Raw genomic sequence first — 56,733 nt, 5'->3', positions numbered from 1 at the left:
AGCCCCGAGTCAGGATTGAACTGACGACCCCTTCCTTACCATGGAAGTGCTCTGCCACTGAGCTATCGGGGCGTGCTGCCCCTCGCGGGGCAACCACACGAGAATACCATCACAATGGCGTCCTCATGAAATCGAGGCGGTCAGTACGAGGTCCGACCTGCGTTCTCTCGCAGCCACGGCAGCGGGTCGATCGTGCTGCCGTTGGTGATGATCTCGAAGTGCAGGTGAGCGCCGTACGAACGACCGGTGTTGCCAGTGTGGCCGACGATGTCGCCGACCTTGACCGTCTGCCCGGCCTTGACCTCGAGCGAGCCGTACTGCATGTGCGAGTAGTGGCTCGTGATGACCTGTCCGTCGATGACGTGGTCGATGTACACGGTGACGCCGTAGGCGCCGCCCTGCTCGGTCGCGATGCGGACCGTGCCGTCCGCGATCGCCTGGATCGGCGCACCCTCGCCAGGAACGAAGTCGATGCCCTCGTGCAGACGACCCCAGCGCATGCCGTATCCGGAGCTCATGCCGACGCCGACCTTGAACGGCCACTGGATCGCGGCCTCCGCGTCGTTGGTGAAGACCTCGTTGGAGTAGTTGATCCCCTCTTCGGAGGCCACCTGGATGAGCGACACGGTCGAGAAGCTGTCGGAGCGAGCCAGAGAGTCGTTCTGCACGTCCGAGGAGGTCACGAAGGCCTGGATCTCGTCATCATCCGTCGCCTTCACCGCGGAGCTGGACGCGGCGACCAGCGACGTGGACGAGAGCGCCTGCGATCCCTGGACGGCGGCGACCGCTTCGGCGGGAAGCGTCATGCCGACGGCGAGCAGGCCGGCGATGCTCATCACGCCGATGGTCGCGCCGGCGGCGAGGAACTTGCGCACCGGCGGGCGACGACGCGCGACGTGCGCCGGAGCGACCGTCTCGGTCTCGACCTCTGCCGCGGGCTCGGGCTCGGCCGGCATCGTGCTCTCGGATGCGCCGGCACGGAACGCGCGCGCGGCCGACTCGAACGCGTCGGTGTCCGGAGCGTCGGTGTCGGCGTCGGGAGCGTCGGTGTCGACGTCGGCTGCGTGAGCCGTCGCGTTCTCCTCCGCCGGAAGCGCGTCGTCGGCGAGGCGGTCATCCGCCGACGCGGGCGCCTCGGGACCTGCAGCGGTCGGCTCCACGGGAACCATGGCCTGAGGGTCTGAGACGGCGGATGCTGCCGCGACGGCGGATGCCGCCACGAAGATCTCTGCGGTGGTCAGACGCTGGCGGGCAGCGCGGCGCGAAAGCGGGGCTTCGGAGACCTCACGGGCGTCGTCGAAGACGGCATCCGTTGCTTCTGCCGCGATGGCCTCGAAAGGCTCGGTGCGGGGGCGGCTGGAGCGGCGTGTGGGCGCAGCAGCAGCCTGGGAATTCTCGAAGGGCAAAACAGATTCTCTCGGGTTTAACGTCAAGCTCGGGGGCGCTTACAACCTTCATCGTTCGGGGAGATGAAAGTAACGATCGCATAAACCCTAGCCTGCTCAGGCTGGGAATGCCATGAGCGATTCAGGAAGTTTTCTCCAGCAGCGCGAGGAGTCTCGCGTGGACCTCGGTTCCGGCGGCGATGAGCATGGGTCTCAGCGACTCGGTGTCGATGCGCGAGACCTCTCCGCCCGCCTCTGCGACCAGCAGCGCTCCGGCGGCGAAGTCCCAGGGCTTGAGACCCCGCTCGAAGTAGCCGTCCAGTCGTCCTGCGGCGACGTAGGCCAGATCGAGTGAGGCCGCTCCTGCCCGTCGCAGATCCCTCGCGATGGACATGATCGTACGAACCGTCGCCAGGTCGCCGTCATGAGTCGACGGGTCATAGCCGAAGCCGGTGGCGAGGAGAGCCCCCGCCGGCACCTCGTCCGTGACGCTGAGCCGCCGATCACCGAGCCATGCTCCGCCTCCGCGGGCCGCGGTGAAGAGCTCGTCGATCGCGGGCGCGTACACGGCACCGGCGAGCGCCTCCCACTCCCCCGGAAGCGGGACGCCCCGGACGGCGGCGATGCTCACGGCGTAGGACGGGATGCCGTAGGCGTAGTTCACGGTCCCGTCGATGGGGTCCACCACCCACGTGATGCCAGACTCGCCGGATTCGGGCTCTGTCTCTTCGCCCAGGAACCCGTCGTCCGGTCGCGCGTCGCGGAGCCGAGCGCGGATCAGCGCCTCGACCTCGCGATCGGCGTCGGTGACGATGTCCGCCAGGGAGGATTTCGTGGCCGCCAGCCGGACGCCTTCGGCGCGCCGCGTGCGCGCCAGCTCGCCGGCCTCGCGGGCGACCTGCGCCGCGAGGTCGACGAGTTCGGTCTCGATGCTCACTGCGGAGGAAGGGGCGGCGCCGGCGGGTACGCCTGGGGCGCGGGCGGAGCTGGCGGGACCGGGGGCACCGGTGGCTGCTCGCCCTGGGCGGGAGACGGAGCGACGGGCGCGGGGAACTGCGGGGCCTGGGTCTGCGGGGCCTGGGTCTGCGGGGCCTGGGACTGCGGAACCTGGAACTGCGGAGACGGGAACTGCGGAGCAGGGTACGGCTGGGTCTGGAAGTGCTGGCCCTCGTGCTGCGTGAGCGCCGCGTGCTGCGGCTGCGGCGTCGGGTGGCCCGTGTAGTACGCGTTCCAGTCGGGCGAGCCGTCGGGGAGCACGGGCAGCGGCGTGCCCCCGTCTGCATAGGTCGGCCACGCCGGTGCCGCAGCGCCACCGTGCGTCCGGGCCGCCGCAGGCTTCTTCGGCGCGAACAGCGCGTTCAGAAGAGGGATGAGCGTCGTCCCGACCGCGGCGAGGATCGTGAAGGCGACCACGATGCGCCAGTAGAACTCGCCGTAGTCGAACGTGTGCGGGAACGTGAGGAAGAACACCAGCATGCCCACGAGTCCGCCGAGGAAGACGAGCGTGGCGATGTAGATGATCCGCGTGAAGGTCGTCACGTGGCGCCGCGCCGCGGGGGTGAACAGCCTCACGTGCAGCAGCGCGAGCTGCAGGATGCCGACCACGAGCAGCAACTGGAAGAATCGCTCAGCCCCGGAGAAGAAGGGGTCGTCGTCGGGCAGCCAGATCTTGACCGCACCCACGAGCAGAGCGACGATCCAGCTGACCATGCTCGACAGCGCGAGCCAGTCGGGACGGTTCGGCGCGAGGCCCGCCTCGAGGATGGCGATGCCGGCGAAGGCCGCGAGCAGGAGGATCGTCAGGAACGCCCGCCCGATGATGCCGTCCTGGTCGCCGATGAGCACCCACACCACGCAGACGAGCGCAGCGGCGATGAGTGCGCCGATGGCGATCCAGATGGCTCCTCGGATGAGGAGGGACATGTTCTTCTTGTCGACCAGAGCCGGGGGCTGCTGGGCGATCTCCGGCTGGGACATCGCGTTCCTCTCGTTGAGCGGCATCGGGATCATCCTTGCACGCGCGAGGTCGATCGCGGGGTCGCGCCCCGGGATCTGTGCATGCGACGCATGATGCCTCGGGACAGCCGGTCAGCGGGCCTTGCCGGCCGACGCGGAGGCGAACGCCGCGATCCGACGCTGCGCCTCATCCGTCTCCAGCGAAGCCCCGATCGATCGTGCCTCTTCCCTCAGCTGCTCGGCGAACGAGCGCTCGGGCTGGGAGCGAACCAGACGCTTGGCCTGCCCATAGGCGTCCGCGGCTCCGGCCAGCCAGAAGCGCGCCACCTCCTCGGCACGGGCGCGTACGGAGTCGGCCTCAGCCGCGGAATCCGCCCCTTCGACGACCTCGGCCACGAGCCCCCATTCGAGAGCCTCCTGTGCCGTGAGCAGGCGATCCTGCAGCACCAGCTGAAGAGCTCGGCGCTGGCCGACGGCGCGGGCGAGCTGGGCGGAGACGGACAGATCGGGCGTCAGCCCGATGTTCGCGTAGAGACTCCCGAGACGCGACCTCGAGCCGACAACGGCGAAGTCGCTGCTCAGGAGGATTCCCAGCCCGCCACCGGCCGTCGTCCCGTGCGCGGCCGCGACGACCGGCACGGACGACTCCGTGAGCGAGCGGATGCCGGAGTTGATGACCTCCGCCAGAGCGGTGATCTCCGCCCCAGACCCCATCGTGGTCGCCATGTCGACCACATCGCCGCCCGCGCAGAACGCGGGTCCGGCCGCATCGATGAGGATCGCCTTGACGTCGGAGCGTGACGTCGCCTCTGCCGTAGCGTCACGCCAGGCGTGGGCGAGGTCGGAGTCGAACGCGTTGAGCCGCGCGGGTCGGTTGAGCGTGAGCCGTGCCATACCCTCTTCGACGGCGAACAGGATGACATCACTCATGGCTTCTCCTTCGAGCACAGAACAGTGGGTCCAGGCTAGTCCGGATTCAGGAGTGGTCCCGGGCGCGGGCGACGAAGGCCTCCATACGCCGTCGCGTGCCGTCGAGCCGCAGGTCCACCTGCCCCGGGGCGAGGACCTCGTTGGGGGCGAGCGGGTGAGCGAGGCGGACGTTCTCGTGACAGGACAGATCGGCGCAGATGTAGGTGCCGACCGAATCACCCCGATCGCCGGCCGCCCCCGCACGGCGTGCGGAGAAGAGCGCCACCTGATTGCCCGGCTGCATCGTGTGGCAGATGTTGCACATCCCGGACCTGCCCCGGCCCGGGTCGGACACCCGCAGCACGGTGCCGGTGACCACGCCATCGTGCTGGGTGAGCACGTACCCGCGTCGACCGGCGCTCGGGTCGCGCCAGGCGAAGAAGTCGAGGTAGTCCCAGTCGATCAGCACGAAGTCGTGGGGCATCTCCATGACCCGCAGCTCCTCGGCATCCGCATTCACGAAAGACGCACGGATCTCTGCTTCGGTCAGCGCTCGCATCCGCCCAGTCTATGAAGACTCGCGTCCTCCGGCTCCGCTCGGATGGCGACGGGCGCGGGGCTCGGCGCTACTCGGCCGCCCTCTGCATGGCCTCGTCGGCCTCGGAGACGATGTTCCGCATCGCGGCAGCCGCGGCATCCGCTGCCCCGCTCGCGACCGCGAACGCGACATCCCGATGCCACTGCACCGCGTTCTGGTCGGCGACATGCGGCATGAGGTCGTGTGCTGTGCGGCCTCGGAGCACGGCCTCGACGGTGCCGCCGAGCGCCGCCAGCATCCCGTTGCCCGACGCCTCGAGAAGGAGCCGATGGAAGCGGATGTCGGCGTTCAGGTACCGTTCCCGATCCGCCTCGTGGTCCTCCTCCCCCATCTCCACGACCAGCGAGACGAGATCGACCTTCTGATCGGGCCTCGCCGTGCCCGCGGCGAGCTGTGCGGCGAGGGGCTCCACGACCGATCGCAGCTGGCTGAGCTCACGCAACTGCTCATCCCTCCCCGGCCCCGCCAGGCGCCACGCGATCACCTCGGGCGCGTAGACGTTCCAGTGCGTTCGAGGGCGGACCTCGACCCCCGACTTTCGCCGCACCCACACCAGTCCGAAGGATTCGAGGACGCGCACCGCCTCCCGCGCCGCCGAACGGGAGACGCCGCGCTGCACGGCGATCTCGATGGTCAGCATCCGGGAGCCCGGCGCGTGCACGCCGTCGACGATCGCGCGGCCGAGCTCATCGACGAGCGAGTCGTGCACCGTGCTCGCCGGTCCGGAGGTGGTCATAGGTCGAGTATGCCCGCAGGATGGCCGCTTCACAGCGCAAGACAGCGATCAATGCTCCATATGTTGCACAACAGTGTGAGGGCGTGCTTATTATGTACGACATAAGGACGAACCTCATCGCCCGGATCAAGGAAGCTCATGGCACTCATCACCCCCGCCGCGTCCGCATTCGTGACCGCAGCCACCGACACCACGGTCACCGACCGCCCCGCCGGCCAGCTCATCGCCGCCGCGGTCATCGGCATCGCGATCATCATCGTGCTCATCACGTGGGTCAAGCTGCACCCGTTCCTGTCTCTGACGATCGGTGCCCTCTCGACCGGCGCGATCGCGGGAATGGACATCGCGGACTCGGTGACGAGCTTCTCCGCCGGCTTCGGCTCGACGATGGGCGGCGTCGGAATCCTCATCGCCCTCGGCGCCATCTACGGAAAGCTGCTCGCGGACTCCGGCGGAGCCGATCGCATCGTCGACACCCTCGTCGCCCGCGCCAGCGCGCGCTCGCTTCCGTGGGTCATGGGGCTCATCGGCGCGGTCATCGGTCTGCCGATGTTCTTCGAGGTCGGCCTCGTGCTCCTCGTCCCCGTCATCATCCTGGTCGCCCGTCGATCCGGTCAGCCGCTCATGCGCATCGCGATCCCCACCCTCGCCGGCCTCTCCGCCATGCACGGCCTCGTGCCTCCGCACCCGGGCCCGCTCGCGGCGATCGACGCTCTCGGTGCGAACCTCGGCCTCACCCTGGCGTTCGGCGTCATCGTCGCGATCCCCGCCGTGATCATCTCCGGGCCGCTGTTCGCCCGCTTCGCCGCCCGCTGGGTCGACGTTCCGGTGCCCGAGCTGTTCGTGACCGCTGAGGACGAGGGCGAGGCGCAGCGCCGCCGCCCGTCGTTCGGCGCGACGCTCTTCAGCATCCTGCTCCCCGTGTTCCTCATGCTGGCGAAGGCGATCGCAGACATCTCCGCCGCGGGATCCGACGCCGCCTGGAAGGTCGCTCTCGACTTCCTCGGCACCCCCGTCATCGCACTGCTCATCGCGGTGCTGGCCGGATTCTTCATCCTCGGCCGCGGCGCGGGCTTCGACCGCACGCGCGTCAACGAGATCGTCGGCTCCTCGCTCGGCCCGATCGCCGGCATCCTGCTGATCGTCGGCGCCGGCGGTGGCTTCAAGCAGGTGCTGGTCGACACCGGCATCGGCGGCGTCATCGCCGAGCTCGTCTCCGGATCGTCGGTCTCCGTGCTGATCCTCGCCTGGCTCGTCGCGGTCGTCATCCGCATCGCCACCGGTTCGGCGACGGTCGCGACCATCACGGCCGCGGGCATCCTGCAGCCGCTCACCGAGACGCTCGACTCCCCCATGGTCGCGCTGCTCGTCCTCGCGATCGGCTCGGGCTCGGTCTTCCTGTCGCACGTGAACGACGCCGGCTTCTGGCTCATCAAGGAGTACTTCGGTCTCAGCATCCCGCAGACGCTGAAGTCCTGGACGGTGCTCGAGTGCCTGATCTCCGTCACCGGCCTCGCCGGGGTACTCATCCTCAGCATGTTCGTGTGAGGCTGTGATGATGACGACCACCGCACCCGTCCTCGTGTTCATGGGCGTCGCAAGCACGGGCAAGTCCACCGTCGCGGCGATGCTGGCCGGCCGTCTGGGCTGGGCCTTCGAAGAGGGCGACGACCTGCATCCCGAGGCGAACGTCGCCAAGATGGCCGCGGGTCACGCGCTCACCGACGAGGATCGCTGGCCGTGGCTCGACCGCATCGCAGAGTGGATCGACGAGCGCATCGCCGCGGGTGAACCCGGCATCGTCACGTGCTCGGCACTGCGCCACAGCTATCGCGACGTGCTGCGACGTGACGCCGTGACGTTCGTCCATTTCGCCGGCGAACGCCAGCTCATCCTCGATCGGATGCTGCGGCGCCAGGGCCACTTCATGCCCGCGACGCTGCTCGACTCGCAGTTCGCGACGCTCGAGCCGCTGGGGCCGGACGAGAAGTTCATCGAGATCGACATCGCGATGACCCCCGCCGAGCAGGCCGCCGAGATCGCGACGCGCCTGCGACTGCAGGCGGACATCTGACCCGGCCTGCGTGTCGCCCGATCAGCGGGCGCGCTGCTGCAGAGCTCTGATCCCGTCCGCCACGGCGTCGTGGTCGTCTGCCGAGGCGAGCCCTGACATGGTCGCGACGGCGACGACGCCCACTCCGTCGACGCGGATGGGGACAGAGCCACCGGCGACCGCGTAGGTGACGGGGTCGAGCCAGCCCGGCTCGTACATATCGCGACCGCCGTGCGCGATCCGCGCTTCCAGCAGTGCCGTACTCGTCTCGAACCGGAGAGCGGTCGCCGCCTTCTTCGCGGCCCAGACGTCGTTGTCGGCCGTCGCGCCCGGCAACGACGCGTGGAACAGCATCCCTGCAGCGGTCCGCACGTCGATCGCCACCGGATGCTTCGCGGCCAGCGCCCGCTCGGCGATCGATCGTCCGAGCTCCCACGCGTCTGCACGGTCGAATCGTCGGAGCACGAGCACGACGTGCTCCTCCTCCAGCTGCGCAAGCCTCGCGTCATCGCTCATCGGCGTGCCTTTCTCTCGGGGGCGACTCGCCTTCCGCGGCAACGGTCGGAAGTCGGTGTGAGTCCAACGGTATGGCACGACCCGACGCCGCAGTCGCATCACGGCCCGACCGACGCCAGAGGCCCGGACTCGCTGGTCTGCGAGAATCCAAGCCTCTTCTGGCTGGTGGGTTGTTCGCGTATCTCCGCGATGCCTTGAGCCTTCAGGGGTCATACGCACCATGTACGCGGCCAAATCCTCTGGCGCGAAGGCGTTATTCCTCTGCCGACTCGGTCGCGGCACGGGAAACCATTTCTGATCTGCGATTCTCCCAGGGCAGACTCGGCAAGTCTCTGCGACCGCGACCCGCGGCCGTATATAGACGTGTTATCGAAGAGGTCGGTGAGCTTGCACCGCCGCCTCGCCCCGTCTGCAGTTGCCTACTGCGGGGGCGGTGCAATGGTGAAGAGGAGCAGGGAGAGGAGCGAGGGCCCGACTGTGACGAACAGGAGGACTCCAAGCGAGACGAGGAACCCGGCAAGCGAGAAACCCGTCCCACGCAAGGTGGCGTCCTCCTTGAGCGCCTTCCTGGACACCAGCGCGAAGGCAATCGCGGCACACGCCAGCGCAGTGCCTACCAGCCACCACCCACTGGTTAGCACTGCCCCAAGCGCGAGAAGGCAGCTTGCGAAGGCGTTGCGGTCGTATCGGCCTTTTCGTTTGACGTCCACAGCGATCCTTTGTGAGTGTGTGCCCAGTAAGCAACCGCCAGCCTACTGGGCACACAGATTGACTCAGTAAGTAGTCGTCCAGCCGCCGCTTGCGTTGACCCGCAACGACAAGTAGAGATCCTCCGCGAGAGTGCCGGAGCTCCAGTAACCGTGAAGGGTTGCGACCGCAGGCTGAGACGAGGTCGAGTTCGCTCGAATCAGCTTCAGCGACTTGTCGGACACGGATCCGAAGGTCGCGCTGATTGAGCTATCACGGATGTTTGAGATCGAGCCGCCGCTCGCTGTCTGCTGGTAGTTCGCGTAGAAGCTCAGCGACGCGTACGCGGCGGTGTGACTCACCTTGCAATTCGTCGACGACGCCCATCCCGCACCGGAGTGCACGGTGCAACCGGAAATCGCCCGCGCGGATACACCCGTTGTCGGCGCGGGTTGAGGAATCTCCATCGCAGTTACGCCGACCGATCCGTCGGCGTACGTGAGCACTGTCTCTTCGAAACCATCCTTGATCTGTGTCTGCGACGAGACAGGTTCCTGACCAGACTTCAACGCGTCGATAAGGTCGCCCGCCTCCATCGATGCAACAAGGGCGTCTTGGGTATCAGAGTCCACGCCATACTCCGTGAAGAAGGCGCGCACCTCCGGGGTGTCGTATGGCGATTCAGTCGCATTCGCGAGCTGAGGAGCGCCAACAGCCATGACAAACGCCACGCCGAGCGCTGCGCAGATTCGAGATTTCGTCTTTGTAATCACGGGGATGCTTCTTTCGCTCAATAGTTCTGGGTTGTGGTGGCGGAGGCGCCGGTTACATACAGGTTCAGGGTGCACGTCTTACTCCCGACCGGCGGCGCACCGTTGAACTGAGTCGTCGCCTTTGCGTGGGCTTTCGTACCAGTCGCCGTGACGATGCTCAGTGTCGGCGTTGCGGCGGTGCCGCCCACCGCGTGCACGTACGGAGAACTGACCGAATGAATGGTCGCCTTGTTCGCGTTCGTGCGCGTGTAGCTGGCCCGGAACTCCATGCTCAGCCAGGCGCCGTTGGACCCGACGACAGCGCAGTCGTAGTACGACGCCCAGCCGGAGCCGGACGACGTTGATCCGCACGATCCGACGCTTCTCACAGAGATCCCGGTAGCCTCGCCTTCTTCGGCGCCTGGCAGCTGAACCTTCGATACCGAGATGGAACCGTCCTGGAATTCTGCGCGCGTGACATTCCATCCGTCGATCTCAGATGTGCGAACCTCCACCGGTTCTGCGCCTGACATGGAATCGATCTCCCCACCGCTGTTGAATGTGGCGATGAGATCGCGCGCCGTGTCGGGGGCTACCCCGTTTTCGACGAACCAGTCGAACTGGTCCTGGTCCACGTCCGAAGCGGTGGTTGGCAGCCCGCGCACCCCTTCGACGTGCTCGAGCGAAGCAGCCTCTGCGGACGCGAAAGCCGACGATGGTGCCGGACATGGTGAGGACTCTGGCGTTGCTGCCAGGCGGGTGATGGAGGCGAAGACCATGAGGGCACTGGGATCGCGTCGTTGCAGATTCCGCGCTTATCTGTCATCGCAGCGGGGACATCTGTCTCGAACTCTGTAGTCTCCGTGCACGCGAGCGCGCCTTGCCCCGCTTTCTCACGGCACAAGGAAGTACCTCGCCAATCCTCAACTTGAATGCTGTCCGTCCATGCCCTCCGGCATGAAGTGAACCTCATCGCCGTCCGAACGATGCCCCGACCCGAACACTCAGTGCTTGCGCCCGCGTGAAGATCGTGACGTCGCTCATAACTTCACGACGCCGACTACTGCGGAGCCCGCGAAGGCCCTCGCGCCAGCGAGCGGTAGCGACAGCGGTTGCCCCGTGCCACCGCGTTCTAGTCGTTCGTCCCGCCCTCCGGTGCGTTCTTCTCGAACTCTCGCGCGAATACCTGCAGCAGTTCGGACTGGCGGCGCGCTCGGTCCGCGCCATAGCAGGGCCATCTCCGCGATTCTCACCGGTCTGTGCACGCCCTCGATGGTCGGCAGGATGGCTCAGATTCTGTAGTCAGGACCCGGCCAGGTAGTCGCGAAGTCCATGCCGCCCTATCACTTATGGATCCAGAAGACCGCGACGAAGATGAGCGTGGCACCTCATGATTGGATCTCCATGGCACGGCGGCGAATCGTCGAGCTCATCGACGACTTGGACCAGTCGACCATCGACGAGGGCGGCACGGTCACGTTCGAGCTCAACGGCACCTCGTACGAAATAGACCTGACCAACGCCAACCAGGAGAAGCTCCGCGACGCCCTCGCTCCGTTCATCAAGGCGGGACGGCGGGTGCGCCCTCTCGCGTCCCGTGGCTCTTCCGCCGTCGCGCCGCCGTCGGCGGATGAGAGGGCACCATCCGCACATGGGCACGTCGCAACGGTTACGCCGTGAGTGACCGCGGTCGTATCGCGGCCGACATCGTCGCGGCCTATCGCTCATCGTGAGCTCACCGCCCGGCTGTCCTGGACACCGGGTTCGATACACACCGTCGCGACATCGAGACCCTCTCCTGCGATGAGAACCGTCGGCGCGTCGACCGAGTCGAGGACTCCTCGAATCACGACGAGGTAGCGTCCTCTATCGCGCGCGTCGCCCGCGCTCTAGCCCGGTGGTCGCGGTGCTTCGCGTCGGCTGCATAGGCCACTTGTGATGTGCGCCCCGGTACGACCCTGCCCTTGCCGTTGCACGCCTCATCACGCTCGGGCGACCCCGTGCGGAGCATGTTGACGCTGCCCCCTCGCGTTCTGGACGCGGGCCTCCCTCCGGCCCGATCTGTGCGTGACAGCGGCGCAGTCGGACACCAGCGTCCTTCGTGACGCTGGTGTCGAGTGCGCCTGGAAGTACGCGACCGCCGTCGCCGAAGGCACACCGGAGTACAGAGATCGAGTCAAACCGTGAGGCCGACTTCCCCGTAAATACGCGGTTCTCGACCTGTTGAGCGGAGTAGTGCAGGAACCCCGGACTGGGGGTTGGACATACCGAAGCGAATCCAACCCCTACCGGAGGAGCTTCCTTTGTCTCGACGATTCCTGCCAGCTGCCGTGGCGCTCACCGCAACCCTCGCGTTCGCCGCGCCCTCGCCGGCACTCGCATCTGCGGAACCCACCGTCCCCGCCGCCTGCACCGTCGGAGGTGTAGCCATCCCCGACGGCGAGCCGGTTCCCGACGACATCCCCACCGTGGTCTCCTGCTTCGATTCGGTCGAAGCAGCGGAACAGTTCATCGAAGATGGTGCACCAGGCGATTACCAGCAGCTTCACCCGGAGGGCGTGAGTGCTCGTGCGGCGGCCGCAGCCACCGTAACAGTCGGCAAGATCTGGACCGGGACGTCGCGCTCGGGGTCTGTTCTCCTTCACTGGGGCTCTGGAAGCGGTTGTTACGGCGTGACGTTCGGCTTCCCGAGTCTCGGATCCGGGTGGACCAACAACGTGCGGTCGGCGGAAGGGTTCAACAACTGCTGGTCGTCGCAGTACGACGGAACGAGCTACACCGGCGCGGTCCTGACCTGCGCCCCGTACTGTTCCTCATTGGGCGCACTGGCCGCGAAGACGTCGTCCATCGTCTACCGCCCGGTCGGAACCTTCGGTTGACCCTCGTCCGGCTCAGCTCTGATACGGGTGCAAGCGAAGCGTTGAGCACTCGATCTTTCCTGGCACGACCGCTGCTTCGCCATTGTCGGTGACGCAGGTCGTGAACTCGGACGGAGCAACAGCCGGGCCTGGCGTCGCGGACAGTGGGTCCGTCTCGGCAAACGCACCGGACTCCCACATCTGGATGCATACAGCCTCTGCGTCTTCAATCGGTACGACGCCGTCTGGCGTGGCGATACTCACCGCCGCGCCAGACAGCGTGCCGTCCGGGTTCCGGTATGGACCTTCGAGGCACTGCACGATGCTGGTGTCGTCGACCGGGCGTTCTTCCAAGAGGACCACGGCGGCGACTCCTGCCCCCGCCACAACGAGCACGCCAGCGGCGATGGATAGCCGCCCCGTAAGGGTCTTCCACCATGGCTGGCGCGACAAGTCCCGGCGCATCTGCTCGATGAGCAAGTCCTGCACCTCGCGGCGGTGCGGCATTCCTTCAGATGGGTCAGTCACGCGTTCGCCTCCTCTGTTGTCGGAGCGTACTCATGAAGCACTCCCCGCAGGCGGGTCTTCACGCGCGACAACCGGGACTTGACCGTCCCCTCGGGTATGCCGAGCACGACCGCTGCCTCCGAGGTAGGTAGTTCTTGGATCACGCACAGGATGACGACGCTCGCGTCCCGCTGGTTGAGGTGGAGCAAGGCCTCGCGCACGTCGCTCGAGATCCTCAGGGAGTCCATGGCCTCGGCAACTTCGTCGGCATGGTCGGGAACGTCGCCGTCGTGCGGGATACGGGTGAGGAGCCGTTGGTACCGGCGACGGGAACGAAGGCTGTTCTTCGCTGCGAACGACGTCGTCGCCAGGAGCCAAGGCAGCACCGATCCGTCGACGACCCGGACTTTGTCGCGCTTGCGCCACAGTTCGAAGAATGCGGTAGCCGCGACCTCTTCGGCATCCCACGTGGTGCGCATCAGCACGAGCGACATTCGCCACACCGGAGCCTGGTGCCGGTCGTGCAACATGCGATACGCCGGTTCGTCGCCTCGCGAAAGCCGGAAGAGGAGTTCGCCGTCGTGAGGCGTCCTCGTCTCTGCGTTCTCCGACACTGCCTCACCTCGCGACGTACAGACATCGGAAAGCCCCGACTGCCTCCCCGAGTCTAAACGGAGTCGTCGACACACGGTCCCGCCTCGGACGTGTCTGCACATCAACAGCCAGCGCTATGCGGCCGTCGGCAACGTCAATGCCCTCAGAGTCTCAGCGTGAGTGTTTCGCGCATCCCGCGGGCTGCACTGCAAGTAACGGTGACACTGAGCACGGAAAGTCTCATACGTCCCGTACCCGCAGCGTCGCGCGACGATGGACATGGGAATGTCGGGGCGGAAAGCGGCGATGGCCACGACGTGCCGGAGTCGGCGCTTGGCGAGGAGCTCGGCAACGCTCGGGCAACCGACGAATGCTCTGTCGAGCTGGCGGCGAGAGACGAAAAGCTCACGAGCCAGCCAGGCCGGACCGACGCGGTGGTCTCGGTAGTGGTGGTCGATAAGTGCAAGGCAGCGTTCGCGTAGAGCGACGATGTCGGTGGCCCTCATAGAACGTAATGTCCGGATACGCCGCCACGGTTCCATCCAACTTCGGGTGCGTGTAGATTCGCCGACCCCGTAGCGGACGTTCCGCTCGCCATGTGCGTCCCGCGAGCCGTCAGGAGGTAGTCCTCCGCCAGGTCGAGGAGCCGGTTGGCTTGGCCCTCGTCGTAGCGGAAGTCGAAAGACACATGGGCCGAATCACCGAGCAGGTAGAACGCGGTCCAGCCGCTATCGTCGCCGATGTTCGTCGGCCAGACATCCTCAAGGGCGTCAATGTTGCTCGCGGTCACAGGCGTGCCTGGCGTGATACCCGAAGCAGATGATGCCCGAGCCGCCAGAGACACTTCCTCGTTGATCCGAACAACAGGGACGTCGTGCGGGGGAAGCTCCACCAGCGCAGTGACGACATCGGACCGGGACAGCCCGGTCCCACGGCGCACCAACTCCTCATCGATCCACAGATCGAACATTTGGGCAATCAGAACGTCGCCGATGTCCTAATCCGGCGTCTCGTCGGCAGTCACATGCGCCCCGGCTCAGCAATCCAGAAGGTTGTCAAGGTTGTTCGGCGAGTAGTTGTCGGGAGCCATGATCCACTTGCAGCCGAAGCGGCTCGGCGAAGAAGCGCCTCGTGGAATCAGGCTACGTGCACGTCGCGGGCGCGCGGACTCGAGCTCATCCAGCAGGTCGTCGACTGACTAAGCCACGCGTGCCTAAGGGGCAGGTCCATGTCGTCGCGCCCAGGCACCCGGGAAGGCCGTTCAGAATCGCATCGCGAACCCGAGCAAATGACCCGAAAAAGAGGAAAACCACCGGGGTTCCGGTGGTTTTCCTTTTCTGACCTGGTCTTCCGAGATACGGGAATGATTTCCTCGAGATCCGGGAACACCCCCTGGTGGCGAGTGAGGGATTCGAACCCCCGAAGTCTAAGACGGCTGATTTACAGTCAGATCCCTTTGGCCGCTTGGGTAACTCGCCAGAGCGCACCCGTCCGACTTCGACAGCCAATCGGGGGCACGAGTATCAATCATACCCGCCAGAGGCAGGCACGAGAAATCGAGCCGTCAGCTGCCGAAGACACCCCGATCGGCGTCCATCAAGGACTCGGGCGTCCGCAGCAGACCGCCCTCGGCCCGGCACGTCGCCGCAGCGACGTCCATCGCCCTCTCGAGCAGCAGCTGCCACCCGTCGACGTCGCTGGGGGCGCGCTCGACGAGCCCCGACGCGACCGCCGCGAGGGTCGCGTCCCCGGCCCCCACGGTGTCGACGACCCGACCGGGAAGCGCCGAGACCGGAGCCGTGACGACGCCGAGGTCAGACTCGAGCGTCGCGCCTGCGGCGCCCGCCGTGGCGAGGACTGCGGCGACGCCGAGACCCCGCAGACGAGCACGCAGGGCGTCGAGGTCGCCGTCGTACAGAAGGGCTGCGTCGTCTGCGCCGACCTTGACGATCGACGCGCGCGCGACGACACGCTCGAACCCTCGTACGAACTCGTCGCGGTCGGTCAGCATCCCCGATCGAGGGTTCGGGTCGAGCGCGAGGCGTGTCTCGCCCAGCGCCGCGACGAGGGCGTCGACCTCTCGCGGCACATCGAACGGGAAGCAGCTCACGGCGACGAGCTCCGCGTCGGCGATCGCCCGAACGGCGGCGCCGGAGTATCGGATGCTGCGCCGCTGCGCCGCCTCGTTGAACAGGTACACGGGCTCACCGTCCGAGCCCCGCTGGACGATCGCCCGCGACGAGCCGTGCGGCGCCTCGCTGGAGATGAGACGGACGTCGTGATCGGCCAGGTATTCGCGGATGTGGCCACCCGCCTCGTCGTCGCCGACCATCGCGACGAGTGTGGTCGGGACACCGAGACGCCGCAGCCCGACTGCGACGTTGAGGGCTGCCCCGCCGACGAGTTCGCGCACGCCGCCGGCATCGCGGATCTCATCGATCAGCGCGTCTCCGATGACGACGGCTGCGGACGCGCGGGGGTGATCGAGGCTCATCCAGCCGACATTACCGCCCGGACGCGCTCCGTGGAGGTGCGGTCAGCCTCCCCTGCAGACGGATCGACGAGCGCTACCGTGTGCGCATGGCCACTCGTCTCGCCGCCGGAGCATCCGCTCTTCTCCTGATCGCCGTTCTCGCCGGCTGCACGAACCCCGGCACCGCGGGCGGGGAGGCCGGCGGCGCCCCTTCTCCGTCGTCGAGCGCCACGGCCGAGGAGTCCTCGACGCCGACGCCCACTCCCACAACCCCCGCCGTCGAGCTGCCGACCGACTGCCGGGCGATCCTGTCGGAGGAGGTCCTCTCGCAGCTCGGCGAGACGCCGCTGAACGACGCGGCCTTCGGAGCGTCCGGGGTCGACGCCGATGGAACCCTGACGTGCATCTGGCGCGACCCTCGGGCCGACACCAGCGGCCTCATCACCACCATCGCGAGGATGGACCGTGGCCCTGCATTGGACATGCTCAACGGGCTGGTGGCCAACGAGGGCTTCGCCTGCTTCACACCCGACGACGGCACGCGATGCGAGAAGACCTGGCCGAATGAGCAGTACCCCGTCACCGACGGCCGCACCCTGTTCTGGCGGGACGGCATCCTCATCGACACGCAGTACTCGAATCTCGCACCGACCGGCTACACGTCGAGCATCATCGCGCACCTGTTCGACTGAGGATCCACGTGGTCGCACTCCGGCTCCCACTCCGACGCCGAACACGGATTCGGATGCCGACGCGCGGCGCGCCGCACCGGCATCCCCTCCCCCGGCGCGTCGTCATTCAGGTCCGAAGGTGTGCCCGGAGAACGAGACTCCCCGCCGGCACGAAGAAGGCCCCGGGCTGATGCCCGGGGCCTTCTCACTCACTCAGTACGTCAGAGCTGAATCGATCAGTTGTACGTACCCGGCGTGATGTCGTCCGTCGAGAACGCGTCGAAGTCGACGTAACCGAAGTCGCCGTCGGCGTACGCACCGTCGGATGCGAAGATCCGGTTCGGGTAGCGCTCGCTCTTGGCTTCTTCCGTAGCCTCGACCGTGACGTCGCGGTACTTCGAGAGACCGGTTCCGGCGGGGATGAGCTTTCCGATGATGACGTTCTCCTTGAGACCGACCAGCGGGTCGCGCTTGCCCTCCATGGCGGCCTGCGTGAGCACGCGGGTCGTCTCCTGGAAGGAGGCGGCCGACAGCCACGACTCGGTCGCGAGCGACGCCTTCGTGATACCCATCAGCTCCGGACGGCCCGACGCGGGGCGCTTGCCCTCTGCCACGGCCTCGCGGTTGATCGCCTGGTAGCGCTTGAGGTCGACCATCTCACCCGGGAGCAGGGTCGTGTCGGCGTGATCGACGACGGTGACCTTGCGGAGCATCTGACGGACGATGACCTCGATGTGCTTGTCGTGGATCGGCACACCCTGCGAGCGGTAGACGCCCTGGACGCCGCCGACGAGGTAACGCTGCACCTCGCGGGCACCCATGACGCGCATGACCTCCTTGGGGTCGAGCGTGCCGACCTGCAGGGGCTGACCGACGGTGACGTGCTGGCCGTCCTCGACGAGAAGCGTCGCACGCTTCAGCACCGGGTAGACCACCTCTTCGTCACCGTTGTCGGGCGTGAGGATGACCTTCTTGGCCTTGTCCGTCTCGTCGATCGTGATACGACCGTCGGCCTCTGCGATCGGCGACGCACCCTTGGGGGTACGGGCCTCGAAGAGCTCCTGGACACGGGGCAGACCCTGGGTGATGTCATCCGCCGATGCCGAACCACCGGTGTGGAACGTACGCATCGTCAGCTGGGTACCGGGCTCACCGATCGACTGGGCCGCGATGATGCCGACGGCCTCGCCGATGTCGACGGTCTTACCCGTCGCGAGCGAACGGCCGTAGCACTGCGCGCAGACACCGACGGCGGAGTCGCAGGTCAGGACGGAGCGGACCTTGATGGTCTCCACACCGAGCGCGACCAGCTTGTCGATCAGCACGTCGCCCACGTCGTCGCCGGCAGAGGCGAGGACCTCGCCCTTGCTGTCGACCACGTCGGACGCCAGGGTACGAGCGAACACCGAGTTCTCGACGTTCGCGTCGCGCACCAGCTCGCCCTGCGAGTTCGGAGCGGCGATCGGGAGCTCGAGGCCCTTCGACGTGCCGCAGTCCTCTTCGCGGATGATGACGTCCTGCGAGACGTCCACCAGACGACGGGTCAGGTAACCCGAGTCGGCGGTACGCAGAGCGGTGTCGGCGAGACCCTTACGGGTACCGTGCGTCGCGATGAAGTACTCCGCCACCGACAGACCCTCGCGGTACGAGGAGATGATCGGACGCGGGATGATCTCACCCTTGGGGTTGTTCACCAGACCACGCATACCCGCGATGTTGCGGATCTGCAGCCAGTTACCACGAGCACCGGACGACACCATGCGGTTGATGGTGTTGTCCTCCGGGAAGTTCGCCCGCATCGCGGCCTGGACCTCGTCGGTCGCCTCGGTCCAGATCTTGATGAGCTCCTGACGACGCTCGGTGTCGGTCGTGAGGCCCTTCTCGTACTGGGACTGGACCTTCGAGGCCTGCTTCTCGTAGCCCGCGACGATCTCCGCCTTGTTCGGCGGCGTGAGGATGTCGCTCAGGGCGACGGTCACACCCGAGCGCGTGGCCCAGTAGAAACCGGCGTCCTTGATGCGGTCCAGCGACGCAGCCGTCTCGACCTTGGGGTACTCCTCGGCCAGCTTGTTGACGATCTGCGACAGCTTGTTCTTGTCAGCCTGCTCGCGGACGAAGGGGTAGCCCTTCGGCAGCGTGTCGTTGAAGATCGCCTGTCCGAGCGATGCGTCGACGAGTCCGTGACGCTCGTAGCCCTCGGGAGCTTCGCCCTCGAGGAACGTCAGACCCGGGATGCGGATGCGGACCTTGGCCTGCAGGTCGAGGGTTCCCTCGTCCTTCGCCAGGATCGCCTCGCCCACCGAACCGAACGCACGGCCCTCACCGGCTGCGCCCTCCTTGACCGTGGTCAGGTGGTGCAGACCGATGATCATGTCCTGCGAAGGCAGGGTGACCGGGCGGCCGTCCGACGGCTTCAGGATGTTGTTCGACGCGAGCATCAGCACGCGAGCCTCGGCCTGAGCCTCGACCGACAGCGGCAGGTGGACAGCCATCTGGTCACCGTCGAAGTCGGCGTTGAACGCCGCACAGACGAGCGGGTGCAGCTGGATGGCCTTGCCCTCGACGAGCTGGGGCTCGAACGCCTGGATGCCGAGACGGTGCAGGGTGGGTGCACGGTTCAGCAGCACGGGGCGCTCGCGGATGATCTCCTCGAGCACGTCCCAGACCTCGGGACGCGTGCGCTCGACGGCGCGCTTCGCAGCCTTGATGTTCTGCGAGTGACCGAGGTCGATCAGGCGCTTGATGACGAACGGCTTGAAGAGCTCCAGAGCCATCTGCTTGGGCAGACCGCACTGGTGCAGCTTGAGCTGCGGTCCGACGATGATGACCGAACGGCCCGAGTAGTCGACACGCTTGCCGAGCAGGTTCTGACGGAAGCGACCCTGCTTGCCCTTCAGCATGTCGCTGAGGGACTTCAGGGCACGGTTGCCCGTACCGGTGACGGGACGACCGCGGCGACCGTTGTCGAACAGTGCGTCGACGGCCTCCTGCAGCATCCGCTTCTCGTTGTTGACGATGATCTCGGGGGCACCGAGGTCGATCAGACGACGAAGACGGTTGTTGCGGTTGATCACGCGACGGTACAGGTCGTTGAGGTCGGAGGTCGCGAAGCGGCCACCGTCGAGCTGCACCATCGGACGAAGCTCCGGCGGGATCACCGGGACGACGTCGAGGACCATGGCGGCCGGGCTCATGCCGGTCTCCAGGAACGAGCTGACGACCTTCAGACGCTTGATCGCGCGGATCTTGCGCTGACCCTTGCCCTCGGAGATCTGCAGACGCAGGCTCTCGGCCTCGGCCGCGAGGTCGAAGGCCGCGAGGCGACGCTGGATCGACTCGGCGCCCATGTAGGCCTCGAAGTACTGACCGAAGCGGTCCTGCAGCTCGTGGAACACGTCGTCCTCGGGACGGAGAGCGCCCACCTCGAGCGTGCGGAAGTCCTCCCACACGCGCTCGAGCTTGGCGATCGCCTCGTCGGCACCCTTGCGGATGAGCGACATCTCCTTCTCGGCGGCGTCCTTGACCTTCTTCTTGGCGTCGGCCTTGGCCCCCTCGGCCTCGAGGGAGGCGAGCTCCTCCTCGAGACGCGCGAGGCGCTCTGCGATCTTCGCGTCGCGACGGTCGCCGAGCGTCTTCAGCTCGAGCCGGATGTTGTTCTCCTGCGTGCCGAGGTCGCGGTGACGAGCATCCTCGTCGACCGAGATGACCATGTAGGCCGCGAAGTAGATGACCTTCTCGAGGTCCTTCGGCGCCATGTCGAGCAGGTAGCCGAGACGCGAGGGAACACCCTTGAAGTACCAGATGTGGGTGACGGGAGCGGCGAGCTCGATGTGACCCATGCGCTCGCGACGGACCGAGGACTTGGTGACCTCGACGCCGCAGCGCTCGCAGACGATGCCCTTGAAGCGGACGCGCTTGTACTTTCCGCAGGCGCACTCCCAGTCGCGGGACGGGCCGAAGATCTGCTCTCCGAAGAGACCGTCCTTCTCCGGCTTCAGGGTGCGGTAGTTGATGGTTTCAGGCTTCTTGACCTCGCCGTAGGACCAGGCGCGGATGTGGTCCGCGGTGGCGAGGCCGATCCGAAGCTCATCGAAAGTGTTTGACTCGAGCACAAATTCTCCTGTGTAGGAATTCTTCTGAAGAAATCGGGGGCTTCGACAGGCTCAGCGGCCCAGAGGGGGCTGAGCCTGTCGAAGGGTTAGATCTCGTCGATCGAGGCGGCCTCGAAGCGGCTGGAGATGTTGATGCCGAGCTCCTCCGCTGCGCGGAAGGCCTCGTCGTCGGTGTCACGCAGGTTGACAGTCGTGCCGTCGGCCGAGAGGACCTCGACGTTCAGGCAGAGCGACTGCATCTCCTTCATGAGCACCTTGAACGACTCGGGGATGCCGGGCTCCTGGATGTTCTCGCCCTTGACGATCGCCTCGTACACCTTGACGCGGCCGAGGATGTCGTCGGACTTGATCGTGAGGAGCTCCTGGAGCGCGTACGCGGCGCCGTAGGCCTCGAGGGCCCACACCTCCATCTCACCGAAGCGCTGGCCACCGAACTGCGCCTTACCACCGAGCGGCTGCTGGGTGATCATCGAGTACGGACCCGTCGAACGTGCGTGGATCTTGTCGTCGACCAGGTGGTGCAGCTTCAGGATGTACATGTAGCCCACCGAGATCGGCGCCGGGAACGGCTCGCCCGAACGACCGTCGAAGAGCTGCGTCTTGCCGGTCGAGTCGATGAGACGCACGCCGTCGCGGGTCGGGGTGGTCGCGTCGAGGAGACCAGCGATCTCCTCCTCGCTCGCACCGTCGAACACCGGGGTGGCGACCTTGGTGCCGGGGGCTGCCTCGAAGGCGTCCTTCGGGAGCTTCACAGCCCACTCCGGGGTTCCCTCGACCTTCCAGCCCTGCTTCGCGATCCACCCGAGGTGGGTCTCGAGCACCTGGCCGAAGTTCATTCGACCCGGGATGCCGAGCGGGTTCAGGACGATGTCGACCGGGGTTCCGTCGGAGAGGAACGGCATGTCCTCGATCGGGAGGATCTTCGCGATGACGCCCTTGTTGCCGTGACGGCCGGCGAGCTTGTCACCCTCGGTGATCTTGCGCTTCTGGGCGATGTAGACCACGACGCGGCGGTTGACGCCGGAGCCGAGCTCGTCGTCGCCGTCCTCGGCGTTGAACTCCTTGACCGCGATGATCGTGCCCTGCTCACCGTGGGGCACCTTCAGGGAGGTGTCACGGACCTCGCGGCTCTTCTCGTTGAAGATCGCGCGGAGCAGACGCTCCTCGGCCGACAGCTCGGTCTCGCCCTTCGGGGTGACCTTGCCGACGAGGATGTCGCCGGGGCGGACCTCGGCGCCGATGCGGATGATGCCGCGCTCGTCGAGGTCCTTCAGCAGCTCGGGGCTGACGTTGGGGAGGTCACGCGTGATCTCCTCCTTGCCGAGCTTCGTGTCGCGGGCGTCGACCTCGTACTCCTCGATGTGGATCGAGGAGAGGGTGTCGTCCTTCACCAGGTCCTGGCTCAGGATGATCGCGTCCTCGAAGTTGTAGCCCTCCCACGTCATGAACGCGACGAGGAGGTTCTTTCCGAGGGCCAGCTCGCCGTTCTCGGTGGCGGGGCCATCGGCGATGACCTCTCCGACCTCGACGCGCTCGCCGGCGTTGACGACGACCTTCTGGTTGTACGACGTGCCCTGGTTCGAGCGGTCGAACTTGCGCAGGTGGTACTCCTGCGTGCCGCCCTCGTCGAGCATGACGGTGACGCGGTCTGCCGAGACCTCGGTGACGACACCGGCCTTCTCGGCGGTGAGCACGTCACCCGCGTCGATGGCGGTGTAGCCCTCCATACCGGTTCCGACGAGCGGCGAGTCGCTGCGGAGCAGCGGCACGGCCTGACGCTGCATGTTGGCACCCATGAGTGCGCGCTGCGCGTCGTCGTGCTCGAGGAAGGGCACGAGCGAGGTCGCGACCGACACCATCTGGCGCGGCGAGACGTCGATGTAGCCGATCTCCTCGGGGAGGAAGAGGTCCACCTCGCCGCTGCCGCCCTTCGGGCGTGCGAGGACGTGGCTCTCACGGAAGCGACCCTTGGCATCGAGCGGGGCGTTGGCCTGCGCGATGTTGAAGTCGACCTCCTCGGAGGCGGTCAGGTAGTCGATGTGCTCGGTGACGACGCCACCCTCGACCTTGCGGTACGGGGTCTCGATGAAACCGAACGAGTTGATGCGCGCGAAGGTCGCGAGAGCACCGATCAGACCGATGTTCGGGCCTTCAGGGGTCTCGATCGGGCACATGCGGCCATAGTGCGAGGGGTGGACGTCACGGACCTCGACACCGGCGCGGTCACGGCTCAGACCACCGGGGCCGAGAGCCGAGAGACGACGCTTGTTGGTCAGACCCGCGAGCGGGTTGTTCTGGTCCATGAACTGCGACAGCTGCGAGGTTCCGAAGAACTCCTTGATCGCGGCGACGACGGGGCGCACGTTGATCAGGGTCTGCGGGGTGATCGCCTCGATGTCCTGCGTGGTCATGCGCTCGCGGACGACGCGCTCCATGCGGGAGAGACCGGTGCGGACCTGGTTCTGGATGAGCTCGCCGACCGCGCGGATGCGACGGTTGCCGAAGTTGTCGATGTCATCGGTCGCGATGCGGATCTCGGCCTGCTTGCCGCCGCGGATGCCCTCGAACGTCTCGGTGCCGGCGTGGATGCGCACCAGGTACTTGATCGTCGCGACGATGTCCTGGACCGTGAGCACGGAGTCGCTCAGCGGAGCGTCGAGACCGAGCTTCTGGTTGATCTTGTACCGACCCACCTTGGCGAGGTCGTAGCGCTTCGGGTTGAAGTAGAAGTTGTCCAGCAGCGCACGGGCGGCCTCGGCGGCGACCTGCTCGCCCGGACGCAGCTTGCGGTAGATGTCGCGGAGCGCATCTTCCTTCGTGACGATGGTGTCCTTCGCCAGGGTCTCCTCGATCGAGGGGAAGCCGGCGAACTCCGAGAGGATCTCTTCGCTGGTGAGTCCGAGCGCCTTCAGGAAGACGGTGACGGACTGCTTGCGCTTGCGGTCGATGCGCACGCCGACCTGGTCGCGCTTGTCGATCTCGAACTCGAGCCATGCACCACGGCTCGGGATGACGCGCGCGGAGACGATGTCCTTGTCGGACGTCTTGTCGGGCGTCTTGTCGAAGTAGACACCGGGCGAGCGGACCAGCTGCGAGACGACGACGCGCTCGGAGCCGTTGATGATGAACGTGCCCTTGCCAGTCTGGAGCGGGAAGTCGCCCATGAAGACCGTCTGGGTCTTGATCTCACCCGTGAGGTGGTTCATGAACTCGGCCTCGACGTACAGGGGGGCGGCGTACGTCTTGCCGCGCTCCTTGCACTCCTCGATCGAGTACTTCTCGGGCTCGAGGTAGGGGTTCGTGAACGACAGCTGCATCGTCTCGCCGAGGTCCTCGATGGGGGAGATCTCCTCGAAGATCTCTCCGAGACCCGAGACCTCGTTGACGTCGGTGCGGCCGGCCTGCTTGGCCTCCGCGACCCGCGCCTTCCAGTCGTCGTTACCGACGAGCCAACCGAAGGACTCGGTCTGCAGGGCGAGAAGGTCTGGGACCGTCAGCGTGTCGGAGATCTTGGCGAACGAAAGACGGGAAGCTCCGCGTCCGTTCTTGGTGGTGGTGGATGTGGATGCGTTGCGAGCAGCAGCCAAGGGAATAACCTCCGTGAGCCCCGCAGGGCTTCTCGATTCCTTTGTCGTCAGGTGGAGTGCGCGCTCGAATGCTCAACAGAATGCCGACCACCATATGAGGGCAGGGAGAAGCGAGCGCAACTACCAACTATAGACGCGATTGTGCGACATGGCAAGTTCAATCCTTGACCTTCTTCGGATGCTGCGGTAAAAGCCTCGCGAGCACGTCCGCTCCCGGTGCGCGGGAGCGGACGCGCTCGCTGATCAGGACGCGATGTTGAGCTCGTTGCCCGGGATCGAGGCCAGCAGGCGCCGGGTGTACGGGTCGCGCGGATTCGTGAAGATCTCCTCCGAGGACGCGGCCTCGACGAGCGACCCGTCCTTCATCACGCAGACGTAGTCGCTGATGAGCCGCACGACGGCGAGGTCGTGCGAGATGAACAGGTAGCTGAGTCCGTACTCGCGCTGGAGATCGCCGAGCAGCGTGAGGATCTGGTCCTGCACGAGCACGTCGAGCGCCGACACCGGCTCGTCGCAGACGATGAGATCCGGAGACAGCGCCAGCGCCCTCGCGATCGCCACACGCTGACGCTGACCGCCCGACAGCTCCGACGGGTAGCGCCGGAGCATCGACTGCGGAAGAGCCACGTCGTCGAGCAGCTGCCGGACGCGGTTGCGGCGATCCGCCCCGCTCCCCCGCTTGTAGAAGTCCAGCGGCTCCGCGATCAGACGCTCGATCGTGAACATCGGGTTCAGGCTCGAGTACGGGTCCTGGAAGATCGGCTGCACCCGCTGGCGGAAGTCGCGTGTCTCCGCGCGACTCAGCGACGAGACGTCCTTGCCCTCGAAGCGGATGAGTCCGCTCGTCGGCTCGACGACCTTCAACAGCATCCGAGCGGTCGTGGTCTTGCCCGAACCGGACTCCCCCACGATCGCGACCGTCTCGCCTCGAGGGATCGCCAGCGACACGTCGTCGACGGCGACGAAGTCCTCCTTCTGCCCCCGGACCGGGTAGACCTTCGTGAGGTTCTCGATCTCGACGATGTTGTCGCCCTTCGACAGGCTCAGGGAATCCGCCGGCTGGGCCGCCGGGGCCTGCGGAGCGCCATCCTGCGGAGGCGCCTCGCGTTCGAGCGTGACGAACGCCTCCGGCCGCAACCGGGCGGCCGCCACCGACGGCGCCGCCTTGACGAGCGACTGGGTGTACGGATGCTGCGGGGCCTCCAGGATCTGCCTTGCCGGCCCCTGCTCGACCACCTTGCCGCGGTGCATGACGATGACCCGCTCCGCGCGCTCGGCGGCGAGGCCGAGGTCGTGCGTGATGAGCAGCACGGCGGTGCCGAGCTCACGGGTCATCTCGCCGATCTGGTCGAGGATGGTCTGCTGCACCGTGACGTCGAGCGCGCTGGTCGGCTCGTCGGCGATCAGGAGGCGCGGCTTGCACGCCAGTCCGATCGCGATCAGGGCACGCTGCCGCATGCCGCCGGAGAACTCGTGCGGGTACTGCTTGGCCCGTCGCTCCGGATCGGGCAGCCCGGCGGAGGTGAGCGCCTCCACGACCTTCTCCTGCACGTTCTGACGATTCGCCAGCCCGTGGGCCAGGAGCGTCTCGGCGACCTGGGTGCCGATCTTCGCGACCGGGTTCAGGTTCGACATCGGGTCCTGAGGCACGAGACCGATGTCCCGCCCGCGGATCATCCGCAGCTCGCTCTCGGGCGCGTGGGCGATCTCGCGACCGTCGAGTCGGATGCTGCCCGCAGCCACCCGTCCGCCTCCCGCGAGCAGGCCGATGATGGCCATCGCGGTCGTCGACTTGCCAGACCCCGACTCCCCCACGATCGCCACGGTCTGGCCGGGTGCGATCTCGAGGTCGACGCCTTCGACCGCGTGCACGACGCCGTCCATCGTGGCGAAGTCGACCGCCAGCCCTTCGACCGACAGCAGCGGGGCGTCGGTCATCTGATTCTCTCTCGCAGCGCTCATCGTGCTCTCGTCCTCGGGTCCATGGCCTCGCGCAGCGCCTCACCGAACAGGGTGAAGCCGAGCGCGGTGACCGCGATGCAGATACCGGGCAGGAATGCCAGCCACGGTGCGATGGCGAGCTCCGCCTGCGCGTAGGTCAGCATGCGACCCCACTCCGCCGTCTCGGGGCGACCGCCGCCGAGACCGAGGAACGACAGGGCGGCCGCGTCGATGACGGCGGTCGCCAACGTCAGGGTCCCCTGCACGATGACCGGGCCGATCGCATTCGGCAGCACGTGCGACATGGTGATCTGTCCGCGCCCGAGACCGAGGGTCTGGGCCGAGAGCACGTAGTCGCTGGAGCGCTGCTGCAGCATCGACGCGCGCAGGAGGCGAGCGAAGATCGGCACCTGCGACGCCCCGATGGCGATCATCACCGCGAAGGGCGTCTGGCCCAGGATCGCGGCGATCGAGACCGCCAGCAGCAGGTTCGGCACCGACAGGATGATGTCGACGATGCGCATGATCAGCGTGTCGACCCATCCGCCGAACGTGCCGGCGAGGAGTCCGAGGATCATTCCGCCGACCAGACCGAGCGCGGTCGAGATGACACCGATCAGCAGCGAGGCCTGCGCACCCCAGATGAGCTTGGAGAGGACATCGCCGCCGAAGCGGTCGAGTCCGAGCGGGAACTCCGGCAGCTCCCCGGGGCCGGGGATCTGCGTCGGCGTGATGTACTTCGCGCCGGGAAGGGCCGTCTCGGGGTACGGAGCGAGCACCGGCGCGAGCAGAGACACGAGGACGAACACCAGGACGATGCCCGCGCCGATCCAGGCCGTGGGGTTGCGACGGAGCCGGCGGAAGACGTCCCGCCAGAAGCCGCCGGGGCCCTCCTTGAGTCCGGCCTGACCGACGGCGACGGTGTCGACGAGTTCGCCGCTCGCCGCGGATGGTCCCTGCGCGGGTGGGAGCGAGATGGTCATGACGCCACCCCCTTTCGGAGAACGAGACGGATCATCACTGCACCCGCACTCTCGGATCGATGAAGCTGTACGACACGTCGACCGCCAGGTTGATGAGCGCGTAGGCGATCGCGATGAAGATGATGAATCCCTGCAGCACGGGGAAGTCCCGGGTGAAGATCGCCCTCGCGAGGAAGGATCCGATGCCGGGGAACGCGAAGACGGTCTCGGTGAGCACCGCCCCCGAGATCAGCAGACCGGTCTGCAGACCGATCGTCGTGATCACCGGCAGCATCGCGTTGCGCAGGATGAAGCGACTGCGCAACGTCGACGACCCCACGCCCTTCGCTCGACCCGTGCGCACGTAGTCGGCGTTCTGCACCTCGAGCACGCTCGCCCTGGTGATGCGGACGATGATCGCGAGCGGGATGGTGCCGAGCGCGAGCGCCGGGAGCACCAGATGCATGAGGGCGTCCCACGAGGCGTCGAACTCGCCGGTGATGATGCCGTCCCAGACATAGAAGCCGGTCGGATGCGTGGCGTCTATTCGCGGATTCTGCCTGCCGTCAGACGGCAGCCAGCCGAGCTGCACCGCGAAGACGTACTTGAGGATGAACGCGAGGAAGAAGACCGGGATCGTGATGCCGATGAGGCTCAGGACCACCGAGGCGTGATCGGTGAACTTCCCGTGGCGGCGAGCCGCCCAGTAGCCGAGGGGGATGCCCACGCCGATCGCGAAGATGAGCGCGACGACGCTCAGCTCGATCGTGGCCGGGAAGCGGCGGAAGAATTCCTCCGTGACCGGCCTGTTGGTCTGGATCGAAGTGCCGAAGTCGCCCTGCAGAAGGCGTCCGACCCAGATGAAGTACTGCTCGATGAGGGGCTTGTTGAAGCCGTAGAGCTCGTTGACCCTGGCGATGGCCTCGGGTGTCGCCTTCTCGCCGAGAAGGGCGACGGCCGGGCCGCCGGGAAGGGCCCTGACCCAGGCGAACAGCAGGATGCTGAGCCCGATCAGAGTGGGAATGAGGAAAAGCAGTCGCCTGCCGATGGTGCGCAGCAAGAGGTCTCCGTTGATCAGAGGGGACGTCGGACCGGGGCCCCGCGGCGAGCGCGGAGCCCCGGTCTGACGAATCCGTCGGTCAGTCCTACTCGGTGAGGACGATGTCCGTGAAGACCTCGTCGTTCACCGGGCTGGCCGGGTAGCTCTCGACGCGCGGGTCGAACGCCAGCGTGGGCGCCGGGTGCGCGAGCGGGACACCGGGGATGAACTGCGCCACCATCTCGTTGATCTCCTCGTAGAGGGCCGTCTGGTCCTCGAGGTTCGAGACGCCGCGTGCCTCGTTCAGCTTCTGGAACAGCTCGGGGTTGTCGAAGCCCCACTCCGAGCTCTGCTGCCCGAAGAAGACGCCGACGAAGTTGTCGGTGTCGTTGTAGTCACCGGTCCAGCCGAGCAGGTGGATGCCGTGGTCCGACGTGCCGGTGGTGCGGTCGAGGTACTCGACCCACTCCTCCGAAACCGGGGTGGTCTCGACGCCGACCTCGGCGAGCTGCGACGAGAGCACCGTGAAGATCTGCTCGGGGTCCGGCATGTACGGACGCGAGACGTTGACCGGGTAGTTGAAGGTGAGCTTCAGCGGGTTGGCCTCGTCATAGCCGGCCTCCGCGAGCAACGACATGGCCTTCTCGGGGTCGTAGTCGTACGTCGTGACGTCGGGGTTGTAGCCGTTGACGGTGTCGGGAACGAACTCGATCGCCTTCTCGGTGCCCTCGGGCAGGACCTGGCTGATAAGCGCGTCCTTGTCGACCGCGTAGGAGAGCGCCTCGCGGACCTTCGGGTCCTGCAGCTCCGGGAGGGCCTGGTTGAACGCCAGGTAGAGGATCGTGAACGGAGGGCGCGACACCATCGTGAAGCCGTCGTCCTCGAGCGCCTGGGTGTCGGCGGGACCGACGAGGTCGTAGCCGTCGATCGACCCGGATTCGAGCGCCTGGCGACGAGCGGTCGGGTCGTCGATGGTGCGGAAGATGATCTCGTCGATCTGTCCTGCCTCGCCCCAGTAGTCGCCGTAGGCCTTGAGGCGGACCTGCTCGCCCGGTGCCCACTCCTCGAACTCGTACGGACCGGTTCCGACCGGGTGTCCCATCGCGTACTCGGAGAGCACGGGGGCCTCGGCCGAGCCGCTGACGTCATCGGCGCCGAACTCCGAGAGCGCCGACGGGCTCTGCATGCCGAACGACGGGAGCGACAGCGACGCCACGAAACCGGCGAAGGGCTTGTTCAGCTCGATGGTCACCGAGTAGTCGCCGTCGGGCGTGCACGACTTGTAGACGGCATCCGCGGGGTTCTCGGCGTAGCCCTTGAAGAGCTTGTTGTAGTAGTAGCCGAACGCCTCGGACGCGGCGAGGCCGGTCCAGTTGTACCAGCGGTCGAAGTTCGCGCAGACGGCCTCGGCGTTGAACGGCGTGCCGTCGTGGAAGGTCACGTCCTCCTTCAGCGCGAAGGTGTGGCTCATGCCGTCCTCCGACGACTCCCACGACTCGGCCAGCAGCGGAGCGGGGTCGGCCGTGCCGGGCTCGGTGCCGACGAGGCCCTCGAAGATCTGCCGCGAGACGCGGAAGCTCTCGCCGTCCTGGGCGAAGGCGGGGTCGAGGCTCGCGGGGTCGGACGACGCGGCGAACACGAATGTGCCGTCCACATCGCCGGATCCCTCTGAGCTGTCGTCGCCGCGCTCGCTGGCGACGCATCCGGAGAGGACCAGTGCGGCGAGTGCCGCACCGGTGACGGCGAGGAGTCCTCGCCGACGCATGACTGTGTGGTGCATTGTGTGACCTTCCTGTCGAGCGCTGCAATGCGCGTTCCGAAGACGTCGTCGACTCCGGAAACGGTGATTCCTCGACGCTACCCAGTGCGCAGACCGATGCAAAACACCTCCAGGTTGCATTCCTGTTACGGATGCTCGGCCACCGAGGCGATCCGGTAATGTCCAGAACGTGCCCGACACGTCTCCTCTCGCCGTCTGCGTCGGCGAGGGCCTGGTCTCCCTCGTCCCTGCGACCGCCGCACCGCTGGAGGACGCCCGGACGTTCCATCGCTCGCTCGCGGGAGCCGAGTGGAACACCGCGATCGCCCTGGCGTCCGCAGGCATCCGCACGGCCGTGATCTCGCGCGTCGGCGACGACGGATTCGGTCGCTTCCTCACCGCCGAGCTGCGCAGGCACGAGGTCGACGCGTCGGCCGTCGAGATCGACGGCGAGGCCCCCACGGGCCTCTACGTGAAGGAGCTCTCGCCTCGTCCCGACGGGTCGGTCGACGGGACCATGCACTACTACCGCGCGGGGTCGGCCGCCGCGGCGATGTCGCCGGCGACGCTCGCTTCTCCCCCGGCATCCGCTCTTCTGTCGGAGGCCGTGCTGGTGCACACCTCGGGCATCACGCCGGCGCTGTCGGACTCGGCGCGCGCCGCACAGGACGCCCTCTTCGCCGAACGTCGAGACGGGCGCCTGCTGAGCTTCGACGTGAACTGGCGCCCGGCGCTCTGGCGCGGCCGGGAGGATCACGGACGCACGGTGATCGCCGACTACGCGCGCCGCGCCGATGTCGTGTTCTGCACGCGGCCGGATGCCGACGCGGTATTCGGCACGGACGATCCCGACCGTCTGCGCGCGCTCTTCCCCGAGCCGCGGTACCTGGTCGTGACGAGCCCCGACGGCGCGACCGCGTTCGACGGCGCCGAGCGCACCGACAGCACCGCGCTCGACGTCCCGGTGGTCGAGAGCATCGGCGCGGGCGACGCCTTCGCCGCCGGCTTCCTCGCGGGCATCCTCACGGGACTCTCCCTCACGGGCAGTCTCGCTCGTGCGCACCGCATCGCCACGCGCGCCCTCGCGAGCACGCGCGACCACGTCGACTGACGCCGGGCGTCCTGCACCCCGCCTCGCCCCGTGCGCAGGGTCTGCTGATCAGCGCCGTCGGCCGGGCGCCGCGGCGTCGTGCGTCAGCTGGAGAGGGATCACGACGGGCTCGCCCCGATGCTGCACCACGCGCACGAACAGGATGTCCACCAGCGCGAGCTGCGCGATGCGGCTCGTCATCGCGGCCATGCGGAACGGGGACTCCTGCGCATGCGTCAACAGCACCACGTCCGCGGCGAGCGCCAGAGTCGAGTCCGCCACGCTCGTGATCGCGACCGACAGCGCACCCGCGTCCCGCGCGACCTCGAGCGCCCGCACGACCTCGAGCGTCTCTCCGCCGTGCGAGAAGGCGATCACGACGTCGTCCGAGCCGCGCAGCGACGCCGTCGTCAGCGCCAGATGCGGATCGGCGGAGTGCGCGACCGAGCAGCCGATCCGCGCGAGCTTCTGCTGCAGATCCTGCGCCGTGAGCGACGACGCGGCCTGGCCGAAAAGGTCGATGTGACGCGCGGCCACGACCGCCAGCGCCACCCTGTCGAGAGCTGCGGCGTCCAGGCCGAGGGCGGTCTTCTCGATCGCGTCGATCTCCTGAGCGGCGAGCTTCGCCGCGACCGCGGACGGCTCGTCCTCCGGGTCTATGGCGGTGGTGTCGAGGCTGAAGCGCGCCTGCTGAGCCTGCGCCAGCGTGACCGTGCGGGCGACCGCCACCCGGAGCTCCCGATACCCACTGAACCCCAGGGACTGGGCGAAGCGCGCGACCGTGGACAGCGACGTGCTGCAGAGCTGGGCGAGGTCGTTGATGGCGAGGTCGACCACGAGTGTGGGATCGCCGAGTATGGTCTCCGCGACGCGCGCCTCTGCTGCGCTCAACCGGGGAACGGATCGGCGCACCAGCGCGAGAACATCGGCGTCCACGGTGCCATCCTGCCTCAGTCGGCCGAACCTTCGCCGTCGGGCGACGATCCGCCTCTTGGCTGAGAGGCACGCAGCCGCGTCCTCGCGGCTTCGGCGCCGATGCGACTCGCCGCACCCACCTCGACCGTGGGCAGCGCGAGGGGCCGCTCTGCGGGCAGGCCGACATTGACCGCCACGGCGTGGGGATCACGCTCTGCGGCACGGGCGACGAGGGCCCGCTGATCATCGTCGACATCCGGACGATCGAGCAGCACGACCGTGAGCCCGTGAGCCGCCACCGCCGCGTCGAGCGCAGCATCCTGCTCGGCGACCGTCGTGCGGGCGACATCCACGCGCACGGTGTGGCCATCTCCGGCGAGAGCCCGCGCGACGTAGCGGGCCGCGCTGTCCACCGCGAGGGTCGAACGACGACGCGCGTCCACGACGGACACGGCCGCCGCATCGGCGACCGCTCCGGACACCGCGCGGGCGACGATCGACTCACCGTCGTAGACGTCGTGCCCGCCGTCGGACGAGTGGCCGGATACGGCCCGTGCACGCAGGGTGCTCGCCAGAGCGCGGTTGCGCTGCACGGCCTCCTCCACACGCTCGCGCGAGAGGGATCCGTCTCGTAGCGCGGTGACGATGCCGTCCCTCGCCGCGAGGAAGTCCTGTCGATCCTGGTCCGGGAGCGCTGCGGCGCCCGGATTCGTCGGGTTGCCGATGCACAGCAGATCGGCGCCGGCGGCGAGTGCTGCGGCGGCTCCACCGCCGAGACCGACGGTCTCACGGATGGCGGCCATGTCGAGCGCATCCGTGATGATGACGCCCTCGAAGCCCCAGCCGCGCAGCATGCCCAGCACCCGGGGGTTCAGGGTCGCGGGCTCGGGTCCCCACTCCGGTACGACGATGTGCGCCGTCATGATCGAGTCGACGCCCGCCTCCACCGCGCGGCGGAACGGCTCCAGGTGCACACGCTCGAACTCGTCGATGTCGAGTGAGATCACCGGCAGGGCGTGGTGGGAGTCGAGATGGGTGTCGCCGTGCCCGGGGAAGTGCTTGACGCAGGCGGCCACCGGCCGGCTCTGGATGCCCTCGACCTCGGCCACCACGTGCCGCGACACGAGGCCCTCGTCGCTGCCGAAGGAGCGCACCCCGATCACCGGGTTGCGCGGATCGGTGTTCACATCGGCCACCGGACCGAGCACCACGTTGCCGCCGATCGCGCCGACGCGTCTCGCGAGCTCGACACCGGTCGCGCGCGTCGCCTCGACGTCGTCGACACGTCCGAGCTGCGCCGCCCCGGGGAGAGTCGAGCCCGTGGCCGACTCGAGCCGGGTCACGCTGCCGCCCTCCTCGTCGATGCCGATCAGCGCGGCGGGGTTGGCGCGCAGGATCTCGTCACTCAGACGCGGCAGCCCGTCGCCGATGTTCTGCCCGAAATACACCACCCCGGCGAGGCCGTCGCGGAGTTCTCCGAGGAGCCACTCCGGTGCCTCCGTGCCGAAGAACCCCGGCCACAGCACACCGTTGGCCAGGCGGGCGAGCTCGTCGGTCATCCCTTCACGGCTCCTGCGACCATCCCGGCCGAGAGGCGACGCTGCACGATCACGAAGAAGATCATGACCGGGATCGTGATGATCGTGGAGGCGGCCATGATGCTGCCCCAGTCGTTCGCGTGCAGTCCGAAGAACGACTTCAGGCCGATCGAGACGGTGTACTGGTCGGTGGCGCTGCCGAGGATCGTCATCGCGAAGATGAACTCGTTCCAGGCGGTGATGAAGCTGAAGATGCTCGTGGCGACGAGTCCGGGCATCACGAGCGGCAGCAGGATCGAGCGGAACATCCGCCACCAGCTGGCACCGTCGATGTAGGCGGCCTCCTCGAGCTCGACCGGCACCGCCGCGACGAACCCGCGCAGCATCCAGATGCCGAAGGCGAGCGACAGGGCGACGTACACGACCATCAGACCCAGGATGCTGTTGAGCAGCCCCAGGCTCTTCACCTGCAGGAACAGCGGGATGACGAGCGCTTCGAGCGGGACCATCTGCACGACGAGGATCATCATCAGGATCGTCGTGCGGAACTTGAACTTGAACCGCGCCACGGCCACGGCCGCCAGCAGGCAGACGAGCGCACTCACGAGCACGGTCACGACCGCGACGATCGCCGAGTTCCGCAGGTAGGTGCCGAAGCCGCCGTCGGTGAGGACGTAGGCGAAGTTGTCGAACGTGAACTCCTGCGGCAGCAGCGACTGCCCACCGCTCGAGGCCTTGGCATCGAGCGCGCTGGAGACCATCCAGTAGACCGGGAAGAGCGTGAAGATCAGGACCGCGGCGATCGCGATCCCGGTGCCGACGCGCGACATGACAGACGGGCGGGGATTCACAGCTCGTCCTCCTTCATGAGGGAGCGGATGTAGACGATCGTGATGCCGATCAGGACGAGGGTGAGCAGCACGGCGAGCGCCGCACCGAATCCGTAGCGGTTCTGGCCGAAGGACTCCACGTACGACCAGACGCCCAGGTTCAGGACCGATCGGTTGCCCCCGCCACCTCCGGGCATGAGATAGACCTGCGCGAAGACCTTGAAGTCCCAGATCGTCGAAAGGATGATCACGACCGAGAACACGGGCTTGAGCGTCGGGAAGATGATCTTCCAGAAGCGCATCCAGGCGTTCGCGCCGTCGAGGGCGGCGGCCTCGAGCATCTCCTTCGAGACGCCGAGAAGGCCCGCGAGCACGGTGATGGCGACGAACGGGAACCCGTGGTGCACGACGTTCAGGAGCACGATGGCGTAGAACGACCACTGGTTGGTGAACCAGTTGACGGGCTCGTCCATCAGGCCGAGGCTCTGCAGGACGGAGTTGAAGATGCCTCGGTCGGCATCGAAGATGAAAGTCCAGACGTAGGTGCCGGTCACCGCGGGCATCGCCCAGGCGACCATGATGCAGCTCGAGACGATGGTGCGCCACACCGTGCCGAGCTTCGCCAGCAGCAGGGCGACGAGCGTGCCGACGGCGACCGTGACGAACACGGCGACGGCCGCGAAACCGACCGTGTTCGGCAGGACGACCGTCCACAGCGTCGGGTTGGTGATCGCCTCGACGTAGTTCTGGAAGCCGATCCAGTTGTTCTCACCCGTGTTGATCTCGCGGAGTCCGTAGTCCTGGAGCGAGTAGATGAAGACCTGGATGAGCGGCCAGAGCATGAGCACCGCGAGGATGACCAGGCCCGGGGCGAGGAGGAGCCAGGGGCGGGCCGTGATCAGCGAGAGGCCCCGCTTCTTCGGCTGGCCGCCGGCCACGGAGGCGGAGGTGGGCTCCGCCTTCGTGGCCGGCAGTGGCGCGTGCACCATCGACATGGAGAGATACAGCCTTACTGGTTGAGCAGGTCGGTCATCTCAGCAGCGGCGTCCTTCGTCGCCGTGGCGACGTCCTTCTGCCCGCTGAGGATGGCCTGGATCATCGAGTTGGTCGTCTTCTTCGCCTGCACAGCGCCGAAGTTCGGCGTCACCGGAACGGATGCGCCACCCTCGACCATCTGCTCGGCGAACGGAGCCACCAGCGGGTCGGTCGAGGCGAGAGCCTCTTCCATCGCCGACTGGACGCCCGGGAAGTAACCGGTCTCGTCCGCCCACTTCTCGGCGAACTCACCCGTGGTCATGAGCTTGACGAACTCCCAGGAGAGGTCGGCGTTCTCGGTCGTGTTGAAGACCGAGAGGTGCGATCCGCCGAGCACGGACGGAGCGATGCCGCCGTCCTCACCGGGGATCACGGCCGCGCCGATCTTGCCTTCGAGCTCGGGGTTGGCCTCGATGAGCGCCTTCGGCGTCCACGATCCGGAGAGCATCATGGCGACGTTGCCCTGCGTGAACGCGTCACGGAGGTCCGTCTCCTTCCACGTGGTGGCACCGGCCGACGAGAAGCCGTGCTCCGTCGCGAGTCCCGTGTAGAACTCGAGGCCGGCCTGCGACTCCTCGCTGTCGAGCTCGCTGGTCCACGTGTCGCCGTCCTTCGTGGCGACCTCGCCACCGGCGCCCCAGACCCAGGGGTACACCTGGAACTCGGCGTCACCGGGCACGGGGAACGGCAGCATGTCGGGCTTGGCGGCCTTGATGGCCTCGCCCGCCGCGACGATGTCGTCCCACGTCTTCGGCGCCTCGAGTCCGAGCTCCTCGAACACGTCGGTGCGGTAGACGAGCGAACGGACGCCCGCGTACCACGGCATGCCGTAGAGCTCTTCGTCATAGGTGCCGGCGACGGCGAGTCCCTCGACGAGGTCGTCGCGGAGACCGTCCTCCGCGTCGACGTACTCGTCGAGCGGCTCGAGCGCGCCCGCATCCGCGAACTCCGCGGTCCAGGTCGTGCCGGTCTCGGCGATGTCCGGCGTGGTTCCGCCGGCGATCGAGGTCACGAACCGGTCATGGGCATCGGCCCACTGGATCTCCTCGATCTTGACCGTGGCACCGGTCTCCTCCTCGAAGGCCTCCGACACGGCGTCGTAGAACGCCGTCGAATCGGGGTTGGTGCCCTTCATGATCCAGACGGTGAGCTCCTGGCCCTCTCCGTCGACTGCCCCGCCGTTGTCCGTGCCGCTACCGCCGGCACAGCCCGCGAGGCCCAGGGTGGCCGCGGCGCCGAGCGCCACGGCCGAAAGAATGCGCTTGTGCATCAGGGATCTCCTCTTTGAACGTCCTGGTGGCATCGGGACCCACCCGGCTAGGAAAAAGTATTCATCACTAACTAATTCCCTGCAAGTTATTCTCAGAAACGTCATGCGGCCGTAACATCGCAGCTCCCGGGTAGGCTCTGCGGCATGTCCGGGCCCCTCGACGACACGAAGCGCTCCACCGTCGCGCGTCACGCGGGTCTGCCGACCCCCAGCGCGCTGTCGACCTTCCTCAAGCTCGCCGGCGTCGCGCTCGCGGTGCTGGTCGCCTCATCGATCGCCGTCGCGACGTTCATCGCCGTCGACGTCCTCAATCGGGTCGGCGACGGGGCGGTCGCCCTCGAGGGCGACGCGGACGTCGCTCCCCCGTCGCTCGGCGCCTACCCCGACGACGAGGCGTTCAGCATCCTCGTCGTCGGCACCGACGAGTGCGGCGAGATCTCGACGCAGCTTCTCGGGGAGCGCTGCGAAGACACCGACGAGGGCACTCGCAACGACGTGAACCTGCTCGTCCACGTCTCGGCTGCGCCCCGCAGCGTCACCGTGGTGTCGTTCCCCAGAGACCTCATGGTCGAAGTGCCCGAATGCACGAGGGAAGACGGGTCCACGGCGTCGGCCATGTCGAAGGCGCCGCTGAACTCCGTCTTCGACCACGGCGGCATCTCGTGCATCGCCCAGACCGTCACCCTGCTGAGCGACATCCCCATCGGCTTCGCGGCGAAGATCAGCTTCGACGGCGTCATCGAGATCACCGAGGCGATCGGCGGCGTCGAGGTCTGCGTGGCCGGTGACGGGATCAGCGACCGCCAGGCGGGCATCGACCTGCCTCCCGGCCGTCACACGATCACCGGCGCCGATGCGCTGGCCTTCATCCGGACACGGCACGGGGTCGGCGACGAGAGCGATCTCGCGCGCATCTCGAATCAGCAGCAGTACATGTCGCGCCTCGCCAAGAAGATCCTCAGCGCGGAGACCCTGACGGACCCGGCGAAGGCGCTGCGGCTCGCGAACACCGTCGCCGACAACATCGTGCCGAGCGAGTCGCTGAGCAACCCGCTCACGATCGGTCAGCTCGCTCTCGCGCTGCGCGGCGTCCCCTTCTCGGACTTCGTGTTCGTGCAGTACCCCAACCTGGACGACCCCGACAACCCGGGGATCAAGGTCGTCCCCGACTACGACGCGGCCGAGCCGCTGTGGGCCGCCCTCATCGCCGGCGAGCCGATCACGCTGTCGGGCGACGTGGCGACGAACAACAGCGTGGAACTGGCGACGCCGACCGACCCGGCACAGCCGGTCGAGTCCGCCGCCCCCGAGACAGCTGCCCCCGAGACAGCCGCCCCCGAGGTACGGGCGACCCTGCCGCCCGAGATCTCGGGCCAGTCGGTCGATCAGGACACCTGCTCCGTCGGCAACCAGGCCGACTGAGCGCGTAGTCTCGGGGGCATGGGCCGCACGCGATCTCGAGACGCCGAGCTTCCGCAGGCGAGACTCGACCATGGCGGCATCGCCCGGATCGGCCCGTCCGAGTTCACGAGCGGCTTCGAGCTCGTCGTCGACGACACCCCGCAGTCGCACGTCGACCTCGATGACCCGACCCACCTGCACTTCGAGTACATCGTGCGCATGGGAGCAGTGATCGATCAGCTGCCCGACGGCCCCCTCACCGCGGTCCACCTCGGGGCGGGCGCGCTCACGGTCCCCCGATACATCGAAGCGACGAGACCGGGGTCCCGCCAGCAGGTGATCGAGCTCGAAGCGCCGCTCGTCGCTCTCGTGCGCGAGCATCTGCCGCTCCCCCGCAATGCGGCCATCCGTGTGCGCATCGGCGATGCCCGTGAGGGCGTCCGTCGACTGCCGCCGGCGCTCGTCGGCAGCTGCGATCTCGTCGTGTCCGATGTCTACTCCGGCGCGCAGACGCCCGCGCATCTGACCAGCCTCGAGTTCTACCGCGAGCTCGCCGAGCTGCTCGCTTCTGGCGGCGTGCTGCTCGTCAACGTGGCCGACGGTCCCGGCCTGGCGTTCGCCCGACGGCAGGTCGCGACGATCAGCGAGGTGCTGCCCGAGATCGGCGTCCTGGCCGACACCCAGGTGCTCAAGGGGCGCCGGTTCGGCAACCTCGTCATCGCGGCATCCGTCGCCCCTCTTCCGACGGAGTGGCTGCCGCGGGTGCTCGCCGCAGGACCGCATCCGGCGAAGATCGCGCAGGGCGCCGAGGTGACAGCCTTCGTCCAGGGGGCCAGGGTCGTCACGGATGCCGACGCGGTCGCGTCGCCTCGACCGGACGCCTCCCTGTTCCTCCGCTGATCGGGTCGATGCACGCGCTGCACGGATTCCTGGCGATCGGATGCGGGGGCTCGGGGCGTGCCGCCTCGATGCGCGCCGCCATCGGAGGCAGACTGGACGAGGGGATGCTGCGGAAGGAGAGCAATGAGTTTCATCCGAGGATACGACCAGGAGAGTCTTCGAGAACTGGTCGATCTCGATGAATGCGCGGCACGACTGGAGGAGATCGAGAGCCAGCGCAGTCTGCCCGCCATGCTCGAGCGGGTCTGGCTGCTGAAGGTGCTCGGCCGCCTGGACGAGGCTCTGGTGCTCGCGGACGAGGCGGTTCGGCAGGCCCGCATGGCGGGAACCCGCAAGGACGTGCTGCGCGCCCGCGTGCTGCACGCGACGATCCTGCAGTATCGCGGAGCGCACGCGGCCGCCGAGCAGGAGCTCGCCACGTGCGCCGCCGAGGCGGAGGGACAGCGCTGGGTGTCGATCGCGGCCTTCGCGCATCAGCATCACGGCAAGAACGCCTATGAGGCGGGCGACTACGAGACCGCACGCGAGAGCTTCAAGCAGTCGCTGTTCCTGCGCCGCGAGGCGGGCGCCCAGGACAGCGAGCTCGAGACCGCGCTGCTCGCGATCGAGGCCGCCGAGCGACGTCGCTCGTCTGAGCTGCTCGCCGGCTGACATCGGCATGCGGCCCGATGTCGGACGCATGGCTTAGCCTGATCGCATGGCGGAACTCAACCGGGTGCGGGTCTGGGGCGAGGCACTGATCGCACTGCATCTCGACGACAGCTGGTCGTTCGGATTCGATCACGCGAAGCGTCGCGCCGGGCAGTGCGACTACTCCAAGAAGCGCATCACGGTGTCGCGTTACCTCGCCGCCCGTTTCGAGGACGACGACATCCATCAGGTGCTGCTGCACGAGGTCGCGCACGCGCTGGCCGGACACACCGCTGCGCACGGCCCGGAATGGAAGCGCGTGGCCCGCGACCTCGGCTACGTGGGCGGAACGACGCATCACGGTGAGACCGCTGTCGAACTCGCCCCCTGGGTGGGCCGGTGCCCGTCGGGGCACGTCTCGTATCGGCACCGCCGGCCGTCCAGAGCGACGTCGTGCGCCCGCTGCTCCCGCACGTACGACGCGCGCTACGTCTTCTCCTGGACCCGGCGGGAGATCACGGCAGACACGCGTCTGGCCGCACAGATGTCGCGCTGATCAGCCCCTCGGCCGTTCGTCTACGTCTTCCTCCCGCGACGGATCCCGCCGCGCGGAGTCGTTCTCGACGTCGTCCAGGGCGTCGTCCACGGTGTCACCGGTGCTGTGGTCTGCGGGCTCGGCGGCACTCTCGTCCGGCGAGGGCTCGCCCCGTTCACGCGCGCCGCGCCGACGGACGACGGCGGCGGCCAGCCTCCACCCGATCAGGAACAGCCCCAGAACGAGCGTCGCGACGACGATGAACGGCACCTGCGCCGTGGCCCCCGACGCCACCCGCAGCAGCAGCCCGCCGACGACGGTGACCAGCCATACCACCGCGCCCCACGCCGGCGACCAGGGCCGACGCGGCCTCGCAGGCAGCAGAGCGGCGACGAGATGACCGACCAGCAGGGCCACGAGGAACGGCCACGCCGTCAGAAGGAAGCCGAGCGGATCCTCGTCGTGCGAGGCGCGCCCGATCACGGCGAACACGAGGACGAGCACGGCGTCGAGCACGAGAGCGGGGAGGTACCTCATGCCACGACCCTACGTCGCGAACCGCGGATCGCCCGGCCCGTGCTCGGCCTGTCCCCGACCGCGGAGGCGTCACTCGAAGGCGACGAACCGTCCCTCGCGGAGGGTCGGAACGACCTCCACTGCATCGAGCTCCGCCGCATCGGCGACCGTGGTCGGCACGACCCCGGCCTCGGCCATGCGCTCGGTCGCCGCGACGCCGTCCGCAAGCTCCCGTGCCGAACCGCTCGCGCTGACCATGTGGCGCAGCGCCCGCCGCAGCGCCCGGAAGCCCTCTGCCGCGACGGCGGCGTCAGGCGCCGTGTGGTCGATGCCGAGGTCGGTGAGAGCGGCGATGATCGCGCCCGCGCCCAGCTGGTCCTCGACGGCGAAGCGCAGCACACCGGACGCATCCGCCTCACCCGCCGCGATGACGGCGACGGAGGTGCGGGCCTGGCGGCGTTCCTGGATGGTCGCGACCGCCCGAGCCACCGCCGACGCGTTGCGCAGACCCCCCACGAGCACGGGGACGCCACCGGCCGCCGCGACGATCGCGGCACCGTTGCGCGACCACTCGGCGGCGTCGACGAGCCGGATCGTGGCCCCGGCGGAGATCGCATCGGCGACCGTCGAGGAGAACCGCAGGACGTCGACGACCACGACGACGTCGGCGCGCGCGAGACGCGCGAGCCCGTCGACGCCCCAATCGAAGCGCACCTGATACGTGGACTGGTCGAACGGAGACGGCATCCCCCCAGCCTATGACGGAGGCGGCGCGCGGATGCCCCGTCGACAGCATGTGTCGACGGGGCATCCGCTCATCTCCGGTCAGTCCGCCGCGAGAGCCTCGACGGGAGCGACCCTGGTCGCCAGCCGGGTCGGAGTCGCGGCGGCGACGAGCGTCAGCACAGCGGTCGCAGCGACGATGATAACGACCGGCAGCCACGGGACGTGCGGGGCGACGAGTCCCGCGGGTTCGAAGTCGGGCAGGGTCGGCGTCGAGCCCAGCAGCGACTGCGCGGCGATCCATCCGTACACGATGCCCAGCACGAGTCCGGTCAGGGTCGCCGCGACCGTGATGTGCGTGGCCTCCAGCAGGACCATCCTGCGGACCTGGCCGTTCGACAGCCCGATGGAACGCAGCAGCCCGAGCTCTCGGCGACGCTGGACGACCCCGATCGTCAGGAGATTGACCAGCCCGACCGCGGCGATCACCGCCGACACCGCCACGAGCACCATCATCACCCCGGCGAACGCGTCGAACGGTGTGAAGAACTGGGCGGGCACATCGCCTCCCTGCTGCCCGATGAGCATCTGCTTCACCGACTCGAGCGCGACGGCGAACATCGTCACCAGAGTGACCCCCATCACGACGCCGATGGCCATGCGGGACGACCGCTCGGGATATCGCAGCGCGTTCTCCGCGGCCAGTCGAGCGGTCGCGCTCGACCCGAACATGCGCCCCACCAGCCGCAGCACCGGCGGCATGAACAGCACCGATCCGAGCGCGAGCCCGGTGAAGGACAGCAGCCCTCCGAAGAAGGCGACCACGACCCCGAGCGGGTGCACGAGGCCGAGCGCGACGCCGGCGGCCAGGAGCAGCGAACCGGAGACGAGGAGGATCCATGCGCCGACATGACGACCGGTCTGCGAGACCTCGTCATGCGTGCGCTCGACGGATCCGCCTATCGCCTGCAGCGGCGTGACCGAGAGCACCCGGCGTGAGCCCGCCCACGCGGCGACCCAGGTGGTCAGCGCCACCCCGATCGCCGGCAGCGCGATCATCGGCTGCGCGAGCGAGAAGCCGGTCGGCTGGTTGTCGATGAGGGTCGCTCCGATCTGCACCCCGATGGCGGAGAGCCCCAGCCCTACGAGCGCACCGATCGCGGCGCCGATGACGCCGACCACGAAGCCCTGCCGACCGACCTCGGCCCGCTGGGCGCGAGCGGTAGCGCCGATGAGTCGCAGCAGCGCGATCTGCCGGGTACGGCCCGCGATGATCGTCGAGAACGTGTTGGCGGTGACGATCGCCGCCACGTACATGGCGACCGCGGTCAGCAGCACGGACAGCAGCCCGACGATGAAGGCGAGGGTCTCGCTGTCGCCGATGAACGGATCGGCCTGCAGGACGGCCCCGAGGTAGGCGGTGGTCTCGACGAGGACGACCCCGAATGCGGCCGACAGCGCCGCGACCAGGATGCTGGCGCCCATGCCCCGGTCGCGCAGCCAGGCGAGGCGCGAACTCGTCGCCGCGGTCTGCGGCACGACCGTGCGTGTGACGGACTGCGCCATGGCACTCACGCCGTCACCTCGGCGGCCAGCATGTAGGCCGAGATCTCCTCGGCGGTCTGCCGCGGGTGGTCGGCGACGATGCGGCCGTCGCCGAGGAAGAGCACGCGGTCGGCATGGCTGGCGGCGATCGCGTCGTGCGTGACCATGGCGATGGACTGTCCGTGTTCACGGCTTGCCGTTGCGAGCAGCTGCAGCACTTCCCGGCCCGTGCGGGAGTCGAGGTTGCCCGTCGGCTCATCGGCGAACACGAGATCGGGGGCCGTGGCGAGAGCGCGCGCGATCGCGACCCGCTGCTGCTGTCCGCCGGACAGCTGGTGCGGGCGGTGCTGGAGGCGGGCGCCGAGGCCCAGCGTGTCGATCAGCCCGTCGATGCGCGCCTTCTCGAGCGCGCTCGGTCGCCGCCCGTCGAGCTCGAACGGCAGCATGATGTTCCCCAGCGCCGTGAGCGTGGGCACGAGGTTGAACGCCTGGAAGATGAAGCCCACACGGCGGCGGCGCAGGAGCGTGAGATCGAGATCCCCCAGACCGGTGATCTCCGTGTCGCCGATCCAGGCGCGACCCTGAGAGGGGGTGTCGAGCCCGGCCATGATGTGCATGAGCGTGGACTTGCCGGATCCGGACGGCCCCATGATCGCCGTGAACTGCCCGCGACGGATGCCGACGCTCACGTCGTCGAGCGCGTGGACGGTGCTCTCACCGGCGCCGTAGGTCTTCTTGAGGTGCTGGACGCGGGCCGCGAGGCCGAGGTCGGTGGTCGTGATCTCCATGCCTTCGACGCTATTTCCGGCGCCCCTCGCGCCGCGTCGGCCTGGCGACGCATCCGTGTACATCGCAAGGATGATCCGTCGCCGGCGCGTGTGGAGGCAGAGAAGGGGATGCTCAGGCGAGGCCGTGCTCGAACGCGAAGACCACGAGCTGCACGCGGTCGCGCAGGGTGAGCTTCGTGAGGATGCGACTGATGTGCGTCTTCACCGTCGCCTCGCTGAGGTACTCCCGTGCCGCGATCTCGGAGTTCGACAGTCCGCGCGCCGCGAGGGCGAAGATCTCCCGCTCCCGGTCGGTGAGCGCCGCGAACCGGGCCGGGACCGGCTTCGGCGCCTCGGCGAAGTGCTGGAACAGCTCGCGCGTCGCGGAGGCGGCGATCACGCTCGATCCCGCGTGCACGGTACGGATCGCCGCGAGCAGGAATTCGGGGTCGGCGTCCTTGAGCAGGAATCCGCTCGCACCCTGACGGATCGCGCGGGCGGCCGCCTCGTCGAGGTCGAAGGTCGTCAGCATGACGATCCGTGGCGGATCCGGCTGCGCGAGGATCTCCGCGGTCGCGGTGAGGCCGTCCATGACCGGCATCCGGATGTCCATGAGCACGACGTCCGGCCTCGTCGACCTGATGAGGTCGATCGCCTCCCGTCCGTCGCCGGCTTCGCCGACGACATCGAGGTCGGGCTGCGAGGCCACCAGCATGCGGATGCCGGCGCGGAACAGCGCCTGATCGTCGACGAGCACGACCCTGATCATTCGACTCCCCCGATCGGCAGCGATGCGCGGACGACGAACTGCGCGCCCTGGCGCTCCGCCTGGAGGCTGCCCCCGACGAGCTGAGCCCTCTCGCGCATCCCGATGACGCCGTGACCGCCGCCGCCCGGCCCGTGCTGAGCGCCGATGGTGTTGCGCACCTGCAGATCGACCCGTTCGGGCAACCACGCCAGGTGCACGTCGACCGCGCCGTCGCCGTGTCGGATCGCGTTCGTCAGCGCCTCCTGCAGGATCCGGTACACGGCGAGCTGGATGGCTCCCGGGGGCTCTCCCGGTGGGGTCGGATCGACGGTGATGCGGGGCTCGATCCCGGCCTGACGCACCTGCGCGAACAGCGCCTCGAGGTCAGCGAGGGTCGGCTGCGGCCCGTCGCCCTGACGATGACGCAGCTGCGTGAGCAGCAGCCGCACGTCGCTCAGTGCGCCTCTGGCGGTCTGCGCGATCGTGCCGAGAGCCTCGGTGGCCATCTCGGGCTCGGCCGCAGCCGCGTACCGCGCTCCGTCCGCCTGGGCGATGACGACCGCGAGGGAGTGCGCGACGATGTCGTGCATGTCCCGCGCGATCCTGACGCGCTCCTGCTCCTCGGCGGCGAGCGACTCGGCCTGCAGCTGCGCGGCGCGGGTGCTGCGCCCGCGAAGGACCACACGCCACAGCAGACCGCAGACCCAGGCGAACCCGAGCGCGAGGATGGACAGCACGAGCAGGAGCGTGCCCGTGGTCAGCTGGTCCCAGCCGCTCGCGGCGCCCGAGGCGATGCCGTTCACGACCACGATGTAGACCGCGGCGACCAGGCCTCCGAACAGTGCGGAGCCGAAGCCCCACCACAGCACCGGCCGTGATCCCCAGGCCGCGGTGGCGTAGAGGACGAGGAGGATGGCGACGTCTATCGGCAGCGGCGCGAAGCCCGCGAGCATCTGCACCACCGCGCCCACCCACGCCGCCCCGAGCGCGAGACCCGGCGCGAGGCGCCCGACCGCGACACCGCCGAACATGAGGAGGCTCGCGACGACCATCGCGACGACCGAGACGCCGGACTCCGCCGGCCCGTAGAACACCACCGAGAGCGGAGTGAAGATGAGGAAGAGCAGCGTCGCCCCGACGATGTCGAGCACGAGCGCCGTGCGGGAGAGCGGGCGGATCACACGCTCCACGCTACGCGGCTCGGCGAGCCGCTCGCATCCGCCTGCAGATGTATCCGCCGTCAGGCTCGCGCGATGATCTCGCCATGGGGCACGAGGAACCAGCCGTCGCCGTCGTCGGCCCAGCGCCTCCAGGCGTCGCTGATGTCCTGGAGGTCTGCAGCCGTCGCCATTCCGCCGTCGACGAGCTGCCGCGCCAGGGCGGACTCGAGGATGCGGTCGGCCCACATGCCGCCCCACCAGGTCCGCTCCTCGGCCGTCGCGTAGCACCAGCTGGATGCCGTCGCCGTGACGTCCTCGAAGCCGGCAGCCCGCGCCCACGCGAGCAGGCGCCGCCCCGCATCGGGCTCGCCGCCGTTCGCTCGCGCTGCACGGCGGTACAGGTCGAGCCACCGATCGAGTTCCGGGAGCACCGGGAACCAGATGAACCCCGCGTAGTCGGCGTCCCGCACCGCGACGATCCCGCCCTCGACAGCGACGCGGCGCATCTCCCGCAGCGCCTGCACCGGGTCTCCGACGTGCTGCAGCACCTGGTGGGCGTGCACGACGTCGAAGCTGTCGTCCGCGAAGCTCAGGGCATGCACGTCCTCCACCGCGAAGTCGACGTTCGCGATCCCCCGAGACTCTGCGGCCTCGCGAGACAGGGACAGCGCTCCCTCGTCGATCTCGGTCGCAGTGACGTGGGCGACCACGTCGGCGAAGTCCATCGTGATGCTTCCCGGCCCCGCGCCCACGTCGAGGAGTCTCGTCTCGGATGTCAGGTACGGGCGGAGGTATGCCGCCGAATTGGAGATGTCGCGGACGCTGTGCGAACGGAGGACGGACTCGTGATGTCCGTGCGTGTACGTGGCCATGCTCCAGTCTGGCAGGGAGCGCGCCCTCCTCGAGCGAGGTCAGCGCAGCTCGGCGACCGCCCGCCGGATCGCTTCTCGATCGGGCTTCCCCGACGGGAGCCGATCGAGCTCGTCGACCACGATCAGCCGCACGGGTCTCGCGTGCTTGCCGAGCTCCTCCGCCACGATGTCGCGCGCGTGCGCCAGCTGCTCCGACTCGCTGCGGCGCAACGCTTCACCACGAGGAGCGACGATCACCGACGCCTCTCCCCAGCGCTCGTCCTCGATGCCCACGACGACGGCTCCGCTGAGACCGGGCACCCGCTGAACCAGCCGCTCCACACGGTCGAGGGAGATGTTGATCCCGCCCGAGACGATCACGTTGTCGGCTCGTCCGTGCACGCGCACCACGCCGCCCTCGTCGACAAGCCCGAGATCGCCCGTGTGATACCACCGGATGCCGTGCTCGTCGTGCGAGAACGTGCGCGCCGTCAGCTCGCCGTCCCCGAGGTACCCGTCTGCGAGCATCGGCCCGGCTATCCGCAGCTCGCCATCGACCGTGCGCACCCCGACCGTGTCCAGCGGGAGGCCGTCGTACACGCATCCGCCGCTCGTCTCGGTCGAGCCGTACGTACGGACCAGCCGCACCCCGAGGTCGTCCGCGCGTTCGCGAACCGGCTGCGGCAGCGCCTGGCCGCCGACGAGGATGGCCCGGTACGCCTGCAGCGCGGCGAGCACGGGACGATCGTCCGCGGCGTCGAGCAGCGTCGCGAGCTGCGCCGGGACGAGGGAGGTGTACAGCTCGGGGATCCCACCGGAGGACCGGCGTGCGGGCCTCAGCATCGAGAGGGTGGCGTCGGCGAAGGACTCGGGAGAGAACCGCCCCTCGAGCGGGACGGGCCGCGTTCCGGCGACGATCGAACGGACCAGCACCTGGAGCCCCGCCACGTACCCTGCGGGAAGCGCCAGGAGCCAGCGGCCGCTGCCGATGCGCGCAGCAGTGGCCTCGGCGCTCGCGCGCAGCGCTTCCGCACTCAATGCCACCCGTTTCGGTATCCCGCTCGACCCCGACGTCGCGATGACCACTGCGGTACCGCGGGGCACGCTCTCGGGGGCCTCGCCGAGCATCCCGAAACCCAGGGCCGGGCCGTCGTCGAGCGCCCGCACGAGCGCATCGCTCAGAGACGCCGCATCATCGGCATCCGTGGGGATCAGCGCGACCATCGGCGTTCCGCTCGATCAGTAGTGCCAGGGGAAGGAGGACCAGTCCGCGTCGCGCTTCTCGAGGAACGAGTCGCGCCCCTCGACGGCTTCGTCGGTGCCGTAGGCGAGCCGCGTCGCCTCTCCCGCGAAGACCTGCTGACCGACGAGGCCGTCGTCGACCGCATTGAAGGCGAACTTCAGCATCCGGATGGCCGTCGGAGATTTCGTCAGCACCGTGCGCGCCATGCGGAGCGCCTCGCGCTCGAGCTCGACGTGCGGCACGACGCGATTGACCGCGCCCATCTCGTACGCGCGCTGCGCCGAGTACTCCTCGGCGAGGAAGAACACCTCGCGCGCGAACTTCTGCCCGGTCTGACGCGCCATGTACGCCGAGCCGTAGCCGGCATCGAAGCTGCCGACGTCGGCGTCGGTCTGCTTGAACCGTGCCTCCTCTGCCGAGGCGATGGTGAGATCGCACACGACGTGCAGCGAGTGGCCGCCGCCGGCCGCCCACCCGGGCACGACCGCGATGACGACCTTGGGCATGAAGCGGATGAGTCTCTGGACCTCGAGGATGTGCAGCCGCCCGGCGCGTGCCGGATCGTGCACGGTCTTCTCGTCGTCGGAGTACTTGTAGCCGTCTCGCCCACGGATGCGCTGATCGCCGCCGGAGCAGAACGCCCAGCCGCCGTCCTTCCGGCTCGGACCGTTGCCGGTGAGCAGCACCGCGCCGATCCGCGGGTCCTGTCGGGCGATGTCGAGTGCCCGGTACAGTTCGTCGACGGTGTGCGGACGGAAGGCGTTGCGCACCTCGGGGCGATGGAAGGCGATGCGGGCGACTCCGCCGTCGTGCGTGACGTGGGCGGTGATGTCGGTGTAGTCCTCGGCGCCGGGCGCGAGCACCCATTCGTCCGGGTCGAACAGGTCTGAGACGAATGCGCTGGTCACGGGATCCACCCTATTCCCCGCCCACGCCGGGCACGCAGACGGCGTCGCCCCGATGAGGCGACGCCGTCTGTCTCCGTGGGGTCAGCCGCGGCGGGCCCGCGCGGTCTTGATCCAGCCGTCCACGATGTCCCAGATCGGGAACGCGATGAGGCCGAATGCGGTGATGACCGTGAGGATGCGCATGGTCTCCTCGGTCACGCCGGTGTCGGTGAAGACGTGGCTGAGGAACTCCGGGTTGAGCAGCTGCCCCTGCAGCAGCAGAGTCAGCGACCAGATCGCGAAGATCACCGCCAGCACGGTGTTCACGATCGCCGCTCCGACCGTCCACCGACGCCGGGCGTAGACGGCGACGGCCAGCAGCGCCTCGGCGACGATGAGGCCGATGAAGAAGGTGATCCCCCACGGCCACAGCCCCGGGTTCAGCACCGCGATCGGGGCTCCGTCGGTCGGGAAGAAGCCGATGAAGGCGTCCCAGAAGATCGCCCCGACGCCGAGAATGAGGAAGACCAGCGACGCGATGGCATCCGCCCGGCCTGCACCGTTCTGCGTCGGCTCCGGCAGCTGGTCGACATCCCACTTCACGCCCGTGTCGGCACCGGTGCGCTCGAGGATGAAGAACACCAGCGTCACCCAGAAGCAGACGTGCACGATGACCGAGATGCCGACCGCCACGGCTGCGCCGATGATCGAGCCGATGGGTGCGCGGTCGATCGCCTGCGCGACCGCCACGCCGCCCATGGCGCACACCGGCACGATGATGAGCAGCAGCTTCAGCAGCCGCCACCAGACGAGGTAGTACTTCGGTCCGATCAGATGCAGCGGACGATCGGCATAGCCCGCGGCGAGGATGCCGGGGTCGCCGAGGTCGGTGAGGACGCGGCGCTCGGCGTCTTCCGGCGATTCGCCCTGGTCGACCCTGGCGTCGATCGCATCGGCGATGGACGCCTCGAGCTCGGCACGGACGTCGTCCTGCGTCTCGGGGCGCAGGCTGCGGATGGTGGCGCTGATGTAGCGCTCGGTGAGTGCGACCGTCGTGGTCATGTCAGCTCTCCTCTGCGGTGAGGGTGGCGATCGCCGCGGTGAGCGCGCGCCATTCTTCGGTCAGGGTGTCGGCGAGCCGGATGCCGGCCTCCGATGTGCGGTAGAACTTGCGGGGCCGCGCCTCGTCGGTGTTCCACTCGCTCGTGAGGTACTCCTGCTTCTCGAGCCGACGAAGCAGCGGGTACAGCGTGTTCGCGTCGGTGGCGAAGCCGCGGCGTTCGAGGTCTTCGAGCAGCCCGTAGCCGTACCCCGCGCTGCGCAGCAGCTGCAGGCACGCCAGCACGACGGTGCCGCGGCGCAGTTCCTGCAGATGCGTGTCGAGGGTTTCGTTCATGTCCATCACATTACTGTGCGTCGCACGCCATTGTCAATGACACATCTATGTGACGCGCAAGGCGGAGACGTACGTCGTCGGCACCTGGACTCGGGGAGTTGCAGAAGCGTCTGGACTGAAGCGCGTCGCTGCGGCACGGCGGCTCCCTCGGCGGGACGCCGACGGAGCAGAATGAGCACATGCTCCCACCGCTCGCAGACCTGCTCGACTCGGCCAGAGTCGTCGCCCTCCCGATGCACACGCGCTTCCGCGGGGTCGACACCCGCGAGGCGCTGCTCTTCGAGGGTCCCGAGGGGTGGGCGGAGTTCTCCCCGTTCCTCGAGTACGCGGATGCGGAGGCGGCGACCTGGCTCGCCGCAGCGATCGACTTCGCGTGGCGCGCTCAGCCTGAGCCTCTGCGCGACCGGATCGCCGTGAACGCGACGATCCCGGCGGTCGAAGCGTCGGACGTCGCCGAGGTGCTGGCACGGTTCGCCGGCTGCCGCACCGCGAAGGTCAAGGTCGCGGAGCCGGGTCAGACCCTCGCCGACGACGTCGCGCGGGTCCGCGCCGTGCGCGAGGCGATGGGCCCCGAAGGTCGCATCCGCATCGACGCGAACGGCCTCTGGAACGTCGATGAGGCCGAGCATGCCCTGCACGCACTGACGGAGTTCGACCTCGAGTACGTCGAACAGCCCTGCGCCACGGTGCCGGAGCTCGCCGAGCTGCGCGCGCGGGTGAAGTACATGGGCATCCCGATCGCCGCCGATGAGAGCATCCGCAAGTCCACCGATCCGCTCGCCGTCGCCCGCGAGAAGGCGGCCGACCTGTTGGTGATCAAGGCGCAGCCGCTCGGCGGCGTCACGCACGCCCTGCAGATCGTCACGGCGGCAGGTTTTCCCGTCGTGGTCTCGAGCGCTCTGGACACGGCGATCGGACTCTCCCAGGGCGCCGCCCTCGCCGCCGCGCTGCCGACGCTCGAGTACGACTGCGGCCTCGGCACCGCATCGCTGTTCCTCGACGACGTCGCGGATCTCCGCCCGGTCGACGGATTCATCCCGGCGTCGCGGGTGACCCCGGATGCCGCCGCACTCACGCGACTCGCGGCATCGGAAGAGCGCCGCGGCTGGTGGATCGACAGGCTGCGCCGCTGCCACGCCCTGCTCGACGCGAGCTGAGCGGCCCTATTCCGCGAGGAGCAGCTGCACGAGCCGGCCGAGCTCTTCGCCGCCGGACTGCCGCAGCTTCTCCGAGTCCTGTCCGGCCATGGCACCGCGCACGGTCATGCCCTCCCAGATGATCATGAGCATGCGCGCAGCGGCCTCTGCGGGAACGCGGAGGTCGAAGGCGCTCACCGAGACGATGTCCGTGATGATCGTCGCGATGCTCGTGACCATCTCCCGCTCCTGTGCGAGGTAGGCGGCACCGAACTGCTCGTCGCGGAGCGCGCGGATGCGGATCTCGCTCATGAGCATGACGCCGAGACGATCATCGCCGCCCGCATCCATGATGTCCTGCACCAGCTCGATGGGGTCGCACCCCGCAGAGAGCCCCCCGTCGGCCGCGATCTCGGCGACGCGGGAGCGGACCGCGTTGACCCGCTGCTCCGCGACGCTGCCGGCGAGCATGAGGAAGAGCTCGTCCTTCGACTCGAAGTTCGAATAGAACGCGCCGCGCGTGAAGCCGGCACGGTCGCACACCGCCTCGACGGACGCACCGTCGAGACCGACCTCTGCGAAGACCTGCGCCGCGGCATCCAGCAGTCGAGCCCGGGTGTTCTCCCGGCTTCGGGTCACGGGCGTCGTCGTCATCGATCTCCCCTTCCGGAGTCCTGAGCCTATCCAATTCACACCGCGCACACAGACTCGACCGCGGGGATGGTCCTACGATACATCTATGTATTGGATACACCTGTGTATCCAACCCGCATCTTCTGAGGAGCCTCGTGTCCACACTCCTGTCGTCTCTCGGTCGCTGGTCCTATCGGCATCCCTGGCGCGTCCTCGTCTCCTGGCTCCTGGCGCTCGGCATCGCTGGGGCAGGGGCGCTCGTGCTCGGTGCGGGCACCGACAACTCCTTCTCGATCCCGGGCACGGAGTCGCAGGCCGGGCTCGAGCAGCTCAACCGCTCCTTCCCGCAGGTCAGCGGGACGAGCGCGCAGATCATCGTCGTCGCAGCCGACGGTGACTCGCTGACAGACGACGAGTACCGCGAGCCCATCGAGGCCGCGGTCGACGACATCGTCGACCTCGACGACTCCGTCCTGTCCGCGACGTCGCCGTACGACGAGACGGTGAGCGGCATGATCAACGAGGACGACACCGCAGGGATCGTGCGGCTGCAGTTCGACGGACAGTCGACCGACGTGCCGGAGGAGACCAGAGACGACCTCCGCGCCGTCGTCGCCGACCTCGCCGAAGATCTCCCCGACGGGTCGCAGACCTCTCTCGGCGGCGAGCTGTTCGCGACGTCCATCCCGGGCGTGACCCTGACCGAGGCCGTCGGGCTCCTCATCGCGCTGCTCGTTCTCATCGTGACGTTCCGCTCGTTCGTGGTCGCGGGGCTGCCCCTTCTCACCGCCGTGCTGGGCGTCGGCATCTCGATGGCCGGGATCTTCGCGGCGACGGCCTTCGCCACGGTCTCGTCCACGACGCCGCTCCTCGCGCTCATGCTCGGGCTCGCGGTGGGTATCGACTACGCGCTGTTCATCATGGCGCGACACCAGGATCAGGTCCGCGAGGGCGTCGACCCCGAGGAGTCCGCCTCCCGAGCCGTCGGCACCGCAGGCTCGGCCGTCGTGTTCGCCGGGGTGACGGTGCTCATCGCGCTGATCGGTCTCGGGTTCGCCGGCATCCCGTTCCTCACGACGATGGGCGTCGCGGCCTCCGTCGCCGTCGCGATCGCCGTCGCCATCGCGGTGACCCTCACCCCGGCACTCCTCGGCTTCGTGAAGGGACGCGTCGTCGGCCGCACGCGACCCCTGTTCGCTCGAGCACGCGGCGCTCGCTCCGCAGACGCCGCGAGGTCCCGGGGTACGCAGGATGCGAAGAGCGGCACGGACAAGAAGGACGGCAACCGCTGGGTGAACGGCGTCACCCGGCACCCTGTGCTGGTGTCCATCGCCGTGGTCCTGGGGCTCGGCATCGTCGCGATCCCGGCGCTGAGTCTGAACCTCGCGCTGCCCAACGCGGGTGTGCTGCCGAAGGACTCAGAGGCGCGTCAGACCTACGATCTCGTCGGCGAGGAATTCGGCCCCGGTTTCAACGGCCCCCTCATCCTGACGGGCACCATCGTGACCTCCACCGATCCGCTCACCCTCATGGAGGACCTGGGCGATGCGGTGGCCGAGATCGACGGCGTGAAGGAGGTCGCGCTCGCGACCCCGAACGAGACGGCCGACACGGGCATCGTGCAGATCGTCCCCGAGACGGCGCCGGACGACCCGGCGACGGCCGACCTCGTACGCGAACTGCGTGCGCACCACGACGAGTGGCTCGACGAGTTCGGGATCGACCTCAAGGTCACCGGCTTCACCGCCGTCGGCATCGACATCTCGGATCAGCTGGGCAAGGCGCTGCTGCCGTTCGGGGTGTTCGTGATCGGTCTCTCGCTGATCCTCCTCACGATCGTGTTCCGCTCGCCGTGGGTGCCGGTCACGGCGGCCGCGGGTTACCTGCTCTCCATCGTCGCGGCCTTCGGCATCGTCGGCGCGGTGTTCGAATGGGGCTGGTTCGCCGACCTCCTGCATGTCGCGAAGGTCGGCCCGATCATCAGCTTCATGCCGATCATCCTCATGGGCGTGCTGTTCGGGCTCGCGATGGACTACCAGGTGTTCCTGGTGTCGCGGATGCGCGAGGACTTCGTCCACGACCCCGCCCTCCGACAGGCTCACGGACCCGGCGCCGAGAACCGAGCCGCTCGACGTGCCGCGGCCCTCCGTGCCGTGCGCAGCGGGTTCTCCGGCTCGGCGAAGGTCGTCACCGCGGCGGGGCTCATCATGTTCGCCGTGTTCGTGGCCTTCGTGCCCGAGGGCGACTCGTCGCTCAAGCCCATCGCACTCGGTCTTGCCGCGGGCATCGCGATCGACGCCTTCCTCGTGCGCATGACGCTGATACCGGCCCTGATGGCGATTCTCGGCGAGCGTGCATGGGAGATCCCGTCGTGGCTCGAGAAGATCCTGCCCCGGGTCGACATCGAGGGCGAGGCCGTCGAACGCGAACGGCACCTCGCGGGCTGGCCCGGCGACGATTCCGTCGTCGCCGCCGACGACCTCTCCCTCGCGGATGCGGGTGTCGACGGCCTTCACCTGCGCGTCGCCCCGGCGGGCGTCGCGGTGCTCACGGGCGGATCTTCGGGCGGGCTGCGAGCGCTCGCCCTCGCGATCGCGGGACGCGTCACGCCCGACGGCGGTCGCCTGCGCGTCGCCGGTCACCTGCTGCCGGGGCGGGCCGCGTGGGTCAGGGCGCACGTCGGTGCGGTCATCGTGACGGATGCCGGGGACACGGCATCCGCACTCGCCGAGGCTCTGCGCGGCTCCCCCGCACTGGTGGTGGTCGACGGCGTCGATCGTCTCTCCCCCGCCGAGCGTGATCAGCTCGCCGCGCGCCTGCGCGACTCATCATCCACCGCCGTGGTCCTCACCGCTCTCACGGCTCAGGCCGCACTCGACGTCCTCGCCGATGCCGGCCGCCCCGCCGACGACGACGACATCGTCGACCTGGACGCCCAGGCGCCGTATCGAGCAGACGAACCCACCGAATCGACCGAGGTGAACGCATGACCCTCCCCATCGAGCGCGCCCGTTCGCGCAAGCCCATCACGTGGCTGACGATCCTCGGCATCCTCCTGCTGCCGGCCGCCGTCGGCGGCATCCTCGTCGCGTCGCTGCACAATCCGACGGAGCGCCTCGAGTCGATGACCGCCGCGATCGTCAACCTCGACGAGCCGGTCGAGATCGACGGGCAGGTCACTCCCCTCGGGCGTCAGCTCGCCGCGGGGCTCGTCGAAGGCTCGGACGAGCTGGACTCGAACCTGACGTGGGTCATCTCGAACGAGGACGACGCGGCAGACGGACTCGCCGACGGGTCGTACCAGGCGGTCATCACGATCCCGGAGGACTTCTCGGCGGCGGCGACTTCTGCAGGTCAGACGATCGCCGACGGCGAGGGCGCCCCGGAGCAGGCGACCATCCGCGTCACCACCCCGGAAGACGGGCTGGTGGCGGACGACCTCATCACGAGCCAGATCGCGAACGTCGCCGCATCGAGCCTCGGCACCATGCTCTCGGAGGCGACGCTGGGGAACGTGCTCGTCGGATTCACCACCATCGGCGACCAGATCGGGGAGGCGGCGGACGGAGCCGCGGAACTCGCGACCGGAGCACGCGACGCGGCGACCGGCGCCGCCGCGATCCCGGAGGGCGCCACCCAGCTGGCCGCGGGCGCCGACGAACTGGGGGGCGGCGCCTCCTCGCTCGCCTCCGGTCTCGACACCCTCACCGGCAGCACGCGCGATGCCGCTGCCGGGGCGTCCCAGATCGGGCAGGGTCTGACGAACGGCGCCGCAGAGCTGCAGACGCAGGCGGAGGCTGCGGGCGCCCTCGCCGGCGGGTCGGCGCAGGTGGCGGCGGGTCTCGCGCAGCTCGCCGACTCCTGCATCCCGAGCGGATTCCCCGCCGAGTACTGCAACGGCATCGCTGAGCTCTCGTCAGCCGCCTCGCAGACGGATGCCGGCGTGCAGCAGCTCTCCACGCTTCCCGGTGCTGTCTCGGCGCAACTCGGACAGGCCGGCGCTGCCGCCACGACCCTGGCCGACGGCCTCAACCAGCTGGCGACGGACGGCCTGGTGCCCTCGGCATCCGGCGCCCGTGCGCTGTCGACCGGCGCAGCGCAGCTGTCCGATGGCGCGACCCAGCTCGCGACCGGCACCTCGGAGCTGGCGACCGGGCTCGACACCCTGGCGACCGGCACCGGCGACCTCGCAGGCGGGCTGCGCACGGCATCCGAGTCCCTCCCCTCGTTCACCGACTCGGAGTCGACCGATCTCGCGTCGGTGATCGCTGACCCGGTCGCATCCGAGGGGGCCGATGCCAGCACGATCTTCGGTCCGACCGCCATTCCGCTGCTCACGGCCGCCGTGCTGTGGTTCGGGGCGCTGGCGTCGTTCCTGGTGCTGCGCGCGTTCACGGCCCGCACCCTGACGTCTCGCCGCTCGTCGGCCGGACTCGCGCTGCGCGCCTTCGGGCCTGCGGCGGCGATCGGTGCCGCTCAGGGGCTGCTGGTCTCGCTCGTCGTGCAGTTCGTCGCCTCGTACGACGCTGCCGCCTGGTGGGCGTTCGCCGGGACCGCCGTGCTCGCCGGCGTCGTCTTCGCCGCCGTGAACCAGGCGCTGGTCGCGCTGCTCGGCGGCACCGGCCGATGGATCAGTGCGCTCGTGGGCGTGCTCGCCGTCGCCACCGGTCTGATCTCGACCGTGCCCGGGTGGATGTCCGACCTCGGCGCCGCGCTGCCGACCGCGCCTGCGTTCGCCGGCCTGATCGCCGCGGACGGAGGCGCCGTCGCAGCCCTGATCGTCTGGGGCGTGCTGTCGCTCATCGTCACGACGATCGTGGTGGCCCTGCGACGCACGACCTCGACGAAGGCCGCCCTGGCCGCCGCCTGACGCCCCGGCCGGCCCCGCC

At 68.3% G+C, this 56,733-nt stretch carries 52 protein-coding genes and 2 tRNA genes; 14 read left to right on the top strand and 40 right to left on the bottom strand.

Features of this window, described 5'->3' with window-relative positions:
* The 7 genes from BN2660_RS09330 to BN2660_RS09300 form a co-directional block, all read right to left on the bottom strand.
* A tRNA-Thr gene (locus tag BN2660_RS09330) sits at positions 1-72 on the bottom strand.
* A 68-nt stretch (positions 73-140) separates the two neighbouring features.
* On the bottom strand, positions 141-1,406 hold the full coding sequence (locus BN2660_RS09325) for a peptidoglycan DD-metalloendopeptidase family protein (protein WP_091230691.1): 1,266 nt from the start codon (positions 1,404-1,406) through the stop codon (positions 141-143).
* A 121-nt stretch (positions 1,407-1,527) separates the two neighbouring features.
* A complete protein-coding gene (locus BN2660_RS09320; RefSeq protein ID WP_091230687.1) occupies positions 1,528-2,322 on the bottom strand; it encodes an inositol monophosphatase family protein in 795 nt (264 codons plus the stop codon).
* Positions 2,319-3,386, bottom strand: a complete 1,068-nt coding sequence (locus BN2660_RS16855) for a hypothetical protein (protein WP_091230682.1) — start codon at positions 3,384-3,386, stop codon at positions 2,319-2,321. The genes BN2660_RS09320 and BN2660_RS16855 overlap by 4 nt, the downstream gene beginning before the upstream one ends.
* 87 nt (positions 3,387-3,473) lie before the next feature.
* Positions 3,474-4,271, bottom strand: coding sequence for an enoyl-CoA hydratase/isomerase family protein (locus BN2660_RS09310; RefSeq protein ID WP_091230678.1), 798 nt, complete (start codon positions 4,269-4,271; stop codon positions 3,474-3,476).
* Between the two features lie 46 nt (positions 4,272-4,317).
* Positions 4,318-4,809: an FBP domain-containing protein gene (locus BN2660_RS09305; RefSeq protein ID WP_091230675.1), complete on the bottom strand. Its 492-nt coding sequence runs from the start codon at positions 4,807-4,809 to the stop codon at positions 4,318-4,320.
* A 67-nt stretch (positions 4,810-4,876) separates the two neighbouring features.
* Complete coding sequence (locus BN2660_RS09300; RefSeq protein WP_091230672.1) at positions 4,877-5,584, bottom strand: FadR/GntR family transcriptional regulator; 708 nt, start codon at positions 5,582-5,584, stop codon at positions 4,877-4,879.
* A 138-nt stretch (positions 5,585-5,722) separates the two neighbouring features.
* On the opposite strand from BN2660_RS09300, the gene BN2660_RS09295 reads away from it, so the two are divergent.
* Positions 5,723-7,132, top strand: a complete 1,410-nt coding sequence (locus tag BN2660_RS09295) for a GntP family permease (protein ID WP_091230669.1) — start codon at positions 5,723-5,725, stop codon at positions 7,130-7,132.
* Positions 7,133-7,142: 10 nt separating this feature from the next.
* Entirely contained in the window at positions 7,143-7,658 is a 516-nt protein-coding gene (locus BN2660_RS09290) for a gluconokinase (protein WP_091233471.1), read from the top strand.
* Positions 7,659-7,679: 21 nt separating this feature from the next.
* On the opposite strand, the gene BN2660_RS09285 is transcribed toward BN2660_RS09290, so the two are convergent.
* The 4 genes from BN2660_RS09285 to BN2660_RS09270 all read right to left on the bottom strand — a co-directional run bounded on the left by BN2660_RS09285 (position 7,680) and on the right by BN2660_RS09270 (position 10,371).
* Positions 7,680-8,153, bottom strand: coding sequence for a heme-binding protein (locus tag BN2660_RS09285; RefSeq protein ID WP_091230666.1), 474 nt, complete (start codon positions 8,151-8,153; stop codon positions 7,680-7,682).
* Between the two features lie 419 nt (positions 8,154-8,572).
* Positions 8,573-8,863 (bottom strand): hypothetical protein, encoded by a 291-nt coding sequence (locus BN2660_RS09280; protein WP_091230662.1) that lies wholly within the window; start codon positions 8,861-8,863, stop codon positions 8,573-8,575.
* Between the two features lie 63 nt (positions 8,864-8,926).
* Complete coding sequence (locus tag BN2660_RS09275) at positions 8,927-9,613, bottom strand: hypothetical protein (protein ID WP_141651274.1); 687 nt, start codon at positions 9,611-9,613, stop codon at positions 8,927-8,929.
* Between the two features lie 17 nt (positions 9,614-9,630).
* Positions 9,631-10,371 carry a DUF5626 family protein gene (locus tag BN2660_RS09270; protein ID WP_141651273.1) on the bottom strand — a complete coding sequence of 247 codons (741 nt, stop codon included), beginning with the start codon at positions 10,369-10,371 and terminating at the stop codon, positions 9,631-9,633.
* 625 nt (positions 10,372-10,996) lie between these two features.
* Here BN2660_RS09270 and BN2660_RS09265 point away from each other — a divergent pair.
* The 3 genes from BN2660_RS09265 (at position 10,997) to BN2660_RS09260 (ending at position 12,471) form a co-directional block, all read left to right on the top strand.
* Entirely contained in the window at positions 10,997-11,272 is a 276-nt protein-coding gene (locus BN2660_RS09265) for a histone-like nucleoid-structuring protein Lsr2 (protein WP_218054110.1), read from the top strand.
* Positions 11,269-11,325, top strand: coding sequence for a hypothetical protein (locus tag BN2660_RS16870; RefSeq protein ID WP_369690557.1), 57 nt, complete (start codon positions 11,269-11,271; stop codon positions 11,323-11,325). Before BN2660_RS09265 ends, BN2660_RS16870 begins: the two co-directional genes overlap by 4 nt.
* Before the next feature lie 597 nt (positions 11,326-11,922).
* Positions 11,923-12,471, top strand: coding sequence for a hypothetical protein (locus BN2660_RS09260; protein WP_091230652.1), 549 nt, complete (start codon positions 11,923-11,925; stop codon positions 12,469-12,471).
* A 12-nt stretch (positions 12,472-12,483) separates the two neighbouring features.
* Here the strand turns inward: BN2660_RS09260 and BN2660_RS09255 are convergent, their stop codons facing one another.
* From BN2660_RS09255 to BN2660_RS09230, 6 genes are all read right to left on the bottom strand, one after another.
* Positions 12,484-12,978 (bottom strand): hypothetical protein, encoded by a 495-nt coding sequence (locus tag BN2660_RS09255; RefSeq protein WP_141651271.1) that lies wholly within the window; start codon positions 12,976-12,978, stop codon positions 12,484-12,486.
* Positions 12,975-13,487 (bottom strand): RNA polymerase sigma factor, encoded by a 513-nt coding sequence (locus BN2660_RS09250; RefSeq protein ID WP_091233468.1) that lies wholly within the window; start codon positions 13,485-13,487, stop codon positions 12,975-12,977. The genes BN2660_RS09255 and BN2660_RS09250 overlap by 4 nt, the downstream gene beginning before the upstream one ends.
* 198 nt (positions 13,488-13,685) lie before the next feature.
* Complete coding sequence (locus tag BN2660_RS16865; protein WP_176697151.1) at positions 13,686-14,057, bottom strand: helix-turn-helix domain-containing protein; 372 nt, start codon at positions 14,055-14,057, stop codon at positions 13,686-13,688.
* Positions 14,054-14,521 carry a hypothetical protein gene (locus BN2660_RS09240; protein WP_091230642.1) on the bottom strand — a complete coding sequence of 156 codons (468 nt, stop codon included), beginning with the start codon at positions 14,519-14,521 and terminating at the stop codon, positions 14,054-14,056. Before BN2660_RS09240 ends, BN2660_RS16865 begins: the two co-directional genes overlap by 4 nt.
* Before the next feature lie 423 nt (positions 14,522-14,944).
* Positions 14,945-15,029 (bottom strand) — tRNA-Tyr (locus BN2660_RS09235).
* A gap of 86 nt (positions 15,030-15,115) precedes the next feature.
* Entirely contained in the window at positions 15,116-16,045 is a 930-nt protein-coding gene (locus BN2660_RS09230; protein WP_091230639.1) for a PfkB family carbohydrate kinase, read from the bottom strand.
* A gap of 86 nt (positions 16,046-16,131) precedes the next feature.
* On the opposite strand from BN2660_RS09230, the gene BN2660_RS09225 reads away from it, so the two are divergent.
* Entirely contained in the window at positions 16,132-16,716 is a 585-nt protein-coding gene (locus BN2660_RS09225) for a hypothetical protein (protein WP_091230636.1), read from the top strand.
* Between the two features lie 215 nt (positions 16,717-16,931).
* On the opposite strand, the gene rpoC is transcribed toward BN2660_RS09225, so the two are convergent.
* The 6 genes from rpoC to BN2660_RS09195 form a co-directional block, all read right to left on the bottom strand.
* Positions 16,932-20,807: a DNA-directed RNA polymerase subunit beta' gene (rpoC, locus tag BN2660_RS09220; protein ID WP_091230631.1), complete on the bottom strand. Its 3,876-nt coding sequence runs from the start codon at positions 20,805-20,807 to the stop codon at positions 16,932-16,934.
* Between the two features lie 86 nt (positions 20,808-20,893).
* Positions 20,894-24,394, bottom strand: a complete 3,501-nt coding sequence (locus BN2660_RS09215) for a DNA-directed RNA polymerase subunit beta (RefSeq protein WP_091230628.1) — start codon at positions 24,392-24,394, stop codon at positions 20,894-20,896.
* A 243-nt stretch (positions 24,395-24,637) separates the two neighbouring features.
* Positions 24,638-26,356, bottom strand: a complete 1,719-nt coding sequence (locus BN2660_RS09210) for an ABC transporter ATP-binding protein (protein WP_255305102.1) — start codon at positions 26,354-26,356, stop codon at positions 24,638-24,640.
* Complete coding sequence (locus BN2660_RS09205; RefSeq protein ID WP_091230624.1) at positions 26,353-27,318, bottom strand: ABC transporter permease; 966 nt, start codon at positions 27,316-27,318, stop codon at positions 26,353-26,355. Before BN2660_RS09205 ends, BN2660_RS09210 begins: the two co-directional genes overlap by 4 nt.
* A 34-nt stretch (positions 27,319-27,352) precedes the next feature.
* Entirely contained in the window at positions 27,353-28,357 is a 1,005-nt protein-coding gene (locus BN2660_RS09200; protein WP_091230620.1) for an ABC transporter permease, read from the bottom strand.
* A gap of 85 nt (positions 28,358-28,442) precedes the next feature.
* On the bottom strand, positions 28,443-30,116 hold the full coding sequence (locus BN2660_RS09195; protein ID WP_091230617.1) for an ABC transporter substrate-binding protein: 1,674 nt from the start codon (positions 30,114-30,116) through the stop codon (positions 28,443-28,445).
* A 169-nt stretch (positions 30,117-30,285) separates the two neighbouring features.
* Between BN2660_RS09195 and BN2660_RS09190 the strand changes: the two genes are divergently transcribed.
* Positions 30,286-31,206, top strand: coding sequence for a sugar kinase (locus tag BN2660_RS09190; RefSeq protein ID WP_091230614.1), 921 nt, complete (start codon positions 30,286-30,288; stop codon positions 31,204-31,206).
* A 48-nt stretch (positions 31,207-31,254) separates the two neighbouring features.
* On the opposite strand, the gene BN2660_RS09185 is transcribed toward BN2660_RS09190, so the two are convergent.
* The 5 genes from BN2660_RS09185 to BN2660_RS09165 are packed head-to-tail and all read right to left on the bottom strand — an operon-like array spanning position 31,255 to position 36,773.
* Positions 31,255-32,121 (bottom strand): MurR/RpiR family transcriptional regulator, encoded by an 867-nt coding sequence (locus BN2660_RS09185; protein WP_091230611.1) that lies wholly within the window; start codon positions 32,119-32,121, stop codon positions 31,255-31,257.
* A 14-nt stretch (positions 32,122-32,135) separates the two neighbouring features.
* Positions 32,136-33,659, bottom strand: coding sequence for a glycoside hydrolase family 3 N-terminal domain-containing protein (locus tag BN2660_RS09180; RefSeq protein WP_091230608.1), 1,524 nt, complete (start codon positions 33,657-33,659; stop codon positions 32,136-32,138).
* Entirely contained in the window at positions 33,656-34,489 is an 834-nt protein-coding gene (locus BN2660_RS09175) for a carbohydrate ABC transporter permease (RefSeq protein WP_091230605.1), read from the bottom strand. The genes BN2660_RS09180 and BN2660_RS09175 overlap by 4 nt, the downstream gene beginning before the upstream one ends.
* Positions 34,486-35,463: a carbohydrate ABC transporter permease gene (locus BN2660_RS09170; RefSeq protein ID WP_091230601.1), complete on the bottom strand. Its 978-nt coding sequence runs from the start codon at positions 35,461-35,463 to the stop codon at positions 34,486-34,488. Before BN2660_RS09170 ends, BN2660_RS09175 begins: the two co-directional genes overlap by 4 nt.
* A gap of 14 nt (positions 35,464-35,477) precedes the next feature.
* Positions 35,478-36,773: a sugar ABC transporter substrate-binding protein gene (locus BN2660_RS09165; protein WP_091230598.1), complete on the bottom strand. Its 1,296-nt coding sequence runs from the start codon at positions 36,771-36,773 to the stop codon at positions 35,478-35,480.
* 144 nt (positions 36,774-36,917) lie between these two features.
* Here BN2660_RS09165 and BN2660_RS09160 point away from each other — a divergent pair, with 144 nt between their 5' ends.
* The 4 genes from BN2660_RS09160 to BN2660_RS09145 all read left to right on the top strand — a co-directional run bounded on the left by BN2660_RS09160 (position 36,918) and on the right by BN2660_RS09145 (position 40,260).
* Positions 36,918-38,195 carry an LCP family protein gene (locus tag BN2660_RS09160; RefSeq protein WP_091230595.1) on the top strand — a complete coding sequence of 426 codons (1,278 nt, stop codon included), beginning with the start codon at positions 36,918-36,920 and terminating at the stop codon, positions 38,193-38,195.
* A gap of 18 nt (positions 38,196-38,213) precedes the next feature.
* Complete coding sequence (locus BN2660_RS09155) at positions 38,214-39,074, top strand: spermidine synthase (protein ID WP_091230592.1); 861 nt, start codon at positions 38,214-38,216, stop codon at positions 39,072-39,074.
* A gap of 123 nt (positions 39,075-39,197) precedes the next feature.
* Positions 39,198-39,725 carry a hypothetical protein gene (locus BN2660_RS09150; protein WP_091230589.1) on the top strand — a complete coding sequence of 176 codons (528 nt, stop codon included), beginning with the start codon at positions 39,198-39,200 and terminating at the stop codon, positions 39,723-39,725.
* 46 nt (positions 39,726-39,771) lie between these two features.
* Complete coding sequence (locus BN2660_RS09145) at positions 39,772-40,260, top strand: SprT-like domain-containing protein (protein ID WP_091230586.1); 489 nt, start codon at positions 39,772-39,774, stop codon at positions 40,258-40,260.
* Here BN2660_RS09145 and BN2660_RS09140 read toward each other — a convergent pair whose 3' ends face one another.
* The 11 genes from BN2660_RS09140 to BN2660_RS09090 all read right to left on the bottom strand — a co-directional run bounded on the left by BN2660_RS09140 (position 40,261) and on the right by BN2660_RS09090 (position 50,075).
* The gene (locus tag BN2660_RS09140) at positions 40,261-40,776 is read right to left on the bottom strand and encodes a DUF3054 domain-containing protein (RefSeq protein WP_091230583.1); all 516 of its coding nucleotides are present in this window, start codon (positions 40,774-40,776) and stop codon (positions 40,261-40,263) included.
* A gap of 69 nt (positions 40,777-40,845) precedes the next feature.
* Entirely contained in the window at positions 40,846-41,502 is a 657-nt protein-coding gene (locus tag BN2660_RS09135; protein ID WP_091230578.1) for a 2-phosphosulfolactate phosphatase, read from the bottom strand.
* 78 nt (positions 41,503-41,580) lie between these two features.
* Positions 41,581-43,044, bottom strand: coding sequence for an ABC transporter permease (locus tag BN2660_RS09130; protein WP_091230573.1), 1,464 nt, complete (start codon positions 43,042-43,044; stop codon positions 41,581-41,583).
* Between the two features lie 5 nt (positions 43,045-43,049).
* Entirely contained in the window at positions 43,050-43,811 is a 762-nt protein-coding gene (locus BN2660_RS09125; protein WP_091230570.1) for an ABC transporter ATP-binding protein, read from the bottom strand.
* 112 nt (positions 43,812-43,923) lie between these two features.
* Positions 43,924-44,559 (bottom strand): response regulator, encoded by a 636-nt coding sequence (locus BN2660_RS09120; RefSeq protein ID WP_091230567.1) that lies wholly within the window; start codon positions 44,557-44,559, stop codon positions 43,924-43,926.
* Positions 44,556-45,719: an ATP-binding protein gene (locus BN2660_RS09115; protein ID WP_091230564.1), complete on the bottom strand. Its 1,164-nt coding sequence runs from the start codon at positions 45,717-45,719 to the stop codon at positions 44,556-44,558. The genes BN2660_RS09120 and BN2660_RS09115 overlap by 4 nt, the downstream gene beginning before the upstream one ends.
* A gap of 59 nt (positions 45,720-45,778) precedes the next feature.
* Entirely contained in the window at positions 45,779-46,570 is a 792-nt protein-coding gene (locus BN2660_RS09110; RefSeq protein WP_091230560.1) for a class I SAM-dependent methyltransferase, read from the bottom strand.
* Positions 46,571-46,609: 39 nt separating this feature from the next.
* Positions 46,610-47,773, bottom strand: coding sequence for an AMP-binding protein (locus BN2660_RS09105; RefSeq protein WP_176697150.1), 1,164 nt, complete (start codon positions 47,771-47,773; stop codon positions 46,610-46,612).
* A 15-nt stretch (positions 47,774-47,788) separates the two neighbouring features.
* On the bottom strand, positions 47,789-48,700 hold the full coding sequence (locus tag BN2660_RS09100) for a 1,4-dihydroxy-2-naphthoyl-CoA synthase (protein WP_091230557.1): 912 nt from the start codon (positions 48,698-48,700) through the stop codon (positions 47,789-47,791).
* 81 nt (positions 48,701-48,781) lie between these two features.
* Positions 48,782-49,741, bottom strand: coding sequence for a permease prefix domain 1-containing protein (locus tag BN2660_RS09095; protein WP_091230553.1), 960 nt, complete (start codon positions 49,739-49,741; stop codon positions 48,782-48,784).
* A 1-nt stretch (position 49,742) separates the two neighbouring features.
* Positions 49,743-50,075 (bottom strand): PadR family transcriptional regulator, encoded by a 333-nt coding sequence (locus BN2660_RS09090; RefSeq protein WP_091233457.1) that lies wholly within the window; start codon positions 50,073-50,075, stop codon positions 49,743-49,745.
* 179 nt (positions 50,076-50,254) lie between these two features.
* Between BN2660_RS09090 and BN2660_RS09085 the strand changes: the two genes are divergently transcribed.
* Positions 50,255-51,232, top strand: coding sequence for an o-succinylbenzoate synthase (locus BN2660_RS09085; RefSeq protein ID WP_091230550.1), 978 nt, complete (start codon positions 50,255-50,257; stop codon positions 51,230-51,232).
* Positions 51,233-51,238: 6 nt separating this feature from the next.
* Here the strand turns inward: BN2660_RS09085 and BN2660_RS09080 are convergent, their stop codons facing one another.
* Complete coding sequence (locus BN2660_RS09080; protein WP_091230546.1) at positions 51,239-51,865, bottom strand: TetR/AcrR family transcriptional regulator; 627 nt, start codon at positions 51,863-51,865, stop codon at positions 51,239-51,241.
* Positions 51,866-51,999: 134 nt separating this feature from the next.
* Between BN2660_RS09080 and BN2660_RS09075 the strand changes: the two genes are divergently transcribed.
* Positions 52,000-54,834, top strand: coding sequence for an efflux RND transporter permease subunit (locus BN2660_RS09075; protein WP_091230542.1), 2,835 nt, complete (start codon positions 52,000-52,002; stop codon positions 54,832-54,834).
* Positions 54,831-56,714 carry a YhgE/Pip domain-containing protein gene (locus BN2660_RS09070; protein WP_091230539.1) on the top strand — a complete coding sequence of 628 codons (1,884 nt, stop codon included), beginning with the start codon at positions 54,831-54,833 and terminating at the stop codon, positions 56,712-56,714. Before BN2660_RS09075 ends, BN2660_RS09070 begins: the two co-directional genes overlap by 4 nt.
* Positions 56,715-56,733: the final 19 nt, after the last annotated feature.

Origin of the sequence: Microbacterium sp. 3J1 (assembly GCF_001049495.1) — a bacterium.
Taxonomy (GTDB): domain Bacteria; phylum Actinomycetota; class Actinomycetes; order Actinomycetales; family Microbacteriaceae; genus Microbacterium.
This window is presented reverse-complemented; position numbering and strand designations above follow the sequence as displayed.

What these genes read in the sequence shown, in the direction of transcription:
- BN2660_RS09145 (WP_091230586.1), top strand. Translation starts at nt 39,772, where the DNA reads ATGGCGGAACTCAACCGGGTGCGGGTCTGGGGCGAGGCACTGATCGCA.
- BN2660_RS09120 (WP_091230567.1), bottom strand. Translation starts at nt 44,559, where the DNA reads ATGATCAGGGTCGTGCTCGTCGACGATCAGGCGCTGTTCCGCGCCGGC.
- BN2660_RS16855 (WP_091230682.1), bottom strand. Translation starts at nt 3,386, where the DNA reads ATGCCGCTCAACGAGAGGAACGCGATGTCCCAGCCGGAGATCGCCCAG.
- BN2660_RS16865 (WP_176697151.1), bottom strand. Translation starts at nt 14,057, where the DNA reads ATGAGGGCCACCGACATCGTCGCTCTACGCGAACGCTGCCTTGCACTT.
- BN2660_RS09310 (WP_091230678.1), bottom strand. Translation starts at nt 4,271, where the DNA reads ATGAGTGATGTCATCCTGTTCGCCGTCGAAGAGGGTATGGCACGGCTC.
- BN2660_RS09180 (WP_091230608.1), bottom strand. Translation starts at nt 33,659, where the DNA reads ATGACCGACGAGCTCGCCCGCCTGGCCAACGGTGTGCTGTGGCCGGGG.
- BN2660_RS09130 (WP_091230573.1), bottom strand. Translation starts at nt 43,044, where the DNA reads ATGGCGCAGTCCGTCACACGCACGGTCGTGCCGCAGACCGCGGCGACG.
- BN2660_RS09195 (WP_091230617.1), bottom strand. Translation starts at nt 30,116, where the DNA reads ATGCACCACACAGTCATGCGTCGGCGAGGACTCCTCGCCGTCACCGGT.
- BN2660_RS09285 (WP_091230666.1), bottom strand. Translation starts at nt 8,153, where the DNA reads ATGAGCGATGACGCGAGGCTTGCGCAGCTGGAGGAGGAGCACGTCGTG.
- BN2660_RS09125 (WP_091230570.1), bottom strand. Translation starts at nt 43,811, where the DNA reads ATGGAGATCACGACCACCGACCTCGGCCTCGCGGCCCGCGTCCAGCAC.
- BN2660_RS09295 (WP_091230669.1), top strand. Translation starts at nt 5,723, where the DNA reads ATGGCACTCATCACCCCCGCCGCGTCCGCATTCGTGACCGCAGCCACC.
- BN2660_RS09265 (WP_218054110.1), top strand. Translation starts at nt 10,997, where the DNA reads ATGGCACGGCGGCGAATCGTCGAGCTCATCGACGACTTGGACCAGTCG.
- BN2660_RS09090 (WP_091233457.1), bottom strand. Translation starts at nt 50,075, where the DNA reads ATGAACGAAACCCTCGACACGCATCTGCAGGAACTGCGCCGCGGCACC.
- BN2660_RS09230 (WP_091230639.1), bottom strand. Translation starts at nt 16,045, where the DNA reads ATGAGCCTCGATCACCCCCGCGCGTCCGCAGCCGTCGTCATCGGAGAC.
- BN2660_RS09205 (WP_091230624.1), bottom strand. Translation starts at nt 27,318, where the DNA reads ATGACCATCTCGCTCCCACCCGCGCAGGGACCATCCGCGGCGAGCGGC.
- BN2660_RS09070 (WP_091230539.1), top strand. Translation starts at nt 54,831, where the DNA reads ATGACCCTCCCCATCGAGCGCGCCCGTTCGCGCAAGCCCATCACGTGG.
- BN2660_RS09300 (WP_091230672.1), bottom strand. Translation starts at nt 5,584, where the DNA reads ATGACCACCTCCGGACCGGCGAGCACGGTGCACGACTCGCTCGTCGAT.
- BN2660_RS09240 (WP_091230642.1), bottom strand. Translation starts at nt 14,521, where the DNA reads ATGTTCGATCTGTGGATCGATGAGGAGTTGGTGCGCCGTGGGACCGGG.
- BN2660_RS09105 (WP_176697150.1), bottom strand. Translation starts at nt 47,773, where the DNA reads ATGGTCGCGCTGATCCCCACGGATGCCGATGATGCGGCGTCTCTGAGC.
- BN2660_RS09085 (WP_091230550.1), top strand. Translation starts at nt 50,255, where the DNA reads ATGCTCCCACCGCTCGCAGACCTGCTCGACTCGGCCAGAGTCGTCGCC.
- BN2660_RS09225 (WP_091230636.1), top strand. Translation starts at nt 16,132, where the DNA reads ATGGCCACTCGTCTCGCCGCCGGAGCATCCGCTCTTCTCCTGATCGCC.
- BN2660_RS09110 (WP_091230560.1), bottom strand. Translation starts at nt 46,570, where the DNA reads ATGGCCACGTACACGCACGGACATCACGAGTCCGTCCTCCGTTCGCAC.
- BN2660_RS09140 (WP_091230583.1), bottom strand. Translation starts at nt 40,776, where the DNA reads ATGAGGTACCTCCCCGCTCTCGTGCTCGACGCCGTGCTCGTCCTCGTG.
- BN2660_RS09135 (WP_091230578.1), bottom strand. Translation starts at nt 41,502, where the DNA reads ATGCCGTCTCCGTTCGACCAGTCCACGTATCAGGTGCGCTTCGATTGG.
- BN2660_RS09170 (WP_091230601.1), bottom strand. Translation starts at nt 35,463, where the DNA reads ATGTCGATGGTGCACGCGCCACTGCCGGCCACGAAGGCGGAGCCCACC.
- BN2660_RS09155 (WP_091230592.1), top strand. Translation starts at nt 38,214, where the DNA reads ATGGGCCGCACGCGATCTCGAGACGCCGAGCTTCCGCAGGCGAGACTC.
- BN2660_RS09160 (WP_091230595.1), top strand. Translation starts at nt 36,918, where the DNA reads ATGTCCGGGCCCCTCGACGACACGAAGCGCTCCACCGTCGCGCGTCAC.
- BN2660_RS09165 (WP_091230598.1), bottom strand. Translation starts at nt 36,773, where the DNA reads ATGCACAAGCGCATTCTTTCGGCCGTGGCGCTCGGCGCCGCGGCCACC.
- BN2660_RS09250 (WP_091233468.1), bottom strand. Translation starts at nt 13,487, where the DNA reads ATGTTGCACGACCGGCACCAGGCTCCGGTGTGGCGAATGTCGCTCGTG.
- BN2660_RS09080 (WP_091230546.1), bottom strand. Translation starts at nt 51,865, where the DNA reads ATGACGACGACGCCCGTGACCCGAAGCCGGGAGAACACCCGGGCTCGA.
- BN2660_RS09095 (WP_091230553.1), bottom strand. Translation starts at nt 49,741, where the DNA reads ATGACCACGACGGTCGCACTCACCGAGCGCTACATCAGCGCCACCATC.
- BN2660_RS09150 (WP_091230589.1), top strand. Translation starts at nt 39,198, where the DNA reads ATGAGTTTCATCCGAGGATACGACCAGGAGAGTCTTCGAGAACTGGTC.
- BN2660_RS09305 (WP_091230675.1), bottom strand. Translation starts at nt 4,809, where the DNA reads ATGCGAGCGCTGACCGAAGCAGAGATCCGTGCGTCTTTCGTGAATGCG.
- BN2660_RS09290 (WP_091233471.1), top strand. Translation starts at nt 7,143, where the DNA reads ATGACGACCACCGCACCCGTCCTCGTGTTCATGGGCGTCGCAAGCACG.
- BN2660_RS09270 (WP_141651273.1), bottom strand. Translation starts at nt 10,371, where the DNA reads ATGGTCTTCGCCTCCATCACCCGCCTGGCAGCAACGCCAGAGTCCTCA.
- BN2660_RS09210 (WP_255305102.1), bottom strand. Translation starts at nt 26,356, where the DNA reads ATGAGCGCTGCGAGAGAGAATCAGATGACCGACGCCCCGCTGCTGTCG.